We start from the raw sequence: 57220 nt of genomic DNA, 5'->3' as shown, positions 1-57220 counted from the left end.
ACGCTGCTCGATCGCGACGGTGGGGGGAATGCCGTACACGGCGTCCACTTCGGGCCGCCCCGCGGGCTGCACGATCGAGCGCGCGTAGGCATTGAGCGATTCCAGGTAGCGGCGCTGCCCTTCATGAAACAGGATGTCGAAAGCGAGCGTCGACTTGCCCGAGCCCGACACGCCCGTGACGACGTTGAATTTGCCGTGAGGAATATCGACGTTCAGGCTCTTGAGGTTATGCTCGCGCGCGTTGACGATGCGCACGACGTCGTCGCCCTCCACCGCGCGACGCGAGCGCGCCGCCGCCAGCGCCGATTGCAGCGGCATGCCGGCAGCGGCGGCATCCGGCCCGCTCGCGCCGAGCGCGTCGTCGTACTGCTTCAATGCGCGCCCCGTATGCGAGGCGGCGCAGGCCTTGATGTCATCGGGCGTGCCGGCCGCGAGGACCAGACCGCCTTCGTCGCCGCCCTCGGGGCCCAGATCGACGATCCAATCGGCCGCACGAATGACGTCGAGATTGTGCTCGATCACGATCAGCGAATGACCGCGCGCCAGCAGCTTGCCGAACGCTCGCATGAGCTTGGCGATGTCGTCGAAATGCAGGCCCGTCGTCGGTTCGTCGAACATGAAGAGCCGCCCACCCGGCGTCGCTTGCGCACCGGCCTTGCCGCTCGTCTCCGCAAGAAAACCCGCGAGCTTCAAACGTTGCGCTTCGCCGCCCGAGAGCGTGGGCACCGGCTGGCCAAGCTTCACGTATTCGAGACCGACATCGACGATCGGCTGCAGCACGCGCAGAACGTCGGCGTCTTCGGCGAACAAGCTCACCGCTTCGCTCACGGTCAGCTCGAGCACATCGGCAATGGACAACGCCCTCGCCGGCGCGCCTCGTTCGATGGTCACGTCGAGCACTTCGGCTCGATAGCGGCGGCCGTCGCAATCGGGGCAGCGCAGGTAGACGTCGGACAGAAACTGCATCTCGACGTGCTCGAAGCCCGAGCCGCCGCACGTCGGGCAGCGTCCGTCGCCCGAGTTGAAGCTGAAGGTGCCCGCCGTGTAGCCGCGTTGCAAGGCGAGCGGCGCTTTCGCGAACAGCTTGCGGATCTCGTCGAAGGCGCCGACATAGCTCGCCGGATTCGAACGTGCCGTCTTGCCGATGGGCGATTGGTCGACGAACACGACGTCGGCGACTCCTTCCGCACCGATCAAGCCTCGATGTGCTCCCGGCGTTTCGGTCGGACGTCCGAGGTAGCGTGCGAGCGCGGGGTGAAGGACATCCTGAATCAACGTCGACTTACCCGAGCCTGAGACGCCCGTCACGCAGACGAGCCGCGTCAACGGAATCGACACCGTCACGTCGCGCAAGTTGTGTTCGCTCGCGCCTTCGAGCACGAGCCGCGGCGTCTGTGGATCGACGGGCCGCCGCGCCCAATGCGTGGCGTCGGCGACGCGCAGCCGCCCGCCGAGATATTGGCCCGTGAGCGTCTGCGCCGAACGAATGTCCGACGGCGTGCCGTCGTAGACGATGGCGCCGCCCCGCTCGCCCGGCCCCGGCCCCATATCGATGAGCCGGTCGGCAGCAAGCATCACCGACGGATCGTGCTCGACGACGACGAGCGTATTGCCCGCGTCGCGCAAACGCCGCATCGCTTCGACGATGCGATCCAAATCGCGCGGATGCAGTCCGATGCTGGGCTCGTCGAGCACGAACAGCGTCTTCGTGAGCGAGGTGCCGAGCGCGGTCGTCAAGTTGATCCGCTGCACCTCGCCGCCCGATAGCGTGCGGCTTTGCCGATCCAGTGTCAGATAACCGAGCCCGACATCGCACAGGTAGCGCAGCCGCGTGCGCACTTCGGCCACTAGCAGCTTCAACGCGTCGTCGAGCAGCGCGCTCGGCAGCGTCATCTCATCGAAGAAACGGCGAATCCGTGCGATCGGCAACAGCATCAAGTCATGCACGGTGAGCCCCGGCAGTGCTTCGAGCTGAGCGCGCGTCCAGTTCGCGCCGCGCGGCATGAAACGCGCGTCGGCGGCGAGCACGGCGTCTGCATTCTCCTTCGTGCCGAGACGCCATAACAGCGATTCGGTTTTGAGCCGCGCGCCGCCGCACGTCTCGCACGGCGTGTAGCTACGGTATTTCGACAAAAGCACGCGAATGTGCATCTTGTACGCTTTCGATTCGAGGTAGTCGAAGAAGCGCCGCACGCCGTACCATTCGCGCTGCCATTGGCCGTTCCAGTCGGGCGAGCCGTCGATCACCCAATCGCGCTCGGCATCGGTCAGTTCGGCCCATGGCGTCGTCGTGCGAATCCGCGCGCGCGCCGCGTAGCGCATCAGGTCGTCTTGGCATTCCTTCCACGCCGGCGTTTGCATGGGCTTGATCGCCCCGCCCGCGAGCGTTTTGCGCACATCGGGAATCACGAGGCCGAGATCGACACCGATCACGCGGCCGAAACCGCGGCAAGCCTCGCAGGCGCCATAAGCCGAATTGAACGAGAAGAGCCCCGGCTGCGGATCGGCATAGCGAAGGTCGCTTTCCGGGCAATGCAGCCCCGTCGAGAAGCGCCAGATGCGCGGCTCCGATGCGGCCTGTCCGTCGGCTTCGCCCTCGCCATCGCCGTCCGGCAACACGTAGATATGGACCCGGCCCGCGCCCCGTTTCAGCGACGCTTCGATCGCTTCGACCACGCGCGCCTTCTCGACTTTGCTCAAGCGAAACCGATCGGCTACGACATCGAGCACCTTGCGCGGGCCGGCCGGCGTGGTCACTTCACGTTCGGCCTGCACGCGCGTGTAACCGCTCGCCGAGAGCCATTGCCCGACTTCATCAGCGCTCGTCTGCTCGGGCAGCTCGACCGGGAACGTCACCACCAGGCGTTCGTCGCGCTGCGCGGCGCGCTCGAGAAGCGCAGCGTAGATCGTTTCGGGCGTGTCGTGGCGCACCGGCTCCGCGCTCGCCTTATCGAACAATTGCGCGGCGCGCGCGAAGAGCAGCTTCAGATGATCGTTGAGCTCGGTCATCGTGCCGACCGTCGAGCGCGAACTGCGCACGGGGTTGGTCTGATCGATCGCGATCGCCGGCGGAACGCCGTCGACGCGATCGACTTGCGGACGGTCCATTCGATCGAGGAATTGCCGCGCGTAGGCGCTGAACGTTTCGACGTAGCGGCGCTGCCCCTCGGCATAGAGCGTGTCGAATACGAGGCTCGACTTGCCCGAGCCCGAGGGTCCCGTGACGACCGTCATTTCCCCGGTGCGCAAATCGAGATCGATGTTTTTGAGATTGTGTTGACGAGCCCCGCGAATGCGGATGACGCCGGAAGTCATGAGACGTGTCCCTTTTACGCGCTTTATCGAACGATACGCGCCCTCATTTCGAGATAAGAAGGCGCGCCAGGGGTGCAATGATAGTCCGGCTTTGCACAGTTAGCCGCGCCCGCGTTCGAGGCATGGCGCTTTGTTGGGCCGGCGCGCCCGTACGGTCGAAATTCGCCGCGATTGGCGGTCGCGGCGCATGCAACTTGATGACAACCACTGACGGAAGCGGCGATCGGATCTTCCGCTTGTATCGGGAAGCGACAGCGTTGCGTCAAGCGATCGCCTAGATCGGCTCGTCCGCCAACGCGGCGGCTACGCGCGTCCTGAGCACCGGCAGCAGCTCGCGCTCGAGCCAAGGATGGTGTTTGAACCAGCCTTGGTTGCGCGGCGACGGATGAGGCAACGGCAGGCGCGAGGGACCGAAGTCGCGCCAGGCGGCGACGGTGTCGGTCAAGCTGGCCCGCCGCGCGTCGGGCAAGAACCGCCGCTGTGCGTAGGCGCCCACGAGCAGCGTCAACCGGATGTGCGGCATCTCGGCCAGCACGCGTTCGAGCCAGAGCGCGGCGCACTCGGGCCGCGGCGGCAAATCGCCCGACGCGCCGCGCCCGGGATAGCAATAGCCCATCGGCACCAGCGCCACGCGATTGGGATCGTAGAACGCGTCGCGATCGACCCCCATCCAATCGCGCAACCGCTCTCCGCTCTTGTCGTCCCAGGGCACCCCCGACGCGTGCACACGCGCCCCCGGCGCTTGTCCGACCACGAGGATGCGGGCCGAGCGCCCAACCTGCAGCACCGGCCTCGGCCCGTGCGGTAAATGCGCCTCGCAGGCGCGGCACGCGCGGATCTGCGCGAGCAGCGACTGCAAACGAGCGGGAGCGTGAGGTGACGAGGAAGACATCGACGAGGCTGATGAGGTGAATGGCAAGCCGCGTTTCAGTGATGCCCGAGCCGATCCTGGAGGTACTCGCGCAATACCACGGCTTGGTTGTGCTCGCGGTCGCGGGCGCCGAACAGCAGCGTCACGGGACCTCGCTTGGCTGCATCGAGCAATGGCTGCCAAGCCTGAGGGTTCGCATCGAGTTCGGCGCGATAGCGCCGCCGAAATTCCTCCCAGCGCTCCGGGTCGTGGCCGAACCATCTGCGCAGCTCGGTGCTCGGCGCAACGTCGCGCACCCAGGCCTCGAGGCGCAGCGTGTCCTTCGTGACGCCGCGCGGCCACATGCGGTCGACTAGAAAACGGGCGCGCCCGTTTTGGCCGAGCGCGTCGTACGCCCTGGCGATCTCGATACGAGCCTGCTTCATGACCGTTGCCTCCTTTCGGCGAGCGCTGCGCCGCGCGCCGTCACGCGCGGCGCAGCGACACAGCCTATCGCCCGCGCCAGCGCAACGCAGTCGCTGCGGCGCGATGCACTCATGCTTGCCGCAGCGACGCTTCGAGCGCGTGGGCAGCCATGCGGTCGCCGTCTGTCGCGAGCGTCGCCCGAAACACCGTCTGCCCGTTATGGCCGACGGCCGCCGGCGAGTCCCACCGCAATTCCACGTGCGAGCGTCGTGCCCAACCATGCGCGCGGAGCGCACGCGCGGCGCTCTGCCCGGCTGCGGGCGTCGCGCCGGCGGCCGGCGCCGGCACCGGCACATGCGCCGACGGCCGCTCGCGCTCGATCGCCTCGGCGGCCGGCCATTTGATCGAGAGCTCGCGGGCGTCATATTGACCCACTTTGCGGCTTTCCACCCAAACGACCACAGTGCGCGTCGGGACATCCACCGAAATCGCATATCGGCCGATGGCAAAGCGCCGTGCAGCGACATTGGTGCGCCAGAGCGCACGCGGGCGGCAAATCCAAAGAACCGCCCCGTAAAGCGCCGGCGCGGCCACGAACCACCCGTTCGTGCGGGCGATGGCCGCGACGGTTGGCCGCACCCCATCGGTCCAAACATATGCCCCGATCAACCAAACGGCGAACAACAGGCACAGGAAAGCGAACAAGCGCAAGGCTTGCCGCAACCATTGCGGCAACGGGTGAAACGGCCGCTCGGCGCGCGCATGCGCGCCAGGCAGCACGATCAGCAAGAACAGAAAGACACCGTTGATCGAAGCCCAGGGCGACGAGGCCATCGCCGACAGCGCCTCGCCGTAGCCCATTTGCGCCATCGAGTAGAGCCAGCGCGACAACAAGACGAGGCCGATGGCGCGCAGGGTGAACATCGTACCGGCGCCGGGCGCGGGATCGCCGGCCGCCCGATGGCCGCCCCCCTGATCCGCTCGGGTTCGGTTCGCTCTGGCCAAGTCGCTCTCCTGAAGTCAGTCGTTTTCGCCGCCGATGTGCGGCAGCAGCATTATAGGGATTCGGCGGTTGCCTTTGCGGCCGCTCGAGTCGCGTGGCCGAATACGTGGCGTCCTACCCGAAACCCGTGGCGCGGCGCACCTTTCGTCACGCCGAAAACGACGCGCCCCGCGTGCCGGAAGGCAGGCGGGGCGCGAGATCGGGTTTCGCGCGCGAGACCGAGACGGCTACGCGCGTTCGAGCCGTTGGAGCGTTAGCCGGCTGCGACTTCGCGCAGCACCGTGCGGCGCTTTTGACGCAGCAGGTTCTCGTACGATGCGAGATAGTTCTGCGCCATCACTTTCGAAGTGAAGCGCGCTTCGAATGCTTTGCGCACCGTTTCGCGCGGCAGCGACGGCAAGCGCTTGAGCGCCGCGACGGCCGACAGTTCGTCTTCGACGACGAAGCCGGACACCCCGTTCTCGATGACTTCAGGCACCGAGCCGCGCTTGAACGCGATCACCGGCGTACCGCAAGCCATCGCCTCGATCATCACGAGACCGAACGGCTCCGGCCAATCGATCGGGAACAGCAAGGCATGCGCGCCGCCGAGGAATTCGGCTTTTTCGGCTTCGCCGATCTCGCCGATGTACTCGACGTGCGGCAACGCGAACAGCGGCTTGATCTGCTCTTCGTAATAAGTGCGATCGGCCTTGTCGAGCTTCGCGGCGATCTTGATCTTCATGCCCGCTTTTTCGGCAATGCGAATTGCCGTGTCGACGCGTTTTTCCGGCGAAATGCGGCCGAGGAACGCGAGATAGCTCGGCTCGACGTCCTTGCGCGGCGTGAGCAGGTTCTCGGGCAGGCCGTGGTAGACCGTGGACAGCCAGTTCGCCTGCGGCAGCGGCATGCGCTGGTTGTCCGAGATCGAAACGACGGGCACTTCGTTGAACGTGTTGAAAATGGGCTGCAGCTCGGGCAGGTCGAGACGGCCGTGCAGCGTCGTCAGATGCGGAACCGGCTGGCGCGAGAACAACGAGAACGGGTAGTAATCGATGTGGAAATGCAGCACGTCGAACTCATCGGCGCGGCGGCGCACTTCCTCGAGCAGCAACATGTGCGGAGCCATCGTGTCGCGGATCGACGGGTCGAGACGCAACGCCTGGGGCCAGAACGCTTCGAGCTTGGCCGAGGTCTGCGAATCGCCGCTCGCGAACAGTGTCACGTCATGGCCGAGGTCGACGAGCGCTTCGGTCAAGTACGACACCACGCGCTCCGTCCCACCGTAGAGCTTCGGAGGAACCGCTTCATGCAAAGGCGCGATTTGAGCGATCCGCATAGTGATGAACTCCTAATAAAAATTCAGGCAAAAATGTTGACTGTCGGTCTGGAAGCGAATCGCCCGTTCCGGCGCTAGGCATCAGCACGCCCGGCCGATCCTCGAACGGGTGATTCGCCCTTCTGGTCGTCGACGATGCCGTTCGAACAGGCGTGGAGCGACACGTCACATGTCGTTAAACGCGCAATCGCGCCAACCGTTGACGCCGACGATCAATTTTCCTAGGGCAAACCCGAATCGATTATCCGACCGGTTTCATGCTGCACCGCGGGACATTTCAAACTCTTTACGTTGTTACAAGCCGGAAACATTTCGCTTGCCACGGCGCCGCCGCGCGCGCCTACAGTAGCCCGAAGCGCCGCGTGAATGGACCGGGTGAAGGGTCACGCGGGCGCGTCAATGCAACGGTTGATCCGACCCCGAATGCTCTTGTCCCCGGAGCATTCGAACGTTAACCGGCGATTGTATCTCAAAATTACGGTTTCCTTCGACCGACCTTTCGATCGGAACGCGCATCGAACTTGCTAGCAGCAGGCTCGACGATGCACCGCCGCAAGCGGCGTTGCTCTTAACCAACGCTCGTCGCGAAGCCCCGGGGAATTTCCGCGGATGTTTACAATGGCGGCGGACCGCGTCATCTCGATATTCGCCGAGTTTGGCTTCCGGTCCGCCACACGCAGACTATGCTTTCCATGACACTCGCTTCGCGTGCCTCGCACGAACCACAATTGGAACATTTGACCGTCGCCGAGCGTAACGCTCGCAACGCCAGGCTCTCCGGCTACGCCGAGCGGCCTCTCGCGTTCTTGCTCAGCTACATCCGGCGCCATCCCCTTTCCCACGCGATCGTGTTGGCTAGCGTGTTCGCGGCCGTCATGTGCGCCCTTGCCTCGCAGTACGCCATCAAACATCTGATCGATGTGCTCGGCATGGGCCGCCATCATCCGGGGCCGCTGTGGGCAGCTTTCGCAATCCTCGTGGGACTGATCGCCGCCGACAACTTGCTTTGGCGCATCGGCGGCTGGGTCGCGGCCCACGCGTTCGTCGCCGTCACGGGCGATCTGCGGCGCGACTTGTTCCAGTATTTGACGGGCCATGCGCCCACGTACTTCGCAGAGCGCCAACCGGGCATGCTCGCGAGCCGCATCACCGCGACGTCGAACGCCGTCTACACCTCCGAGAACACGATGGCGTGGAACGTCCTGCCGCCTTGCATCGCTGTGTTGGGCGCCATTGTGATGATCGTGGCCGTCAACCCCGTGATGGCGCTATGTCTCATGCTCTGCTCGGCCGTTCTGGCCATCGTGCTGTTCAAGCTCGCGGGGCGCGGCTCGTCGCGGCACCATAAATTCGCGACCAAGGCGGCGGCCGTCGACGGGGAACTCGTCGACGTGATCGGCAACATGGGGCTCGTGCGCGCCTTCGGCATGACGCTGCGCGAACAACGCCGCTTCGGCGATACCGTCAAAGCCGAAATGGAAGCGCGCCAGCAAAGCTTGTTGTACCTCGAGCGGCTGCGGCTCCTGCACGCCGTCATCACCGCCCTGCTGTCGGCCGGCTTGCTCGGCTGGGCGCTGTGGCTTTGGAATCAGGGACGGGCGACGTCGGGTGATATCGTCCTCGTCAGTTCGCTCGGCTTCACGATCCTGCACGGCACGCGCGATCTCGCCGTGGCCTTGGTGGACGTCACGCAGCACGTGGCGCGGCTCGCCGAGGCCGTCAAGACGCTGCTGGAGCCGCACGGCATGCCCGATCGCGAAGGCGCCGTCGAGCTGACGACGCGCGGCGGGCGAGTCGACTTCGAGAACGTCACGTTCGCCTACCCGCGCCGGCGCGCGATCTTGGATCATTTCGATCTGCATATCGAAGCCGGGCAGCGGGTGGGCCTCGTCGGCAAGTCGGGCGCCGGTAAATCGACGGTGCTCGCGCTGTTGCAGCGCTTTTACGAAACGCAAGGCGGCTCGATCAAAATCGACGGCCAAGACATCGGCACCATCACGCAAGACAGCCTGCGCCACGCGATCGCGCTGGTGCCGCAGGACATCGCGCTGTTTCATCGAACGGTCTACGAAAACATCGCCTACGGCCGGCCCGAAGCGAGCCGCGAGGAAGTCTATGCCGCCGCGCGCGAAGCGCGTTGCACCGATTTCATCGAAGCGATGCCCGACGGCTTCGACACGATCGTCGGCGATCGCGGCATCAAGCTCTCGGGCGGCCAGCGGCAGCGGATCGCCATCGCACGCGCGATCCTGAAGAATGCGCCGATCCTGTTGCTCGACGAAGCGACGTCGGCGCTCGACAGCGCATCGGAGGAAGCGATCCAGCACGCGCTCGACCGGCTCATGGTGGGACGTACCGTGATCGCCATCGCGCACCGCTTGTCGACATTACAGAACTTCGACCGGATCATCGTCATGAGCGCGGGCAAAGTCATCGACGACGGCCATCCGGAGGCATTGCGCAACCGGCCGGGCGTCTATCGCGATCTGCTCAACAAGCAACACGGCAAGGCCATGCAACTGCATACGGGCGGCCGCAAGATCGACGAGCACGTGGCGTAACGACGGTCAAGCCGCAACGCCCTTGCGCACTGCCTTACCGCGCGGCGCGGTGCGTTTCGCGCGCGCCGGCTTTTCCACGAGCTGCGGCTCGCCCGCCTGCGCAAGGTCGCGCAAAAACGTATCGCGCCACACCGAGACATTGTTGCCGCGCAGTTGCGCCATCATGTCGCGATAGCGCGAGCGGCGTTCGGCAAGCGGCATCGAAAGCGCGTGAGCAAGCGCCTGCGCCATGCCGTCGATATCGACCGGATTGACGATGAGCGCCCCGGTCAATTCGTCGGCTGCGCCCGCGAAGCGCGACAGCACGAGCACGCCGGGATCGTCGGGGTCCTGCGCCGCCACATACTCCTTGGCAACGAGGTTCATGCCGTCGCGCAGCGGCGTGACATAGCCCACGTGCGATTCCCGGAACAGCGCGGCCAGGACCGAGCGCTCGTATTGCCGGTGAATGTAGCGAATCGGCGTCCAGTCGAGTTCGGCGAAGCGCCCGTTGATGCGCCCGAGCTCCGTTTCGAGCCGCAAGCGGATGTCCTGATAGGCATGCATGTCGGCACGCGTGGGCGGCGCGATCTGCACGAACGAGACGTTGTTGCGGCAAGCCGGCGCCTGATCGAGCAGCCGCTCGAAAGCGCGGAAACGCTCCACCAGCCCCTTCGAATAGTCCAGCCGGTCGACGCTCATGATGAGTTTGCGCTCGTGCAGCGTCTGCCGCATGGTGCGAACCGATTTGCCGCGCGCGCCCGCTTTGGCCAGTTGCGCGATTTCGTCGGGATAGACGCCGATCGGATAAGCCGCCGCGCGCAGCGAGCGTCCGAACGCGTGCACGTGCGCCGGCGCACCGGCGACGAATGGCGCGCCTCGCTCGCCGCCGTCGATGTCGCCGGCGCCCTCGTGACTCACGTAGTCGCAAAATGCGCGCACGTCCGCTTGGGTCTGAAAGCCGAGTAGATCGAACGAGCACAGCGCCTCGACCAACGCGCGGTGCGGCGGCACGGCCAACAACACCTGTGCGGCCGGAAACGGGATATGCAGGAAGAATCCGACGCGGTTGCGCACGCCCGCCGCTCGCAACGCTTGCGCGAAAGGAATCAGATGGTAATCGTGGACCCAGATCACGTCGTCGGGACGCAGAAGCGGCACGAGCTGCTGCGCAAGCCACGTATTGACACGCCAATAACCTTCGAAATCGTGACGGTCGTACTGGATCAGATCGGCACGGTAGTGGAACGCCGGCCATAACGTCGCGTTCGAGAAACCGCGGTAGTACTGGTCGTAATCGCGCCGCGCGAGCCCGATCGTCGCGAAAGTCACTGGGCCTTGTTCGACGAGCTGCAACTGCGGCTGGCCCGACGAGACGACCTCGCCGCTCCAGCCGAACCACATGCCGCCGGTTTCCTTGAGCGCGTCGTACACGCCGACTGCCAAGCCGCCGGCCGCCGGGCCGCCTTCCGAGATCGGCGCGACCCGGTTCGAAACGATGATCAGACGGCTCATGAGGTGCGTTGCGCGGCGGCGATGATGTCCCCGAGCCAGCCGACGAACGCGCCGACCGAATCGATGCGCGCGCGCGCGGACGTCTCGCCCGCGCCGACCTTGATAGAAAGCCCGCCGCGCTCATTGACGACGGCGAACGCCTTTTCATCGGTCAAGTCGTCCCCGGCGAACACCGGCGTGCGTCCCGCGAACGGGGGCTCATCGAGGAAGGCGGCGAGCGCACGGCCTTTGTCGACGTTCTTCGGCTTGATTTCGTACACCATCTTGCCCGGCTGCAACACGTACGCATCGGCATGTTGCGCGACGAGGCGCTCCGTCGCTTCGCGCGCGACGGTTTCGGCCAACGGCGCATTGCGATAGTGCAACGCGAGCGCCGCGCCCTTGATCTCGAGCAGCGTGCCGGGATGAGCGTTGACGAGATCGGCCAGCACCCGCTCCATGCGCAGCAAGCGTTCGTCGTTGAAACCCAGACGCACCGTATCGCCGCTCGCATCGCGGCGCTCGGCGCCGTGCAAGCCGGCAATGGGCAGATCGGGAAGGCCGAGAAAGCCGTCGATGCTATCGATGCCGCGCCCCGAAACGACGGCGACGGCGCCGTGCGTCAAGCGCCGCAATCGTGTGAGCGCATCGACCACGGCCGGCGGCACGATGATGCCGTCGGGCGTGGGCGCGAGTTCGACGAGCGTGCCGTCGAAGTCGAAGAAGAACGCTGTCTCGCTAGGAGGTAAAAAAGCCGGTAAGGGTTGCATCAGCTGATTCGCGTAACAGTCGCGACCGGCCTTACAGCCGATCGAAACCGGAAAAGTTTGCGCATATTACCGCGCCCGCAGCGGCTTTTCGAGTAACAATGCCCCGAAATGCCTCGAAGCCGCCGGCCCAAGCCCGGCGGGGTGCCAACGCGGGTCCATGCGCCCCGTATCTTGCCCTCTCCCGCGACATATTGCCTCGGCGCCAATCAGACGCGCCCGGCGAAAGGCAACGGTCGGGCAATTGCGCTATAGTCGCAGCCTCGCAGCCGCCTGCTGGGCGCTGCCCGCGAAGGGCGGCGCGAAAATGCTGGCGCACTCTCACAGAGTCACAGATGCCGCCATATGTTCCCGGCGTCGGCTCGCCGTGCGGCGAACCGGCCTCGCCCGCCTTCGCCTCGTCCGCCTTCGCTCGCCATCCTCGTGCAGCGCAAGCCGCGAGCCGACGCGCGCGCGCCTGCTGGACGATGATGATACTCGCCTGCGCTGCGCTCATTGCCGGTTGTTCCCACGACGACGGTCACGGTCCGTGGCAGTTGACCGACGTGAGCGGCCACCTGCCCGATCTCGCGTTCCAGTTGACCGAGGACACGGGGCGAACCGTGAACGCGGCGGCGTTCGAAGGTCGAACGACGCTCGTCTATTTCGGCTACACCCATTGTCCCGACGTATGCCCCGAAACGATGGCGCGCTTGATGCAAGTGCTGGAGAAATTGCCGGCGGCGGACGCCAAGCAAGTGCGTATCCTGTTCATTTCCGTCGACCCTGCGCGCGACACGCCGCAAGCGCTGCACGCCTACGTCGGCGCGTTCGACGCCGAGCACATCCGGGGGCTGACGGGCACGAACGCCCAGGTCGAATCGCTCGCCAAACGCTACCGCATCGCGTATCAGATGGAAAAGCGCGATCCGAAGGGCAGCTACGAGGTCACGCACAGCTCGGCCGTATACGTCTTCGACCGCGCGGGGCACGCGCGACTACTGGCTACGAGCGGCGATTCGCCTGACGCCATCGCGCACGATTTGCGTCGCGTGATCGAGGACGGTACTTGACGGCGATCGCGCACCATGAAGCGGCGCGGCGCTCGCTTGCCGCCGGCCCGTCGTTCATCGATCGGCCTTCGGTGGATCGGCACGACGCAAACCATCGACAACGTGAACCTTTCATTCTCCAACGAATCATGCAGACGACATCTCGCCCCACTCACCACCGTCCCGCGGCGCTCGTCGCCGCGCTTCTGAGCGCGTGCGCCGTAGCGAGCGCCCCTGCCCATGCGGCAGGCACACAGGCGATCACCGCATCGCACGCGTGGGTGCGCTGGCTACCGAACAATCTCCCGGCAGCCGGCTATGTGACGCTCACCAATGCGAGCGAGAAGAACATCGATCTCACGGACGTGACGAGCCCCGACTACGGCAGCGCCATGCTGCACCAAACGGTGTCGAACGGCTCGACCACGAACATGGTGATGGTCGAGAAGGCCACGGTGCCGGCACACGGGAGCCTGACCATCGCGCCGGTCGGTTATCACATCATGCTGGAAGAGCCGACCCGCAAGATCGCGCCCGGGGATACCGTGCATCTGAAGCTGCAGTTCTCCGACGGCGAAACGCTCGACACGCCCTTCGCGGTGAAATCGCCCGCCACGGCGAAGTGAACCGGCCGCCGCGATGAACCTGCTTTACTGGCTCGATCCCTGGGAACCGTCGCCGACGGTCGTCGTTGCCGTGCTCGCCGCCGCGATTCTGTTCGCGCGCGGTGCGCGGCATGCGCGCGTGTCGCCGCTACGGCAGGCGTCGTTCTGGTTCGGGCTGGTTGCGCTTTATGTCGCGCTGCATACGCGCCTCGACTACTTCTTCGAGCACGAATTCTTCATGCACCGATTGCAACACCTCGTGCTGCATCATCTCGGGCCGTTTTTCATCGCGTGGGCGTATCCCGGCGCTGCGCTACGCGCCGGCATTCCCTTTCGCTGGCGCCGGCGCTTCGTCGCGCCGGCGATGAAAACGAAGGCCGTGCGCCTGACGCTCGACGTCGTGTTCAACCCGGTGGTCGCGGTTTTGCTGTTCGTCGGATTGATCTACTTCTGGCTGCTTTCGCCGATTCATTTCAAGGCCATGCTCGACTGGCGGCTCTATCGCATCATGAACTGGAGCATGGTCGTAGACGGCTTGTTGTTCTGGTGGCTCGTGCTCGATCCGCGTCCCGCGCCGCCCGCGCGATTGTCGCCTGGACGACGCATCATGATGGTGATCGCCGCGATACCGCCGCAAATCGTGCTGGGGGCGCTGATCTTCTTCACGCCGCATGAGCTCTATCCGATCTATTCGATCTGCGGCCGTGCGTTCACTTGGCTCAGCCCGATCCGCGATCAACAGATCGGCGGGCTGCTGCTGTGGATTCCCGGATCGATGATGAGCGTGTTCGGCGCGTTGATCGCACTGCGGCATTGGATGCGGCTCTCGGCACGCGAACGGATGCTCGAAGAACGGCGGGAGACGCCGCGCCGCGCGGAGCCTTCCGCGCCGGCGCATGCTCACTGAAAGACGCAGCGGCAGGTGGCCGTGACACGGGCCGCCCTACGCTTCGGCCGATCAGGTCGAGCGCATCCAAATGTGCGGGATCCCGTCGTCGTCGTGGACCTCCGATATCGGCTCGAAGCCGAACGCGCCATAGAACATTTGCAGATGGGCCTGCGCGTGCAACTTGATGGCGGCCTCGGGCCACTGCGCCACGATATGCTTGAGCGCCTGCTCCAGCATCGCGCTGCCCAACCCGATACGGCGGAAATCAGACGTTGTCATCACCCGGCCAATGCGAACATCGGCATCGGACGCATCGGGCAGCAACACGCGGAGATAACCGGCGAGGCTCGGACCGGCGGCACGGTCTCCATCGGGGCGTGCCTGGCCTGCCGGTGCATAGGCCAGCAAGTGCCATGCATCTTTGTCGAGCCCATCGATGTCGTGATAGACGCATTGCTGTTCGACGATGAATACGGCATTGCGCGCCGCGAGCATGTCGTACACCTCGGTCGCCGTGAGTCCCGAGAACGGTTTCCAGCGCCACTCGAGTGACGGATGCGGGTCTGAAATGGGAGCGGTCATGGCGAATCCTGGAATTCGATGACCGGCGATTATCCCGCGTGGTCGACGCAAACGCCAGCGCCGAACGATGGGCAATTGCGTCGAGCCGTGCCGTCCAATGGTGGCCGCCGCTCCCCTATTCTTCCCGATCTTCCAGCGCTATCGTCGCGACGACCTGCCCGGAAAGCCATTGCGCGAAGCTGGCCGCCACGCGCTCGCGCCGATCGTCGTCATGCAGCATGCGGATCACTTGGCCCACCGTGCCGCCCGGGGCTGGATCGAGGTCGATGCATAGGCCGTCGCCCATGCCGTTTCGAGTCAAGGGAATCCATTTGAGGTTGTACCAGTCGTCCTTCACGCCGGCATCGGGGTCGGACGTCATGCCCTCGAATGCTCCTTCCACCACAAGGTCGCGCCACGTGGTCCATTCGGAGAGAATGCCTTGGATGTCGAGCAGGCTCTCTCCGTCGAAACACACGCCGTCCTGATCGGCTTGCCCATTGTGCCGCTTCAGGCTTTCGACGAAGTCATCCGGCAGCTTCGCGCCCAGCGCGCCCTCGAGGACCTGAATGTCGTCGTCGCTCGCGCCGGCGTTGACCCCGCCGGGGATCGCGCGCGGCTGAGCCTGCAACCACGCTTCGAGACGCGCCCACGATTGGGTGATGTCCAACTGAGGTTGTTCCATCGATGCGGACTCCCTTGAAGATTCGATTGATTGATTGGCGCCGACGACGATTGGAATCGGCTCCGCAAGTGCGCAGTTAGGCACGGCGGGTTGCCGCATCGGGTCCAAGCGCAAGAAGTGAATGCGGCTTCCCGCCGCGAGACGGCCCGGGCAAGCGGGAATCGCGGCGATGACTTCCGCGTCGAGAAAGGCTCCGATGCGATGGGAGACTTGGTCCGGCAGAGGATCGATCAGCGGTTCGCCGCAGGACCCCCATACGATCTTCGCCCATTGTCGATTGAGTCATATTCGCTCCCTCATGTCTCGACCCCACGGCGCGAGAAAGCAACGGTAGAACAAGGGAGGAAGACTTTGAGCGATACGCGAGAATTTTCAGACGAAGAGAAAGAAATGCCCCGCGCGAACACACAGGTAGGCGTTCGGCGCGTAAATGGCACGCTGCAAAATCACGCAGGGTCGATTGGCGCAACACTATGCCGTTCGGCCGAATCGCCCCGCGTTGCCCGAGCGCGTAGCATGGCTGTCATTCATGCATCGCATCTCGTTTCCGCGCATGCCGCCACGGAGCCACGCACCCATGTCCGAGCCAATACACACCGCTGAAACGGTCATCTTCGGCGCGTTCGATCGCCACAATTTCGGCGATCTGCTGTTCGCGCACATTGCCGCCAAGATGCTGCCAGAGCGGCGTTTGCGCATCGCCGGCTTGGCTCAGGTCGATCTGAGCCGCTATGGCGGTCACAAGGTGGAAGCGGTGTCGACATTGGCCGGTTCCCGGTCCGATCGCCCGGTCGACATCGTTCACGCCGGCGGCGAACTGCTCACGTGCAATGCATGGGAAGCCGCCGTCATGCTGGCGTCGGCGGACCATGCCAAAGCAGTCATCGATCAACGCGCCGCGTGGCGAGCGGCGCCGCTCGAATGGGCCGACCATCATTTCGGCATACGCGCGTGGGCGCCTTACGTCGTGCCCCGCGAGCGTTTCGCGCACACGCGCGTACTGGCCTTCAACGCAGTGGGCGGGGTCGATTTGAACGATTGCGAGGCCGGCATGCGTATGCAAGTCATCGAAACGCTGGCAAGCGCCTCGGATGTCACCGTGCGAGACGTCGTCACGCAGCAAGCGCTCGCCGCAAGCGGCATCGCCGCACCGCTTCTGCCCGATCCGGCAGTGATGGTCGAGGCCCTCTTCGGCGATGTGATTCGCGCCCGTATCGCTTCGGAACCGGTCGCCTCGATCAGGCACGCCTGTCCCAACGGCTATATCGCGGTGCAGTTCAGCGCCGATTTCGGCGACGACCGCACCCTCGACGAAATCGCCTCGCAACTGGACATGGCGGCCCAAGCGAATGGCCTCGGCATCGCCTTCTTCCGCGCCGGCATCGCCCCTTGGCACGACGATCTAGCGGTGTTCGAACGAACCCGGCAACGCATGCGCGCGGCGTCGGTGCATATCTTGAGTTCGCCGAATCTATGGGACATATGCGCACTCATCGCAGGCAGCCGCGTATTTTGCGGCAGCAGTCTGCACGGCAGAATCGTCGCGGCGGCGTTCGCCCTTGCGCGCGTCAATCTCCTGCACCCCGTCCTGACTGCCGCGCAAAGCAAACAAGCGGCGTTCGCCGCCACTTGGGAAGATACCGACATGCCCGGTGCGGTAGACATCACCGAAACGGCGCAAGCGCTGGGCGCCGCCCTTGCGATAGAGCCCGTTCGGCTCGAGCACATTGCCAACAACCTCGTGCACACGTATCGGCAGGGGTTTGCGCGCTTGTCGGCACTGCTGGCCTAGGCATATTCACGCCAATTTCTGGTGCGCGCGCGCGCCCTAATGCGACGATGCGCTCAGCCGTGCGGTTTTCGGCTCGGGGTGCGCCGCTTACGTCGAGCCTTTCGCTCGTCGCAGACGACGCTGGCGAGACGTTGCGCGGCGGCCAACATTTGCGCGCTGTCGAAGCCCCCGAACCCCAGCACCAAACCGGGCCGCTCACTGCCGGGGGAATACATGGGCGAGACCGCACGCACCGAAACGCCCGCCTTCGCGGCCCTTTCCACGATCGCGCGATCGTCGATGCCCGGCGCGAGCCAGAGTACGAGGTGCATGCCTTGGTCGCCGGGCTCGACCCAAGCCAAGTCGTCCGGCAGCAGCGCGCCGAGCGTCTCGATCAGTTGCGCGCGCTGCTGCGCGTAGACATTGCGCACCTTTCGAATGTGCCGCTCCAGGTGCCCCTCGGCCATGAAAGCAGCGAGGACATGTTGATCGGCGTTCGGCGGGTGACGATCCATCAGCACGCGCGCACCGCAAAACGCATCGACCAAATCGTCCGGCGCGATCAGATAACCCAATCGCAACGAAGGAAACAGGATCTTGCTGAACGTGCCGAGATAAATCACGCGCTCGGGATCCAACCCCTGAAGCGACGGAAACGGATAGCCTTCGTAGCGCAACTCGCTGTCGTAATCGTCTTCCACCACCCATGCGCGCTGCGCGCGAGCCCACGTCAGCAACGCGCTACGGCGTGCCATGCTCATCGGCACGCCCAAGGGGTATTGGTGCGAAGGAGTGACGAACGCGGCGCGGGCATGCGGCGCCAGGCGGATTCCCGCTTCCACGTCGATGCCTTCCTCATCTACCGGCACCCGAACCATCGCATCGCGATGGCCCGTGTGCTCGAGGACAGCCGTGACGCCGCGATAAGCCGGGTTCTCCACCCAAGCTTGATCGCGCGCGCCAAGCAATACTTGAGCCGCCAGAAACAGCCCCTGCTGCGTCCCGCTCGTCACGACCACCTGCTCCGGTTCGCAACGCACCGAGCGCGATTTACGCACGTAGCCGGCGATCGATTCGCGCAACGACCTTGCGCCTAGCGGGTCGGCATAACCGGCCGGCGCGCCGGGGCCTTTCGCGCGCAACCGGTTGCCGAGCCGGCGCCAAACGTCCGCGGGGGCAGTCAATCCGACTGGGACTGAAATCGCAAATGGCACCTGGGCAAGCGGCGTGAATTCCCGCGCGAGTGCCGCGAAAGCCGTCGCATTTTCCGGCAAATCGGCAGGCGCCGGGTGGCAGCGCCTGGAGCGCGCCTCGCGCGGCGCGCGCTCCGCGGCCAACGCTTGCGCGACGCGAGTACCCACGCCCCGCTTCGCTTCCAGAAAACCCTCGGCGATCAATTGCTCGTAGGCTTCCAGCACCGTTCCGCGCGAAACACGCAACGACGCCGCCAACAGACGCGTCGACGGCAACCCATCGCCGGGCCCGATGTCGCCTTTTCGCACGGCTTCCCGCAGCCCCTGCGCCACTTGGCGACTGAGGTTGCCGCCCTTGCGGTCCAATGTGCCGATCGACGCAATGTCGGCAATGCGGGCCGTCCTCGCCATAATTCTGGCCTTCTAAAAATGCTCCAAATTGGATCTGTAGAATAAACCAGTTCGGCACCACAATGGATTCCAAGCCTATCGGCATTTCATTTAGACGTCTCAGTGGAAGTAGCACCTTACCCGCGAGTGGAACCGCCATGTACGTACCCGACCAATTCAACGAACCCCGCACCGACATCCTGCACGCGCATATCGCGCGGCATCCGTTCGGTACGTTGGTCACCCACGGCGCGGGCGGGCTGAACGCCAACCACTTGCCGTTCGAGCTCGCCTCGGCCGAGAGTGAACTGGGCGTGTTGCACGCGCACGTGGCCCGCGCAAATCCGGTATGGCAACAGGTGGCGGACGGAGACGAGGTGCTCGTGGTCTTCACGGCGGGCGACGCCTATATCTCGCCGAATTGGTATCCGAGCAAACAGGAAACACATCGACACGTGCCGACTTGGAATTACATTGCAGTCCACGCCTACGGCCGTATCAGCGTCCATGACGACGAGAAGTACGTGCGCGGCGTGGTCGCTCGATTGACACGCACGCATGAGGCATCGCAGGCGCGGCCCTGGAAAATGAGCGACGCGCCAAGCGACTTCGTCGACACGCTGCTCAAGTCGATCGTCGGCCTGCAAGTGGACATCACGCGGCTCATCGGAAAAAGCAAAGTGGGGCAGAACCGAGAAACGCGCGATATCCAAGGCGCGGGTGAAGCGCTCAGAGCGCGAGGACAACTCGAGATCGGCGACGCCATGCTAGCCGAGGCGGCTCGCAAGCGAACGTGACGCCATGCAGCTCGCTCGTGTCGACCGAGTTGCAGGGCGCTTCGAATTTGCGCGACTGTCCAGACGCCGATGGTTGGCCGGACATACTGCCCGGCGCTGCAGCGCGCATCGAGTGCCGCGGTTGGGCGAGGCGTTCGTCACGCGACTGGCTCGGCGAAATGCCGGGAAATTGGCCATGGCGGTCGGCGCGCAACGGGCAACAATGATGCGACCACACATTCCCTAGGTTCGTTATGTCGACGCACGCTTTTTTCTCGGCAAACTTGCTGCTTGCCTACGCGGCCTATTTCGTCGGCACGGCGAGTCCCGGCCCGAGCAACCTTGCGATCATGTCGATCGCGGCCACGCAAGGGCGCCATGCCGCGCTCGCCTTCGCGTTCGGCGTCATTTCCGGTTCGATGTTCTGGGCAACGGTGGCGACGGTGGGCATCGCCGCGGCCCTGCTCGCGTATTCGCAATTTCTGTTCGCGATCAAGATTTTTGGCGGCCTGTATTTGCTGTGGCTGGCGTTCAAATCAGGGCGCACGGCGTTTAGGCGCACGGCGCTCGCCTCGGCCATCGCGCCTTCATCGATGGCGGGTCGGCCACAAGCACTTCGCGCGCTGTACGTCCGAGGCGCATTGCTGCATTTGACCAACCCCAAGGCCGTCTTGGTGTGGGCGTCGATCGTGGCGCTCTCGTCCGATCATGGACGCGCTTCGCACGGCGCCGTGATTGCGGGCTGCGCCGCGATCGGGGCCGTTGTCTTCTGCAGCTACGCGGTCGTGTTTTCCATGGACGCAGCCCGTCGGCTCTATACCCGAACCCGCCGCGCATTGGACGGATGCCTCGCCGTAGTCTTCGGGCTAGCCGGCATCCGGCTCCTGGCCTGGTCTTCCAAATAGGCCGGGGAACCGATTGGCGATTGGCGATTGGCGATTGGCGATTGGCGATTGGCGATTGGCGATTGGCGATTGGCGATTGGCGAGAATAGCCCGACATTGCCGAAACGAAGTCCAAACCGCGCGAACCGAAAGGCGAACCAAGCCCGCAAGCAAGGGCGGTTCCCCGTTCGAGCGCCGCACTGGCCAACCGCAACCCGCGGCCACACAATAGGAACCGTAGGGATAGCATCCACGGGAGGAAACCGCAGGCCGTGTGGCTTTCGGACGTCGCAAAAGAAAAACCCTGACGAGCCGAGACTGGTCAGGGTTTGGGACTTGGAGGCGCGAGCCGGAGTCGAACCGGCCTACACGGCTTTGCAGGCCGCTGCATAACCGCTTTGCTATCGCGCCAAAAGCGGATTTGCCGGAGCGTCGACGCCGCACGGCTGCGAACGTCCCGGCTTATCGGTTCAGCGAACCAGCAGGGGCCGCTAAACAAAAAGGGAAGCCTAGCTTCCCCTATACCTGGAGCGGGAGACGAGTCTCGAACTCGCGACCTCAACCTTGGCAAGGTTGCGCTCTACCAACTGAGCTACTCCCGCGTATTCCCACCAACTGCGCAGCGCCTCGGCAGATTGCTCCGCACGACGCGCCTGATCGAAACTGGAGCGGGAGACGAGTCTCGAACTCGCGACCTCAACCTTGGCAAGGTTGCGCTCTACCAACTGAGCTACTCCCGCAGTTTGCTTCCCTGACTCACACGCTAACCCGTGTTCGCCGGAGAAGCGAGATTATGTATAAACCGCTGAATCGTGTCAACACTTTTTGCGCCCATCGCGACGTGTTCGTTGCGGCAGCCGTCGCAACGAACGGAACGTCAGAAGCGCGTCTCGCGCGCCGCCCTCAAGAAGGTATCGAGCAGCGGTGTGCAATCGAGCAGTTCGGCCCCGCCCGCGCGGTGAAATTCCGGGTGCCACTGCACGCCCACGACGAACGGTGCGCGCCGGTAGCGCACCGCCTCGATGAGACCATCGCCCGCGGACACGGCCTCGACGTTCAAGTCGCGCCCGAGTGTCTTCACCGCCTGATGATGGATCGAGTTGACCACGGCCTCGCGCCGCCCCGGGAACATGCTTGCGAGCGTCGAACCGTCGGGAAAACGAACCGAGTGACGATGCTGATCGTAAAACTCGCTGACGTGAATGCCCGCGGTCGGCACCTCGGTCGCGATGTCCTGATAGAGCGTGCCGCCGAACGCCACGTTGATCAATTGACATCCGCGGCAAATACCGAGGACAGGCTTGCCCGATTCGACGAATTCGTACAGCAACTCGAGCTCGTACATGTCGCGCACGCGATCGCCCGGCCATTCGGCCCGCATGTCGCTCGCGGCGTACGTTTGCGGCGAAACGTCGGCGCCGCCTTGCAGTAATAGGCCGTCCAGATGCTTCGCGTAATCGCGCAGCCGGATGTTGCTCGGATGCAGCATCCCTTGATGCCCGACCGTGGGAATCATGAACACCATCACATCGCGCGACATGACCCAATGCGCGACCGATTCCTCGAGGTACTGCAGCGTCTTGCCGCGCAAGCCGCGTGCGCCTGGCTCGGGATGAAAGATTCGCGCCGATACGCCGATGCGCAAGGTTCGCTGCGTGATGCGCTGCCCCGCCCGGTCGAAGAGCTGGCGTGCGCGAGCCGCGATCGTGCGGCCCAGCACGCTCCAGGCCGAATCGTTTTGCCGCAGGTACGCCGGCTGCGTTTGCGCCACGGCGCTGGCGGGCGGCGGACGCGGCGTGTCGAAATCGGGAGGCGCCCCGAAGCCGGGGGGCGGCGCGCCCGCGGCGCCAGCCGCGCCCTTCGAAGCATAGGCCGCCTGCGCCGCCTGCTCTTGAGCGGTTGTGTCTTTCGCCGCCGAATCCCGCGCTCGAGCCGCTTGTGCTTCGCGTGCCGTTGGCGCGCTCGCCTGCACCGGTTCGACGGCCGTGGCCGATTCCAATGCGTCGCTCGCCGCCCGCGAGGCGGCGAGCGCGGGCGTTTCGTCGATGGCGCCCGCGGCAGGCTGCGGCGGCGCCTCGCTCGGTGGCGTCGCGGGTGCGGCCGGTATCGCGGCAGGTGCGCCGGGGGAGTCCGTCGAAACGGAAACGGAAGCGGACGATGACGAAGAATCTGGGCCGGGGCGACCGGCGCTCGGCGGCGTGTTTTCGCTCATGAAGGGGGCAAGCGCGTCTCGCACGCAAACGATGAAGATGATTCATTATCCGCCAGCGCATCGATCAGTCGCAAATTACAGTCCTGTAATCGGTACGCGGCGCCGCTTGCCGGCCGCCTGTCCCCCTGGAGGGCGGGCCCGCAGCCGCCGTCCGGGAAACCGGGGCAGCGGCTACAATGCGCCGACAGATGCTCGTACCCCCGCAATGCGCATGCCGCTGCGGCCCGCGAGCGCATCTGCTTTCCCTTCGTGCAGTTCAATCGCTTCATCTGGACACGCCATGGCCACCGATTTCGCTCCGTTTCCGCCGCTTGCGGAACTTGCCGCCGCGCTGGCGACCGGCCGCACGACGAGCCGCGCGCTCGTTCAAGCCGCGCTCGAGCGCATCGCCGATCCGAACGGGCAAGGCTCGACCGTCTTTCTCGAAGTCGACGCCGAGCGCGCCCGCGCAAGCGCCGATGCGCTCGATCGGCTGCGCGCCGCCGGCACGGTGCTCTCGCCGCTCGCCGGCATCCCCGTTTCGGTGAAGGACTTGTTCGACGTCGCCGGCCAAGTCACGCGCGCCGGTTCGCGCGTGTTGGCCGGCGCCCCGCCCGCGGGCGCCGATGCGCCGGCCGTCGCGCGTCTGCGGCGCGCCGGCGCCGTCATCGTCGGGCGGACCAACATGACCGAGTTCGCCTACTCGGGCCTCGGACTCAATCCGCACTACGGCACCCCGCTCTCGCCTTATCGGCGCAATGAAGCAGGCGAAGCACGCATTGCCGGCGGCTCGTCCTCGGGCGCGGCGGCTTCGGTTGCGGACGGCATGGCGGCCGTGGCGCTCGGCAGCGATACCGGCGGCTCGATTCGCATCCCGGCCGCGCTATGCGGTCTCACGGGCTTCAAGCCGACCGCGAGCCGAGTGCCGCGGCAAGGCGCCGTGCCGCTTTCCACGACGCTCGACTCGTTCGGGCCGATCGGCGTCTCGGTCTCGTGCTGCGTGCTCGTCGATCGCATCCTGGCGGGCCTCGAGCCGCACGTGCCCGCCGCGCGCCCGCTCGAGGGCTTGCGCTTGGGCATCCTCACGCATTACGTCACCGACGACATGGAGCCTGCCGTCGCGCTCGCCGTCGAAACCGCGACGAAACATCTGGAGGCGGCCGGCGCCATTCTCGCCGACGTCCATTTCGCGCCGCTCGAGCAACTCGTGTCGCTCAACCGTTTCGGATTTTCGGGCATGGAGGCGTATGCCTGGCATCGTCCGTTGATCGAGCAGCATGCCGATCGCTACGACCCGAGGGTGCTCGTGCGCATCAAGAAGGGAGCGGGGGCCACCGCCGCCGACTACCTCGACTTGCTTGCGCAGCGCGCCGCGCTGCTCGAAACGGCGCAGGACACGCTCTGGCGGCGCTTCGACGCAATCGTTGCGCCCACGGTGCCGATCACGCCGCCGCGCGTATCCGACTGCGATGCCGACGACGCTGCCTACGCCCGCATCAACGGGCTCGTGCTGCGCAACCCGAGCGTATTCAATCTGCTCGACGCCTGCGCCGTCTCGCTGCCCTGCCATCCTCGGGGCCAAGCGCCGGTCGGGTTGATGCTGGCCGCCGCGCCTCATGCCGACGATGCGCTGCTCGCCACCGCGCGCGCCGTCGAACGGGTGCTCGAATCGATTCGGTGAAGCGGCGTTGCCGCATACCGGCCGCTGGCCCAATGCAGCACGCGCCGGACCCGGCACGCAGTCGGTTTTGCGAAAGCGCACTAAAATTGCGCGGTTTATCGATATGAAGATAAGGAACGATTTCCTCTTATGAACGCCACGTCACTACTGCGCCGCGAACGCAGGCTCCTCGCGCTGCTCGGGTTCGTTTGCCTCGCCCTCGTCGGCGGCGCGCTCTATTTGCAGTACGCCAAGCACGAAGATCCGTGCCCGCTGTGCATCATCCAGCGCTACCTGTTCTTGCTCATCGCGCTGTTCGCGTTCGTCGGCGCCGCACGCAAGGGATGGCGCGGCATCGCGCTGTTCGAGACGCTCATCGCCATCACCTCCGCCACCGGCATCGCGGGAGCCGCGCGCCATTTGTACATTCAACTGAACCCGGGTTTCAGTTGCGGCTTCGACGCACTGCAGCCGGTGGTGGACAGCCTGCCGCCCGCGCACTGGCTGCCGAGCGTGTTCAAGGTCGCCGGCCTTTGCGAAACCGTCTACCCGCCGATTCTTGGCATCTTGCTGCCCGGCTGGGCGCTGATCGCGTTCGGCCTCACGTTCGTCGCCGTCGTCGTGAGCGTGTGGCGCCGGCGCGGCACGGGGCGTCCTTATTCCATCTGATGTGCGCCGATGCACATCGATGCGCGGGTGCGCCCCTGGAAGGCGCCGGCAGAGCCATTCACCGAGCGACGCGTATCGCCGTCATGGCGGCGGCCTGATAGCGCCCATCAGCGGGAAACGATGTCTTTGCGCCGTCTCGGTGCTATCTTCGAGCATGGATGGCGATCCACGTGCGCGAGGCCAACGGCCGGCCATTGCGTAACGCGCGCCTGATCCCCCCCTTCAGGATTCGGCTATGACGACGCATCCCATCCGCTCTCGATCGCCGCGGCTTCGCCGCGCCTGCGCCACCCCGTCGCCATCCGCCGCGGATGGCACGGACCATGCAGCACCCACCGACATACCGCCTGCCGCCGCCTGCGCGCCCTCCCCGGCACGCTTGCGCTCCAGCCCGGCTTGAACGGAGCGCGAGGACCTTATGCAATCCTGGCTGACCGAATTGCAGCAACTGCTCGTGCACGGCGACGCCGTCGTGCTCGTGACGGTCGCGCACGTCGAGGGCTCCACGCCGCGCGAGGCAGGTGCGAAGATGATCGTCACGCGCGAGAGCGCGCGGCACACGATCGGCGGCGGCCATCTCGAATGGCGCGCGATCGAAATCGCCCGCGAAGTGCTGCGCGACGGTATGCGCGTGCCGCATCTGCGCCGGCTCGAGCGGCTCTCGCTCGGGCCGAGCCTCGGGCAATGTTGCGGCGGCGCGGTCGTGCTCGCCTTCGAGCGGCTCGACGTGCGCGATCTCGATTGGGTCGCCTCGCTCGCCAAACGCATGCAGGCAGGGCTCGTCACGCAGCGCCGCGTATCGTTCGACCCCGCGGGAGGCACCGTGCGCCTGACCGAAGTCGACGCCGACGCCGCCACCCGACTGCCCGCTTGCCTACTCTCCGATGCCGACGGCTTCGACGCTGGCGCCAGCCTGCTCACGGAAACGATCGCCTCCAGGGAGTTCCCCGTCGTTCTGTTCGGCTCGGGCCATGTCGCCGCGTCGTTCGCCCAAGTGCTATCCACGCTGCCGTGCCGTGTGCGCTGGGTGGGCGAGCGCGATGCGCAACTCCCACCGTCGTTGGCGCGCACGCAGCACGCCGAGGGGACGCCGGATGCGAGCGAGCCCCCGGGACAAGCCGTCGACGAGGCGGCGCCGGGCACCGCGTTCGTCGTCATGACGCATGACCACGCGCGTGATCTGGCGCTCGCCGAGCGCATCTTGCGGCGCGACGATTTCGTTTTCTTCGGCATGCTCGGCTCGCGCACGAAGCGCACGCAGCTCGACCAGCGCCTCGCCGCGAGCGGCATCGACCCCGTGCAAATTGCGCGCATGGTCTGCCCGATCGGCGTCGAGGGCATCGCCGATAAAGCGCCCGAGGTCATTGCAATCTCCGCCGCGGCGCAGTTGCTGCAGGCCGTCGAGGCGGCCCGCGCCACGTCTGCGGTTTCATTCCATCGAGAGCCACCGTTTTTTACGCCGCAACCGCTGAACGATCATGACACCAACACTCGCTGAGAAGATAGCCGGCGCGCCTAAAGCCGAACTCCATATTCACATCGAGGGCTCGCTCGAACCCGAGGTGATCTTCGCGCTCGCCAAACGCAACGGCGTGAAGCTCACCTACGAATCGATCGAGGCATTGAAGAAAGCGTACGAGTTCACCGATTTGCAATCGTTTCTCGACATCTACTACGCCGGCGCCAGCGTGCTGTTGACGGAGGACGATTTCTACACCATGACGGCCGCTTATGTGGAACGCGCGCTCGCCGACAACGTCGTCCACGCGGAGATTTTCTTCGACCCGCAGACACATATGGAGCGCGGCGTCGCCATCAGCACGGCCGTCGCCGGCATCGAGCGAGCGCTGGCCGAGGCTGAGCAACGCGGGCTCACGAGCAAGCTCATTCTCTGCTTCTTGCGGCACTTGTCCGAGTCCGATGCGCTCGCCACCTACGAGGCGGCGTTGCCGCTTTTCGACACCTACGCGCACCGGCTCATCGGCGTGGGCCTCGATTCCTCCGAACGCGGGCATCCGCCCTCGAAGTTCGAGCGTGTCTTCGCGCTGGCCCGCGCGCGCGGTTTGAAGCTCGTCGCTCACGCGGGCGAGGAAGGGCCGCCTTCTTATATCCACGAAGCGCTCGATCTGCTCAAAGTCGATCGCGTCGATCACGGCGTGCGCAGCATCGAGGATGCGGCGCTCGTCGCGCGCCTTGCCGATTCGCGCGTCGCGCTGACCGTGTGCCCGCTCTCGAACATCAAGCTGCGCGTGTTCGACGACATGAAGCAGCACACGCTCAAGCAACTGCTCGGGCAAGGCGTCGCAGTGACGGTGAATTCCGACGATCCGGCTTATTTCGGCGGCTACGTCAACGCCAATTACTTCGCCACGGTCGACGCACTCGAGTTGACCGACCAAGAGGTCTACACGATCATCCGCAACGGCTTCGAAGCATCGTTCGTGACGCCGCAGGAGCGCCAAGCGCTCATCGAGAAGCTCGACGCCTACTGGGGACAACCGACCACGGCGCCGCACTGATATCCCGCGCGACGCCCCTCGCGCCCGCGCTCCGCCGCTTCGCTGCGCCTTGCCTTCGTTGCGCGCGCAACGAAGGCGGCGCTCGCCCTGGCCTCGCACCGCCCGCCCATTTTCATCGCACCGAGAGACGTTTCATCATGAGTCAACAGGATAAGCGCATCGCCTTTCGCGCCAAATTACTGACCTTCGTCGGCGACCCCGCCACCACCGCGGGCGGCGCATGCTTCGAGGAAGACGGCCTGCTCATCGTCGAAGACGGCCGCGTCGCCGCGGCGGGCGCATACAGCGCGTTGCGCGCTCGGATCACCCAGGAAACCACGCTCGTTCAATGGCCCGGCAAGTTGATCGCACCGGGCTTCATCGATACGCACGTGCATTATCCGCAAACGGAAATGATTGCTTCGCCTGCCGCCGGCCTGCTGCCTTGGCTCGACACCTATACGTTTCCGACCGAGCGCAGCTTCGAGGATCCCGAGCATGCCGCGAACGTGGCCGAGTTCTTTCTCGATCAGTTGCTCGCATGCGGGACCACGACGGCGCTCACATACTGCACGGTTCATCCAGGTTCGGCCGATGCGCTGTTCGAGGCAAGCGAGGCGCGCAATCTGCGCATGGTGGCGGGCAAAGTATTGATGGATCGCAACTGCCCGGAGTTTTTGCGCGATACCGCGCAATCGGGCTACGACGACAGCGCCGCGCTGATCGCGCGTTGGCACAAGCGCGGGCGTCAACTCTATGCGCTCACGCCGCGCTTCGCTCCCACCTCGACGCCGGCGCAGCTCGAAGCATGCGGCGCGCTCGCCCGCTTGCATCCCGACGTCTTCATTCAAAGCCATGTATCCGAGAACACCGATGAAGTGAAGTGGGTCGCCGATCTGTTCCCCGGGCACCGCAGCTATTTGGGGGTCTACGAACATTACGGCTTGCTGCGCCGGCGCGCGGTCTATGGCCATTGCATCCATCTCGACGATGACGACCGCGCACGCATGGCCGAAACCGGCGCGGTCGCTTCGCACTGCCCCACGTCCAATCTGTTCCTGGGCAGCGGCTTATTCGATTTCGAGAAAGCGAAGCAAGCGGGAATGCCCGTTGCGCTAGGCACGGACGTGGGCGGCGGCACCTCCTTCTCGATGCTGCAGACGATGAACGAGGCGCACAAGGTGGCCCGCATGACAGGGCATCACCTCACCGCCTCGCGCATGTTTTGGCTGGCGACGGCGGGCGCCGCTCGAGCGCTCGGTCTCGACGATACGATCGGCACGCTGCGCCCAGGCGCCGAAGCCGATTTCATCGTGCTCGATCCCGAGGCCACTCCGCTGCTGGCCCGCCGCACCGCGCTGGCGCAATCGCCCGAGGAGTGGCTCTTCGCCTTCGCCATGCTGGGCGACGATCGCGCCGTGCTCGCCACTTATGCGGCGGGCAAGCAGGCGCATCGCCGCGCATGAGAGAGTGCGCGCCCGCGGCGTTCGCCACGTGCGCCGCGCCCGCCTATCGCGCGGCGTCCCCTGCCCGACTTGGCGATGCGCGCAGCCGGTCGCCGGCCTACGCGGGCATGCAGGCCTCGTGCAACGCCGTAAGCCGCCGCACGGGCTCGGCCGCGTAGGGATTGGTTTCGTCCCACGCGTAGCCCGCCAAAATCGAGCTGATCATCCGGCGAATCTTCGGGGTTTGATTCGCGTGGAAGATGATGTCCTGCAATTCGCCCGTGTACCAACGCTCGACAAAGGCGCGGAACGTATCGATGCCCTTGCGCAACGGCGCGTCGTAGCTGGCCGCCCAATCGACCTGCTCGCCGTCGAGCTGGCGCAGCAGCGTGTGCGCGGCTAGATGCGCCGAGCGTAGCGCGATCGTCACGCCCGACGAAAACACGGGATCGAGGAACTCGCCCGCATTGCCGAGCAGGGCGAAGCCGGGGCCATGCAGACGCTCGACGTTGGCCGAGTAGCCGCCGATCCGGTTGACGGGCATCAGGAACGGCGCATCGCCCAGCAAGCGCCCGATCGTCGGCTCCGCGCGCATCAACTCGCGCAATTTCGCCTCGCGCTGCGCCTCGGGCACGTCGAGAAACGCGGCATCGGCCACGCAGCCGATCGAGGTCCGCCCCGAAGCGAGCGGAATCATCCAGTACCAGACGTCGCGCCGCTCGGGATGCACGGCGACGCAAATCTTGTCGCGATCCGTGCTGCCTGCCGGCAATGCATCGCGCACGTGAGAGAAGAGCGCCGCGCGCGCCGGCATGCGCGAGGGCGTCTCGAGCCCGAGCAGGCGAGGTAATACGCGGCCGAAGCCGCTGGCATCGAGCACGAAGCGCGCGGCCACCCGATAGGTCACGCCCGATTCGTCGGCAACCTCGAGCGTCGGCGCAGCGCCCGGTTGCATCGCGCACACGCTATGGCCGAACCGGACTTGCACGCCTTGATCGGCAGCGCGGCCGATCAGCAGTTGGTCGAATACCGCGCGCTCGACTTGATACGTCGTGCCCCATCCAGCGGCATGCTTGTCTCGGAAGTCGTACGAGGACGTCTTCTCGCCATGGACGAACGATGCGCCGTTCTTGTATTGAAACCCGGCCTCGACCACCGCTTGGAGCATCCCGGCCTCTTCGAGGTAGGCCATGCTTTGCGGCAGCAGGCTTTCGCCGATCGAAAAGCGCGGGAAGTGTTGACGCTCGAGCACGAGCACCGACCTGCCCGCGCGCGCCAAGAGCGCCGCGGCGACTGCACCGGCCGGTCCCGCCCCGATGATCGCGACGTCCGTCTGCTCTACTTCCCCGAATTCCTTGCTCATTGTGCGATCCTTGTTTATCGACTACGTCATTACTGCAAATGCGAAGCGGGCCATACGGTTGCTTTCGCGCACACCTTCGCCGGTTGCCATTACAATCCGCGGCATCACAACGACACAACCAGTTGCGGGGAAAGCCGACGTGCCATCCAATTCGTTGCCTACCGTGCGCGCCATTCCGACGTTCGTGCCCGAAACGGCGTTCGGCGTTTGGTTCTTGCGCACGCATACGTGGGAACACCACGTGTTGCGCGTTGCCATCGACGACCTGAAACGGCTCATCGATCCCCCCATCTCCCACGCTCCCGTCATCGTCGATGCCGGCTGCGGCCAGGGCATCTCCTTCAAGCTGTTAGCCCGGGCTTTTGCGCCGAGCCGGATCGTCGGCATCGACTGCCATGAGCCTTCGCTGGCGCTTGCGGAGCAAGCCGCGCGGCACGTGCCCGTACCGGTGGAAGTGACGCGCGGCGACTGCGCCGCGCTACCGCTTCCCGATGCCTGCGCGGACATCGTCTTTTGCCATCAAACCTTCCATCATCTGGTCGAACAAGAGCGCGCGCTCGAGGCGTTCCATCGCGTCCTGAAACCGGGCGGTGTGCTCTTGTTCGCCGAATCGACCGACGCCTACATCAAGTCGTGGGTCATCCGCCTATTGTTCCGCCATCCGATGCACGTCCAGAAAAGCGCGGACGGCTACCTCGACATGCTGCGCGCCGGCGGGTTCGAGTTCGCCCCCCGCAACGTTTCGCTACCGTACCTCTGGTGGAGCCGCGCGAAAGATTTCGGCCTGCTCGAGCGCCTCGGCCTGCATCGGCCAAAGCCGGGTAAACGGCGCGAAACGCTCGTCAACGTCGCCGCGCGCAAGCCGGTTGCTTCTCCGACGTAACGCCGTCGCGCTCGTGCGCGGCGCCGAGGGCGCGGCCGGGTTCATTTGGCCGTGAGCGACGCGAGCTTGCCGCGAACTTTGATCGCCGCGGCGCTGAAGCTCGTCGCGCAAACGAACTCTTTCGACGACACGCTGTGCGTGCCATGAAAGCTCGTTTCGATGTCGACCACGGCGTTCGCGCCGTGATTGACCGCATCGGCTCTCAACGACGCCAGCGCTTGTCTCAGCGCCTCGTTGCATGCGGTCGTTTCGTCCTCGACCTTGCGCGCGACGCGGATCGATGCGCTGGCTTCGCCGTGCGCGGCTGCGACGTCCGGATGCGCCGCATCGCCGAAGTAAAACGAGACTTGGTTGTCCGCGGGCTGGGCATCGAGCACCGGTTTCAGCGGATAGGTCGTGGTGTTCGTATGGGCAAGCGCCGCATGCGAGATCGCGGTGAAGGCGGATAAGACAATCAGGTGCTTCGCTTTCATTTGAATTCCCCCGTTGTTGTTGCTTTGAAAAAAGCAGCGCTGCACGCACGCTTCACGCGCTATCGCAAGCGCCGAACATCACGCTCGCGCAACTGCCGCCGAAGCCGAACGATATCGACATGGCTGTCGCCAGCGATGCCGCACACGTCGTGCGCACGATCGGTTTGCCCTGCACGCAGGGATCGGGCGATTCGATACCCGTGCAACCCGCGACGAAACCGTCGCGCATCATCAACAGCGTATAGATCGCCTCGTGCACCCCCGCGGCCGCCAGCGGATGACCCGTCAGCGCCTTGGTCGACGAGAACGCCGGCATGCCCGCGCCGAACACGGTTGCGAGGGCTTCGAGCTCGTGCGCATCGCCAAGCGGCGTCGACGGCGCATGCGTGTTGATGTAGTCGGGCCGGCATTGCGCTTCATCGATCGCGGCCCGAATCGCGCGCGCAATGCCGGCCGCACCCGGCGCAACCATCGTCTGCGCATCGGTGCTCTGGCCGAAGCCGGTCAGTTCCGCATGGATCGATGCACCGCGCGCGCGCGCATGCTCGAGCGATTCGAGCACGAGCACACCCGCGCCGGAGCCCAGCACGAAGCCGTCGCGTGCAAGATCGTAAGGCCGCGATGCGCACTCGGGCCTATCGTTGAAGCCGTGCGAAAGCGCGCCCATCGCGTCGAACATCAGCGCGGTGTTCGTATGGACTTCCTCGCTGCCGCCGGCCAAGACGATGCGCTGCCGCCCGCTTTGTATCAGTTGCATCGCCTGGCCGATCGCCAGCGCCGATGTGGTGCAGGCCGACGACGGGGAATAGCAGACGCCCTCCAAGCCGAAGACGTGTGCGACATTGGCCGAGACCGTGCTGCTCATGGCTTGCGGCACGACGAACGGCGGCGTTCGCTCGACGCCACGGCCAGCCGCCACCGCGAGCGCCGCATCGTAGGCCGATAACGCGCCCGTTCCTGAGCCGATCACCGCGCCCACGTGCGGCGAGCGCAATGCATCGGGCGCCAAGCCCGCATCGTCGATCGCCATGCGCGCTGCATGGCAAGCGAAGCGCGCCGTCTCGCCCATGAAGCGCTCGAATTTGCGCCCGAACGCGCTTTGCCCATCGAGCGACGCCATGCCGGCGACATGGCTGCGCAACCCGCGCTCGGCCCACGCCGGGATTCGCGTGATGCCGCAGCGGCCCGCGCGCAACGCGTCGGCCACGCCATCGAGCGTGTTGCCCAGGCATGAAACGATGCCCATTCCCGTCACGACGACGCGCTGCGCGTCAGGCCGCATCGCCGCGCTCATCGCCAGCGTTCGAAGATCAACGAGGTATTGATGCCGCCGAATGCGAAGTTGTTGCTCATCGCCCACTGCGCATCGATCGTGCGCGCTTCGCCCATGATGTGATCGAGCGGCGCGCACGCAGGGTCGATCGTCGTCAAGTTCAAGGTGGGCGCGAACCAATTGCGCTTCATCATCTCGATCGTCCACCACGCCTCGATCGCGCCGCATGCACCGAGCGTATGCCCGATGTAGCTCTTGAGCGAACTGATCGGCATCGCGCCGCCGAACACTTCGGCCGTCGCCGCGCACTCGGCTACATCGCCACGGTCGGTCGCCGTGCCGTGCGCATTGACGTAGCCGATCGCTTCGGGCCGCAGTTGCGCGTCGGCCAGCGCCAAGCGCATGGCTTGCGCCATCGTCGCGGCCGTCGGCTGGGTCATGTGCGCGCCGTCGGAGTTGCATCCGAAGCCAACTACCTCGGCGTGAATCGCCGCACCGCGCGCACACGCATGCTCGTACTCCTCGAGCACCAGCGTAGCCGCGCCTTCGCCCACTACGAGCCCGTCGCGCGCGGCATCGAACGGACGCGGCGTCGACTGCGGCGCGTCGTTGCGCGTACTGGTCGCATACAGCGTATCGAACACCGCCACGGCCGGCCCCGACAATTCTTCGGCCCCGCCGGCGAGCATCAGCGATTGCTTGCCCGTCGCGATCGCTTCATAGGCGTAGCCGATGGCTTGGCTGCCCGAGGCGCAAGCGCAGGAGGTCGGGATGATGCGCCCTTTCAAATCCCAAAACAGGCTGACGTTGACCGCCGTCGTGTGCGGCATCATCTGCACGTAGCTGTTCGATGTCACGTCCCGCATCGATCCGCTGTCGAGCATCGTGCCGAACGCACGGATAGGCTGCACGGACCCCGACGAGGATCCGTAGGCCACGCCCATGCGGCCGTCGGCGATCGACGCGTCGCCCGCGAGGCCGGCATCGAGCAGCGCGAGCTCGCTCGCCCGCACCGCGTACATCGAGACCGGCCCCATCGACCGCGTCTTCTTGCGCGGATATCCGGCCGGCGCCGTGAAGGTGCTCGGCAACGGGCATGCGAGCCGTGTATGCAGCGATGAAAAGTAATCCCACTCGGGCATCACCCGCACGGCGTTGCGCCTGCTGCGCAGCGCCGCCTCGATCTCGCTCCAATCCGAGCCGAAAGGCGTCACGCCGCCCATTCCGGTTACGACCACGCGCTTCATCAGATCATCCCGCCGTTGACGCCGATGACTTGGCGCGTGATATAGGACGCCGCATCGGACATCAAAAAGCCGACCGCCGCCGCCACCTCGTCGGGACGGCCCACGCGCCCCATCGGGACGGCTCGCAGCGCCTCGTCGAGGTGTTCGAGGCCCGCGATCATCTCGGTGTCGACGAGCCCGGGCGCGACGCAGTTCACCGTGATGCGGCGTGAAGCCAGCTCGACGGCGAGCGCTTTGGTCGCGCCGATGAGCCCGGCCTTGGCGGCGCTATAGTTGACCTGCCCGCGGTTGCCCATCACGCCCGACACCGAGGCGATCGTCACGATGCGCCCGCCTTGCTTGGCGCGCACCATCGGCATCGTCAACGGCTGAACGACGTTGTAGAAGCCGTCCAAGCTCGTTTCGATCACCGCGTCCCAATCTTCGTCGGTGAGCGCCGGGAATGCCGCATCGCGCGACAACCCCGCGCACAACACGATGCCGTAGTAAGCGCCACCGCTTGCGACGTCGGCATCGAGCGCCGCCCGGCAGGCCGCGCGATCGCGCACATCGAACGGCAGCAGCGCCGCTCGGCCTCCCGCGGCTACGATCGCATCGACGACGGCCTGCGCTTCATCCAGGCCGCTGCGGCAATGCACGGTAACGGCGAAACCGTCCGCGGCCAAACGATACGCAATCGCGCGGCCGATGCCGCGGCTTGCGCCGGTAACGAGAACGCGCCGGCTACTCATGAGGTGAAGCTCCCTTCGATAAACGCTTCGAAATCGTTCGGTTGAAACACTTTGATCACGGCTTGCGCGACACAGCGATCGTCGGCCGCGATCGTGCATTCGTAAGCGCCATGGCCCGCTTCGCTTTTGAGCAGCTCCGTCGCGTGCACGCGCAGGCGTGCGCCGCGCGCGAAGGACGGCGCTTGCACCTCGTAGCGGCTCGCCCCGAGCAAAACCCCGGGCCGCGCCCGTCCACCGGCGCGCAGCGCGAGCAGGCCGACGTGCGTCGCGATCGCCTGCGCCATGAGCTCGATGCCGAGCCATGAGGGCATCGCGCCGTCCGCATCGGCGTACCAGGCTTGCGCGTCGACGCGGGCCAGCACGGTCACCGTATCGTCGCTGCATGCGGCGATTTCGTCGACGAGGCGCATCGTGCCGCGATGCGGCAGCACCTCCTCTATGGCGGGGAAAGCAAGCACGACCTCGGCGGCTTGCGCCGAAGCTGCGTCGTCGAAAAGGGGCGACTCGGTCATCGTCTGCATGTCGTCGTTCCTTCAATGGGCGAGCACGAGGCTCACGTTGCTTCCGCCAAACGCGAACGAGTTGCTCATGACACCCAGGCCTCGCGCCAGCCGCCGCTCGTGCTCGACGAGATCGAGCGGCGGCAGTGCGGGGTCGGCCACGCCGTCCCACAGATGACGCGGCAGCATGGTCCCCTCGCGCACGAGCGAGAGCCACGCGAACCCGAGTTCGGTCGCCCCCGCCGCGCCCAGCGTATGGCCCGTCAGCGGCTTCGTGCCGCTTGCCGCCACCCCCTGGGGGAACACGCGAGCCATCAAGCGCGCTTCCATCTCGTCGTTCTTGCGCGTGGCCGTTGCATGCAAATTCACATAGCCGATTGCGCACGCCGGCATGCCCGCATCCGCCAAAGCGGCGCGCAGCGCTTGCTCTCCACCGAGGCCGGACGGGTCCGGTGCTGAAATGTGATGGGCGTCGCTCGATTCGCCGACGCCGGCCAAGACCGCCGGCCCCTCCTCGCGGCTCATGAGGAATACGGCCGCCCCCTCGCCGATATTGATGCCGGCGCGATTCGAACTCATCGGGTTCGTGCGCTCGTGGCTCGTCGATTCGAGGGCGGCGAAGCCGCGCAAGGTCAACTCGCACAGCGAATCGACGCCGCCCACGACCAGTGCGTCGCACAGGTTCAGTTGCAGCAAGCGGCGCGCGGCGGCGAAGGCTTTCGCGCTCGACGTGCATGCCGTCGAAATCGTGAACGCAGGCCCCTGCACTCCCAGATAGGCGGCTGCGAACGGCGCGCCCGAGCCGATTTCCATTTGCGCGTAGTCGAAAGGCGCTTGCCCGCCGGCGAGCGCGTTCGCCACCCCCAACGCCGCTTCGCCTGCGCCGATGCCCGAGGTGCTCGTGCCCAGCACCACGCCGACGCGCGCCGCGCCGTATCGCGCGCAAGCCGCTTGCACGACCGGCTCGATCTGCGCCAACGCCATCAGCAGAAGGCGGTTGTTGCGGCAATCGTAATTGGCCAGATGCGGCGGCGGAGCAAGCTCGAGGGCGCCTTGCGCACGGCCGACGTAAGCTCCCTCATCGCCGCCGAATGTCACCCGTCCGATCCCGGGAGCGACGCCTGTCGCCAGCGCGGCGGCAACCGCATCGGTGTCCGCCCCTAGAGCGTTGACCATACCCAGGGCATGCAGATAGACGTGTGCGCGGGTCACGGGCGATCCTTCTTGTAAGCGGGCATCCCGATCGGCGCGAGCAGCACCGAAACGGCGATGCCAAGCGCGAGCGTGGCGCCGAATGTCTTCAATACCGGCATCGTGCTCATTGCCAGCAATCCGAACGAAAGCAGCGTCGTCGCGGCCGATAGCGCGACGCCCGTCCAAACCGCGCCCAGATCGGCGTTACGACGCACGCACCCTTCGCGCAAAAACACGGCGTAGTTGACGCCGACGCCAAGCACCAGCATCAAAGCGAGCCAATTGAACAGCGTCAGCGAGACACCGGCATAGCCGAAGGCAGCCAACGCCAAGGCGATCGCCACTCCGACCGGCAGCAGGACCCGCGCTCCGGCACGCACCCCATAGCGCACGGCCAGCAAGACGAGCACGAGTGCCGTCGCAGCCGCGAGCCACACGGCGCTATCGACACGATATGCGCCGAATAGCCGCGATACGCTCGCGGCCTTGTCCACGAACGCGACGCCGGGCTCGCTGCGCGCGAGGCTCGCCAGCGCGGGCAATTGCGCGGCGGTAGCGCCGATGGGCATGACGATGGCCGCGTACTCGGGCTGCGCGCCCGCTCGCTTGACGGCCCCGATCCACAAATGGCGAAACGGCCGCGACCACGGTGTGGCGAGCCATGCGTCGAGCGTCAGCGGCTTGCTAGTCGGTTGCGTCCACGCATCGACGTACCGACGCGCCGCTTCATCGCGAAACCCCGCGCCGACCAATGTGTTGCGCAGCGTGTCGGGAACGCGCAGCACCGTCGATGCGAGTAGCGCACGGTTGGCCCCCTGCTGCCGCGCCGACGGCACGAATTGAGAGACCGACTGCCAACCGGCAAGCCGGGTTCCAGCCAGGGGCAGATCGAGCCGTTCGCCAAGCGCTTCGCTGCGCTCGAGCACGGCCTCCGGCGTCGGGCCCTTGACCACGAAGAACTGGGCGCCCGCGTCGATGCCGATGATTTCGCGCACCTCCCGTTCCTGCGCAACGAGCGAAGCATCGCGCTGAACCAGCAGGTGGATGTCGTCGTCGCTCTGCAAGCGCAGCCATCCCGGGAGCGCCAAGACGAGCGCGAGTCCGGCAGCAAACCAAGCCCGGCGGCCGGCAAACAACGCTTGCCAACGTGACAGCAGCTTCGCCGCGCCGTCGAACAGGTAGGCCGGCGTATGCGATGGCCCCCGCTTCAGCATCGCAGGCAGAAGCGAGGCCACGGAGGCGAACGCCATTGCAATGCCGACCATCGCGAAGCAGGCAATTTGCTTGAGCGCCGGAAACGGCGCCCAGGCCAGAATCGCGTAGCCGAGCAGGCTCGTCGCGAGCGCGACGAGCAACGCAGGGCGCACTTCGCGCACCCCGCGCCCGGCATCCCAGCGCTGCCCCGCGCTCAGATAAAGCACGAAGTATTGAATGGAATAATCGACCGCCTCGCCAATCAAGCTCGCCCCGAATACGAGCGTGAGCAAATGCAGTTGCCCGAACACGGCCAGCGTCACCGCCAGCGCGCAACCGATGCCGATCGCCGTGGAAAGAAAGCCGAGCACGATCAGCCGGGGGGAACGAAACACCCAAAGCATCAACAGAGCGATGCCGCCCGCGGACCACAAGCCGATGCGATGCACGTCGCGCTCCGATGCACGACGGGCCGCATCGGCGTAAAACACGGCGCCGGTGCGCACGATTTGCGCGTCGGGGTAATCGCGCAGCACGAGACCTTCCGCGCTCGCCGTCGCGTGGCGAACCGCGGCTTGGACCGACGTCTCGTAGGCCGAACCGGGCAGCGTCGCGGCAACCAGCACGCTCGCCGCCGCGCCGCGGTGCGCGACGAGCATGCCATCTTCGAGGCTCAGATTCGACGCCGCCAGCGGCAGCGCGCCGAGCCAACGGCTCAACCAGCCGAACGGATCGTCCACGAGCGGCGCCGAGAGCCCGGCCAGCAATGGGTCGAAAAGACGTTGCGCGACGAGTTCGGGCAACCTTGCCGCGCCGTCGGTCAGTGCTGCGCGATCCCCCGGGGTGAGCAATCCGAACCGATACGGCAAATAAAAGCGGGTAACCTGCGTCGCATCGAACGGCGGCACTTGGGCAAGGACGCTGCCAAAGGCGCCACTCGCGGAGAGTGACTGCGCCAGCCGTCGAGCCGCGCCTTTCGCGCGCTCGGCATCATGGCTCGTCACGACGTAGACCGCGCGCTCTCCCATCGATTTCGCCAACGCATCGAGCGCTTGCTCCGCGGCCGGATCGGCCTCGGTTTTCGGCAGCAGCGCGAGCAGGTCCGTTTGCAACGGCGGCGCCGACGCACGCGCGCCCCACCCCGGCTCGAGAAAACGCCATCCGCAGTAGCCTAGCGCCACGCACATCAGCAGCGCCCAAGCAAACAGCACGTGGCGTCTTCGTGTAGCGTCGAACGTCTGGACCGCTTCCATCAGCGCGCCCCGAACAGGGCGAGTTCGGCCGGCGACAGGGCGTCGACCGGCTCGCTGCCCGAAAACTCGATGCGCGTGGTATCGCCATTGGCGCCGGTGACTTCCAACATTTGCAGATAGGCGTCCCCTTCCATGCGCAACGCCTTGACGAACTGTGCGAGCTGCGGCTGATTCGGCGTGAGTTGCAAGCGCCATCGTGCGGGCGTACCGCTCGCGGCGACGTCGAATTGCGAATAAAGGGCCGACAAGTCGCCGCCGACCAATGCGCGCATCATGCGCGAGACTTGTCCCATCGAGCCGCGCGCGAGCGCGCTCGTCGATGAATGGCCGCCGGCATCGATTTTCTTGACGCTCGTATCGCCGATGACATAGGTCACGCGATACGGCGTGTCCATACGCCAAATCACCCCGCGATCGCGTTCGAACACCAGCGCGCCGGTACTGACGAGCGGGCTCGACAGTGCGGCGAGTGTCCGTGTCTGCCGAAAGTGCGTGCGCACGCCGCCCTTCTGAGCGAGTTGCCCCGCGATGCGAGCGACGAGCGCGGCATCGTTCGCCGCGACGCCGGCCGATGAGGCAGCCGCCGCGGAAGGCAAGGCCGCGCTCGCGGCGGCGGCCGCGGCGCTCGTGGACCCGAGCGCGCCTACGGCCGAGATCGCCCACATGACGCCTATGACGAACATTGCGCGCGTCACGCGCATCGGATGGAAAACGTCGCGCGACGCCACCGATTGCCTGAGCGCGTTCATCGTTGCCCCAACTTTTCGAACACGATTGCAGGGGAAACGAATTGGAGCTCCCGCGTCGCGGCGCAGACGGCGACCTGAATCGTGTATCCCTTCGTCAGTCGTTCGCCCGAGGCGACATCGACGATTTCATAACCGATCTTGAGACGATTCTCGAATTCGAGCAGTTCGGTGCGCACCTCCAGCGCTTGCCCATAGGCCGCGGGCCGCACGTATTTCAGATGCGCCTCGACGATCGGCCAAAGATAGCCGGAGGCCTGCATCGCCGGATAGTCGTAATCGAACGTGCGCAGCAATGCCGCGCGGCCGATCTCGAAGTACTTCAGATAGTGGCCGTGCCAGCAGACGTTCATCGCATCGACGTCGTGAAACGGCACTTCCACGCGCGCGGCGGCCATGAGCGGTAAGCGAGCCCGATCCATCTATTGCACCGCCTCAGCGCCCACGAGCGCCCCGTCGGCGATATGCCGCGTCAGCAAACGCAGATCGTGCTCGAGCGGACGGTCGTCGCCGACGAAGGCAGAGAGCGCCGCGACTCGCTCGACGAATTGCTCGAGCGGCGCGGTGAGCGATGCGCCGGGCGTGACCGACATTCGCAGCCGCGCCGCCTGGACCGCCGCGAGCGTATGGGCGGCAGCGACCTGCTCGGTCAGCTCGAGCACGCGCAGGCAGTCGCGAGCCGCGATCGTGCCCATGCTCACTTTGTCTTGGTTGTGCGCCTCCGTCGACCGTGAAAACACGCTGGCCGGCATCGTGAGCTTCAGCGCTTCCGCCGTCCACGCCGACGACGAGATTTGCACCGCCTTGAAACCGTGGCTGATCGGCAAGCGCGCCGCGCTCGCACCGGACAGGTTGCGCGGCAGACCGTTGTTGAATTTGTCGTCGACGATCAGCGCGAATTGCCGGTCCATCAAGTCGGCCAAATTGGCCACGGCCGTCTTCAACGCATCCATCGCAAAGGCGATGTGGCCGCCGTAGAAATTGCCGCCGTGCAGGACGCGCTCGCCGTCCACGTCGATCAGCGGGTTATCGTTCGCGCTGTTGAGCTCGTTTTCGACGTCGCGCCGGACCCAGGAAAGCGCGTCTTGCGCCACGCCGATGACATGCGGCGCGCAGCGGATCGAGTAGCGATCCTGCAATCGCTGCCCGCTCGCATCTTCACGGCCGGCGAGATCCTCGCGAATCCACGCCGCGGCTTGCGCCTGCCCGGCATGGGGCTTCACTTCGAAGATCATCGCGTCGAAATGCGCCGCGCGGCCGTCGAGCGCAACCGTGCACAACGCCGTCAAGCGCGCGGCCAATCGGGTCAATTGCGCGGCCCGCATGAAGGCGAGGCAAGCGAGGCCCGTCATGACCGCCGTGCCGTTCATCAACGCCAGGCCTTCCTTGGGCGCCAGTTGGAGCGGGACGCGCGCGAGTTCGGCCCATACATCGGCGGCCGGACGCACGCGCTTGCCGAATTCGACGTCGCGCTCCCCGACGAGCGCCGCCGCGACGTACGAGAGCGGCGTCAAATCGCCGCTCGCGCCGACCGAACCCTCGGCGGGAATGCGCGGCAGGATATCGAAGTTGATCAGATCGGCCAGCCGTTCGAGCAGCACCACGCGCACGCCCGAATAACCGTAGGCGAGCGAATTGAGCCGCGCGGCAATGACGGCGCGCGTTTCGGCCGGATCGAGCAAACGCCCCATGCCACAGCCGTGGTAGCGCGTGAGTTGCAGCGGCAACGCCTCGACCAACTCCGGTGGCACGTTGACGACGCAAGCGTCGCCGTAGCCGGTATTGACGCCGTACACCGTCGCGCCGGCCGCCAGGCGCGCACGCAGGAACTGCGCTCCGCGCTCGATCTGCGCGCGCCATCCCGCGTCGTCGTTCAGGGCGACGCCGGCGCGGCCGAACGCGATCGCCGCGACGTCTTCGATCGTCAGGCGGCGGCCGCCGATGCGGACGGCCGCACTCGCCTTGGCCGGCGCTGGCGCGGTGCGACGCGCGGTCAAATCATCTTCGGCCATCGGCCGCTCCTCTCTGGCTCGCCCAGAAATCGAAAAAATTGAACCATTGGAAGGGGGCCTTGCGGCAGTAGTATTCGAGCCGCTGCGCAAAGCGGCTCGCATGCTCGGCTAGATGCGTGGCGCGCTCGGCGCGAGGCAACCGAATGCGCTCGGCGAACGGCTCGAAATACAGCCGATAGCGACCACGCTCCTTCAAGCAAAACAGCAAATACACGGGACAGCCGAGTGCATGCGCGAGGACATACGGGCCCTGCGCGAAGGGCGCCGCCGCGCCGAGGAACGACGCCTGCGTGACACGACCCGATTCGTGCGCCGGCACGCGATCGCCGACGATGACGAGCAATTCCCCCGCATCGATACGTTGCTGCAGCAGCATTGCCGTCTCGGGACCGAAGTCCGTCACTTGCACCATCCGGCTCGCGAACTCGTTATGCGCGCGCGCCAACACGCTGTTGAACCGCCGCGCATGCTCCGTATAGACGACGGCCGTCACCTTGGCGTGCATCCCCCGCACCGCCAACGCACGCGACATCTCGAGGTTGCCCAAATGCGCGCCGATCACGAGCGCGCCTTTACCGCTCGCGACCAGCGCGTCGAACGCGGACGGATCGTCGAAATCGACCTCATCGTGCGCGACGCGCCCGGTCCAGGCCGCTAGCTTGTCCAGGCCTGCCTCGGCGAAGGCGAACATGTGCCGATACGCCGACCGCCAGCCGGGTTCGGGCGTCGTCCCCACCGGCGAGGCGTCGCGCAAGCGCGCGAAGTAGCGATGCGATTCGAGCCGCGCCCCCTGCCCCGTCAGCAGGAAATACGCGACGATCGGATGCAGCCAAAGGCGCGTGGCGCGCGTGCCGAGCAGCCGGCAACTCAGCGCGAGAAACTGCATGCCGGTGCGGCTGCCGCGCTCGGCGATGCGCCACCAACGCCCTGCGTGGCCACCGCCCGCCGCGACCGGGCGCTCGCGCGGCAACACCTTTCGCGCGAGCAGTGCCGGCAAGCGCACGAGCATGCCCGCGACGAGACGCGTATGGCTTTTGCTGATGCGCACGTTGTCGCGCACCACGTCGAAATGAGACAAACCACCGGGCGCATAAGTGACGCGAGTCGGGAGGGTCACGAAACGAATCGATCGCCACGACAAGCGCACGAGAATTTCGATATCGAAATCCATGCGCGTGGGCAGTGACACGGAATCGATGAGCGCACAGGCCGCGTCCAGCGGATAAAGTCGAAAGCCGCACATCGCATCCGGAATCGCGAACGACAGCGTTTCGATCCACACCCACACGTGCGTCAGATAGCGGCCATAGAGCCGCGCCTTGGGCACGGTCGCGTCGTAGACGGGCCGCCCGAGCACGACGGCGAGCGGCTCGGCCCGCGCAGCGTCGAGAAAGCGCGGCACGTCTGCCGCATCGTGCTGGCCATCCGCATCGATCTGCAGCGCATGGGTGAAGCCCGCCGCGCGCGCGGCGCGCAACCCCGCCATCACGGCCGCCCCCTTGCCGCCGTTGCGCGGCAGCCGCAACAGGGACACGCGCGGCGACCAGCGCTCGGCCAATTCGGCGAGCACCGCTTGGGTCGCCTCGTCGCTGCCGTCGTCGACGACGATGATCGGCAATGCATACGGCATCAGCCGTGCGAGCGTCGCGCCGATTTCCGCTTTGTGGTTGTAGATCGGAATGACGATGGCGGCATGCACGCTCATGCCGCCCCCCGATAGGCGACGATGCCCGATGCGCTATCGCGCGCGCCTAGGCGAAACGCGAAGCGCATCCTGCCGCGCCCGGCGTCGTTCGACAGCGTCAGATGCAAGATCGCGCCCGGCGGCACCGGGGCCATGAACTTGAGCCGCTCGATCGCGGCGATCGAACGCACCTCCGGCCAATGCTCTGCGCCCAGGCCGATCGCCCAATCGATCTGCACGACGCCCGGTAGGATCGGCAATCCGGGAAAGTGCCCGGCGAAATGCACGAGCGTGGGCGGCACGCGAAGTTCGTAGTGCAGCACCTCTCGATGCACGAACTGCGCGAGCACTTCCATCCCCTGCTCGCGCGCTTGGAACGCGGCGGCGACGGTCGCGGCCGGCAGCTTGCCGCGTGCATCGAACGGCAGTGCGGTACAAAAGCGCCAGCGGCGCGGCAGCACGACGGTATCGACGAACTCGCCCAAATGCGCGCGCAGCGACTTGGCCAGCGCCACGCGCCCGCGTTCGGCCAATGCCGCGCACCCTTCGCCGCTCAGCGCGACCAGCACGCCGAGCCGTTCGCGCGCCGCGCCGGCCAGCACGACGGCCGCGGCCTGCGTCACGTACGGGTGCCGCGCGAGATAGCGCTCGATCTCGGGCAGCGATACGCGTTTTCCGTCCAGCTTCGCGACGCGGTCGAGCCGACCGGCGAGCCTGAAGCGGCCCGCCTCGTCGAACGTGACCGCATCGTCGGTTCGATGCCAGCCATCGTGCCCGAGATGCGGCGAACGCACCATCAACGCGCCGTCGGCGTCGCATCGCAGTTGCGCACCGGCCACCGGCTGCCAAGCGTCCGAGCGATCGCGCCGGCGCCATGCGATGCCGCCCGTTTCGGTGCTGCCGTAGATCTCGATGGGGGCGCTGCCGAAACGTTGCGCATAAGCGATCGCGGTATCTTCGCCGAGCGGCCCGCCCGATGAGAAAAATGCACACGGCTGCGGGGCGAGGGCATCGAAGCCGGGCAATTCGACCCAGCGCGCCAACTGCGCGGGGCTGGAGACTACCGCCGCGACGCCGACCTGCGACAGGCGCGCTTGGAGTTGCAACGGCTCGGCGCAATGGTGCCGATCGAACGAGCGCCCGGCCGCCAGAGGCCAAAACACGCGAAACAGCAGCCCGTAAATGTGCCGATGCGGCACGCTGGCGAGCATCGTTGCGTCCGCGACGATGCGCCCCCACTGCGTCTCGAGCGTGCGCACTTCGGCGTCGAACTGCGCCAGCGTCTTACGCACCGCCTTGGGCGAGCCGCTACTGCCGGACGTATAAAGCGTCAACGGGGCATTGACGGCGATACGGCGCTCGCACACATCGGCGCCGGCGCACGCATCGACCTCGCACACCTGCGCGGCGGTCAGCAGGAGGTCGTAGCAATCGCCGAGCAGCGCCAAATACGCCGGGGTCGCGGTAGAGGGGATCACCGGTTCCTTCCCGCACGCGAGCACCGCGAACAACGCGCAGGCGAAATCGAAGGGATCGTCCAGGCACACGGCGACACGTTGCCCGGCCGACGGTTCGAGCCAGCGCGCGAAGGCGTCGACGCGCCCCTTGAAAGCGCGGAAATCGAGCACCGTCGCTTGGTCGATGCAGACCGGCGTCGTGTCTTCTCGCGGCACGCAAAGCAACTCGTGCAAAGCGGCGAAAGCGGCGTTCAACGCGCGGCCCTCCGCAAAACGACCGTATGGCGCCAAGCGATCTCGGCCACGATCAACGCGCCGATCAACAGATAGGTGACGACGCCGTTGTAGAACGCCCACTGCACACGCGAGCCCCACAGTGCGCAAGCTGCGGAAATGGCGCCGTTGCATACGAAGAACCCGCACCAGAGCTGCGTCACACGCCGCGTGTAGCGCACGGCGCGTGCGTCGAGCTCGGGCCGCCGCACGCGCGCAAATTTCTCGATCATCGACGGGCCGCCGTGAAAAAGCGAGGCGCCGAAGGCGATCAGCATGCCGGCGTTCACGACGATGGGGTACACGCGCAGCAACGTTTCGCTATCGGTCGCGGCAATGGCCGCCGACAAGCCGCTCATGACGAGCGCCAGCGCCCATTCGAGCCGAGTGAACCCGGCGAGCAGCGCAGCGACGCTGCCGGCCCCGAGCCAGCGCTGCAGCCAAAGCAACGCGAGCAATGCGAGCCCGATGAACCGCGGCGAACCGAGCCGCAGGAACGCAAGGATCACGAGCGGGTAGGCGAGCTTGAGCGCCACGTTGGCGATCGCGCGCACGCGCGTGAGCGGCGCCGCTCGCACGGGCGCTCGCGCGCCGGTCGAAGCCGCTCCCATCGGCTCAAGCCGCCAGCAGCGATTCGACTGCGCCGATGACGTCGCCGACCGTGCGCACGGATTTGAACTCTTCGGGCTTGATGCGGCGCCCCGTCATTTCCTGCAGCTTGATCGCCAAATCGACGGCATCGATGCTATCGAGATCCAGGTCGTCGAACAGATGCGCCTCGGGCGTGACGCGCTCCGGCTCGATCGCGAAGTTTTCGTTGAAGATGGCGCGGATGCGCTCGAGGATCTCGGTATCGGTCACGGTTCACTCCCCTTTCGTTGCGGTGTCGGCGTGGGTGAAAGCCAGCGCGCGCTGACTTTGCACGAACGCGGCAAGCGTGTTGATCGAGCGAAAATGCTCGCGCGTGCGCTCGTCGTTGGCGGCGATGGTCAGCGCGTAGCGCTTGCGCAGCACGATCCCGACCTCGAGCGCGTCGATCGAATCGAGCCCTACGCCATCGGTGTCGAACAGCGGCGCGTCGTCATCGATGTCGTCGGGACGCAAATCTTCGAGATCGAGCGCCTCGATCAACAACTGCTTAATTTCGAGTTTTAAAGAATCCATAAGCGAACAGATGCTCGGTGATATGAGCTTGAACCCCGTGCGCGAGGACACGCGCAGCCGCGGCTGGCGGCGTATCGACGGCGGTGAAACGCTCGAGGGCAAGCGGCTCGAGCACGGCGACGCGCATGCGGAACGGCCTTCTCGGCACGTGATACCAGCGCATATGTTTGGTGAAGGCGGGCGGGTCGCAATCGATCAAGACGGGGCGCACGGGAACGCCTGCGCGCAACGCCATATGCGCGAACCCGCGCGAAAACGGATGCAGCCGGTCGCCGCCGGGGCTGCGCGTGCCTTCGGGGAAGACGATCATCGTGTAGCCGGCGGCCAATTGGCGCGCTCCCGCTTCGATCAGCTCGGACGGATCGGCGTTGCTGACGTATCGAGCGGCGCGCACGATGCCCCAAAAGCACGGATTGCCCCAATGGGCGTTTTTCACCACGCAGCAGGCACGCGGGGTGAGTGCGAGCAAGAGCACCACGTCGAGATACGTGGGGTGGTTGGCGACCACGATGGCGGGGCCGCGCGCCGATAGCGCCTCGGCACCGCTGACCTCGAGTTTCATGACGCCGAGCGCCTCGAGCAATGCCACGAGTGCCCGAAAGAACCAATGAATGACCGCGGCCACGACGCGTTGACTCGACGCGCGATGCGGCCATAGCCAGGCGAACGGAAAGACGACGACCGAGAACAGCACGCCGCACGCGCCGAAGGCCGTGAATGCGGCGCCCGTAGCCACCAGGCGCCACGAGCGATCGATGCGCGCCATCACGCTTGCGTTCATATCGAGCCGCCCTCGTGCACCGCCCACGCCCAACTGCGGCCCACGCCCTGCCATGTCGCCGCCGCGCCGGCCGCGAGGCCATGCCTCAATGCGTCGCTTTGCGTGGCGAACGCCGAAGCGCACTGCCCTGCGTGCGCCGGCCCCATCGCGCACTCGAGCCGCCAGCGAGCGTCACGATCGAGCAGCACGGCGAGCGCGCCCGCCGATGCTTCGTGAGCGATGCTTCCGTAGCGTGCGTCGGCAGGTTCGTCGGCGTACACCACGAGCACCGGTGTAGCCGAATCCGCGCTGTATTGCGCGTGCGCTTCGAGCAATGCGTAGCCGAGCGTCTCCGCGCCGGCCGAGATGGCCGTTGCGGGCGAGCGATCGCGACGCGCGATGCTGTAGACGCCCGCCATCGCATTGAGGACGGATAAGCTGAAAGCCGCGGGCGAGACGGGCTGCCCCGCTACGATGTCGTCGAGAATGCCCGTGGTGCGGCCCAATTCACCATGACGGGAAGCGAACACCAGGCGCACGGCGTCGCAATGGGCCGCGCAATCGTGCGCGACCTTCAACGCCATTTTCGTGAGCGTGCTCAACCGGCGGCGCACGAGCGGCTCGATGAAGCCGATATCGGGCGTCGCGGCCGCGCCGGCTGGCCAGGATGACCACCGGGCGACTGGAATGGTCCAGCGCAGGTCGAGCATATCGTTCGTTCGCTTACGAATCGTGATCGCCGGTTCCCCGGCGTAAAGATGCGAACGACGAAAGCCCGAAAGCGCCCCGCGTACCACACCCCGAGTTGGTCGATTTTGTTCGTGTCGTGGATTACCCGGGCATAACCGCAATCGCATTTACCTACCGCTCAGCTGCGGCAAATGCTTTCATTTATTTTTCAAGTCTATTTCAGGCGTCCCGGATCCGCCGGGCGAAATATTACTGAAAATTCGGTCCCAAAAACAGCATTAGCGTTAGACGTAGCATTCGCGCGACGCTGCGCGAAGGTCCCGTTTGCCCAATTGCACGCCAGCCACGGCTCTCGAAGCGCCGCGCAGTTCCGGCCATGCAGCGCGCGATTCAAAACCCTCATCATGTGCTAGAATCCGCCGCTCATTGGGGAGTAGCCGCCCCGCCACGTCCGCTGCACGCCGAGGCGATCGAATGCGATCGCCCGAATCGATCGAGCTTGACCGATCGGCAGCGCGCACGCGTCGCGGGGGCGTACGTCAACACACTTGGCTCATACGAGCCATGGCGGACGCAGCCTTTGGCCTGGCGAGACCGATGACCCCTGCGCATGCCGCTTTCAGGGCCCGGCTGCGCGGTGGGTCGTCGCTCGCTCATATCTCGGCCCGAGGAAGACCATCACGTGGAACAAGCCTTTCTGATCTCGACGGGAGCCGTCGCGCTTGCCGAAATCGGCGACAAGACCCAACTGCTCTCGCTCGTGCTCGCCGCGCGCTATCGCAAGCCGGTGCCCATCATGCTCGGCGTGCTCGCCGCGACCCTCGCCAATCACGCCGGCGCGGGCGCGCTCGGCGCTTGGCTCGGCGCGCTGCTCACGCCCTCGATCATGCGTTGGGCGTTGGGTGTTTCATTCGTCGTCATGGGGGTCTGGGTGCTGATTCCCGATAAGCTGGACCCGAACGAGGCGAATGTCGGGCGCAGCCACCTGGGCGTGTTCGGCACGACGCTCGCCACCTTCTTCTTGGCGGAGATGGGCGACAAGACGCAAATCGCCACCGTGGCCCTCGCCGCCCGCTTCCACGATTTCTTCGGGGTCGTGGCCGGGACGACGCTCGGCATGATGCTCGCCAACGTACCGGCAATCCTGCTCGGCGAACGCTTTGCTCACCGGTTGCCCACGAAAGCGGTCCATGCGGTCGCCGCCGTGTTGTTCGTCGTTCTCGGCGCGCTTGCGTTCATCCACGCCGGCTAAACCGGTCCCCCCGACCGTAGCCACGGCTCGCGGCCCCGCGGGCGGCGCATGCGCGAACCCGAAACCGAGGCGACGAACCCGGCGGCGCAGCGCCTGATACGCCCGCGCGTCGCCTGCCCCCGCTGCTTGCCCCGAGCGCAACCTGGCCGGGCGCGGTTGCGCATGGGTCAAAATGGGCCGAAATGGACCTAAATGGACCTAAATGGACCTAGGTCGGCCTACTTGGGCGCGGCGCTCGAGGCGCTCGCCGGCTGCGGCGCAACGGGCACTTCGTTCGTCAGCACGGCGCCATGTTTGTCGTAGCGAATCCGCACCGTACGCACCGCGCCGTTGGCGAGCGGGAAATCGGCCAGCGCGCTACGCACGAGATACGGCATGGCGTGCACGAGCGACGAATCTTCGCTCGTGTTGCGTGCTGTGACGTTGTAAACCTCCCTACCGGAGCCGCGCTCGCTGATCCTGATACCGAGCGTATGCGTGAACACGGGGTAACTTTGCGTCACGTAATCGGGCGGAAACGGACCGAACGGCCCCCACGGATTCAACGGCCGCCAGTAGGGGCCGGGCCAGGGGCTGCCGTAGAACACGGGCTGGGTGATCGTCACGGTATCGCCGTGCGTCGAATATGTCAGCCCGACCAAGTAATGGGCATTCGCGCTGGCGGTTTGCCGAAACGCATTCGCCTCCAATTCGATCGCGACGAGTTGCTCGTAAGTAGCCTGCTCGATGCTGTTTTGCTGCTCGCCCGTGCGCGCGAATGCATACGTGCGCGTCGCATCGCTGCCGCTCCAATTCGAGAAGGCCGTCACCTGCGTCGACACATAGGTCGTGCAGCCCGATAGCAACACCATCGTCGCCGCCACCGCCGGCACGACGGCGCGCCATAATCGTTCCCACTTCATTTCGTTGCCCTCGCCTTTCTCGTCAACTCGCGCAAGCGCCGCGCGAATGGCCACGATGATACCGCCGACCGAGCCGCGCATCCAAAGTCGCCGCTCGTTTCGGCATATTCGCTCGCGCCTTTGTACAATGGACGACTACCCTCGCGCGAGGCACCCTTACCAGGGTACGCGAGCCGAATCCGGTTTCTCTCATCCATCCGCCATGTCCGATACCGCCAATCCCGCTGTGATCCGCCGGGCCGACTATGCAGCGCCCGCCTTTCTCGTCGATTCCGTCGCACTCGAATTCGATCTCGTGCCCGAACGCACGCTCGTGAAGAACACGATGCGGGTGCGGCGCAACCCCGAAGCTGCACCGGATGCGCCCCTGGAATTGCTGGGCGAGGCGCTCGAGTTCATCGCCGCCGCGATCGACGGCGCCGCGCTGCCCGGCGGCGCCGTGCGCGTGCACGAGCACGGCCTGACGATCGAGAACACGCCCGACGCCTTCGAACTCACGATCGAAAGCGCGTGCAACCCCGCCGAAAACACGACGCTGTCGGGGCTCTACGTATCGAGCGGCAACTTCTTCACGCAGTGCGAAGCCGAGGGCTTTCGCCGCATTACTTACTTCCTCGACCGCCCGGACGTCATGGCAACCTACACGGTTACCCTGCGCGCCGATAAAGCGGCGTATCCGGTGCTTTTGTCCAACGGCAATCTCGTGGAAGAAGGCGAGCTTGCCGACGGACGCCACTTCGCCAAATGGGAAGACCCGTTCAAGAAGCCAAGCTATTTGTTCGCGCTCGTCGCGGGCAAGCTCGTCGCGCTCGAGGAACGCATCCGCACCGGCTCGGGCAAGGAAAAGCTGCTGCAAGTCTGGGTGGAGCCGCAAGATCTCGACAAGACCCGGCACGCGATGGATTCGCTGATTCACTCGATTCGCTGGGACGAGGAGCGCTTCGGTCTCGAGCTCGATCTCGACCGGTTCATGATCGTCGCCGTCAGCGATTTCAACATGGGCGCGATGGAGAACAAAGGGCTCAACATCTTCAATACGAAGTACGTGCTCGCGAATCAAGAAACCGCCACCGATACGGACTTCGCCAATGTGGAGGCCGTGGTCGGGCACGAGTATTTCCACAATTGGACGGGCAACCGCGTCACGTGCCGCGACTGGTTCCAGTTGAGCTTGAAGGAAGGGCTCACCGTCTTCCGCGACCAAGAGTTCTCGGCCGACATGCAAGGCGGCGCGACCGACGAAACGGCGCGCGCCGTGAAGCGAATCGAGGACGTTCGCGTGCTGCGCCAAATGCAGTTCGCCGAAGATGCGGGTCCCATGGCGCACCCCGTGCGCCCGGAAAGCTACGTCGAGATCAACAACTTCTACACGATGACCGTCTACGAGAAAGGCGCGGAGGTCGTGCGGATGTATCAAACGCTGTTCGGCCGCGAGGGCTTTCGGCGCGGCATGGATTTGTACTTCAAGCGTCACGACGGCCAAGCGGTGACCTGCGACGATTTCCGGCACGCCATGGCCGATGCCAACGGCCGGGACCTCGCGCAATTCGAACGCTGGTACAGCCAAGCGGGAACGCCGCGCGTGTCCGTGCGCGCCCACTACGACGCCGCCGCTCAGCGCTACAGCGTCACGCTCGCGCAAAGCTATGGCGAGGCCGCGCCGGCCGCGCGCGAAACGCAAACGGGGCCGCTGTTGATACCGTTTGCCATCGGCCTCATCGGCCGCAACGGCGAAGACATGGCGCTGCGCCTGGAAGGCGAGGCCGCCGCCTCGGGCACGACGCGCATTCTTGAACTGACGGAACAAGAACAGACGTTCACCTTCGTCGATGTGAAAGAAGCGCCGCTGCCCTCGCTCGCTCGCAATTTTTCCGCGCCGGTCATCGTCGAGTACGAGTACACCAACGACGATCTCGCCTTCCTGCTTGCGCACGACAGCGATCCGTTCAACCGCTGGGAAGCGGGCCAGCGGCTCGCCACGCGGGAATTGCTGGCGCTGGCCGGCCGCGCGGCGGCGGGCCAACCGCTTGCGCTGGACGATTCCACGGTCGCCGCGTTCGCGCGCGTGTTGAGCGACGAATCACTCTCGCCCGCGTTCCGCGAGCTGGCAATGATGCTGCCGTCGGAGGCCTATCTCGCCGAGCAAATGGAGCAAGCCGATCCCGCGGCGGTGCATGCGGCGCGCCAATTCGCGCGCAAGCGCCTGGCGACGGCGCTCAAGAGCGAATGGCTCGCGATCTACCAACGGCATGGCACGCCCGGCGCGTACGAACCCACCGCGCAAGCGGCCGGCCATCGCGCATTGAAGAATCTTGCACTCGCGTATCTTGCCGAACTCGACGATCCGGCCGATGCGATCGCGCACGCCAGCGCGCAATACGATAGCGCAGACAACATGACGGACCGCGCCGCGGCGCTGGCCGCCCTGCTCGCGGCGTCGGCCGCGGAAGTTGGCGAGGGCGCCGCCGAGCGGGCGTTGGACGACTTTTATCGCCGCTTCGAAAAAGAGCCGCTCGTCATCGACAAGTGGTTTGCGCTGCAAGCCACGCAGCGAGGCAGCGCCAAGCGCCGCGTGATCGACATCGTGCGCAAACTGATGGCTCATCCGGCGTTCACGCTGCGCAATCCCAACCGGGCGCGCTCGCTGATTTTCAGCTTCTGCGCGGCAAACCCGGCGCAGTTCCACGCCGCCGACGGTTCGGGCTACGCGTTCTGGGCAGAGCAAGTGATCGCGCTCGATGCGCTCAATCCGCAAGTGGCCGCGCGGCTTGCCCGCTCGCTCGAACTCTGGCGCCGATACACGCCGGCACTGCGCGAGCGGATGCGCGCGACGCTGGAACAAGTCGCGACGCAAGTGAAGTCTCGCGACGTCAAAGAGATCGTCGAAAAAGCGCTCGCGTGAGCGCCTATCCGGCGCCGCGTTCCAGCGGGCGAAGGCCGCCCGCTGGAACGCCGGGACGTCCGGCAGAACGGCGCTGCGGCGCCGTTTTTTTTCGCGCATGCAGGCCGCGCGCTAGCGCGCGAACGGTGCGTGCCGTACGGATGCTTACAAAAACGCAGGGGCGCGGCGCGGCCCACGGGTAAAATCGTCGCATTCCCATGGCTTTCGGAGCACCGCAATGGCTTTGCAACGTCGCACCACCCTGACTAAATTCCTGATCGAGCAGCAGCGAGAAACGAACAATCTGCCCGCCGACTTGCGTCTTCTGATCGAGGTCGTCGCGCGTGCCTGCAAACTCATCAGCTATCACGTGAGCAAAGGCGCACTGGGCGAGGCGCTGGGCACGGCCGGCACCGAGAACGTGCAAGGCGAAGTGCAGAAGAAACTCGACGTCCTGTCCAACGAAATCTTGCTCGACGCCAATGAATGGGGCGGCAACCTCGCGGCCATGGCGTCCGAGGAGATGGAAACGCTGTTCCCGATTCCGTCGAACTACCCGCGCGGCGAGTATCTGCTCGTGTTCGATCCGCTCGACGGTTCGTCGAACATCGACGTGAACGTCTCGATCGGCACCATCTTCTCCGTGCTGCGCTGCCCGGATGGCCAGGAGGCGACGGAGGAGTCGTTCCTGCAACCGGGCCGGCAGCAAGTGGCGGCCGGCTATGCCGTGTATGGGCCGCAAACCGTACTCGTGCTGACGACCGGCAACGGCGTGAACTGCTTCACGCTCGATCGCGAACTGGGCTCGTGGGTGCTCACGCACAACAACCTGCAGATCCCGGCGGAGACGCGCGAATACGCGATCAACGGGTCGAACGAGCGGCACTGGTACGAACCCGTGCAGCGCTACGTGGGCGAACTGCTGGCCGGCAAGACAGGGCCTCGCCAAACCGACTTCAACACGCGCTGGGTTGCATCGATGGTGGCCGACGTGCACCGCATTTTGAATCGCGGCGGCATCTTCATGTACCCGGCCGATAAGCGCACGCCCGACAAGCCGGGCAAGCTGCGGCTCATGTACGAAGCGAATCCGATGTCGTTCATCGTCGAGCAAGCGGGCGGCGCGGCCACCAACGGCGTGGAGCGCATCTTGGACATCCAGCCGAGAAGCCTGCACGAGCGCGTGGCGGTCTTCCTCGGTTCGAAGAACGAAGTCGAGCGTGTCACGCGCTATCACCAAGAGGAAAAAAAGTAACGCCGGGGGCTTGCGCACCCGCGCAAAGTGTCTCTATAATCGCGTTTCTCTGATGTTGATGCCGGAATAGCTCAGACGGTAGAGCAGCGCATTCGTAATGCGAAGGTCGGGGGTTCGATTCCTCTTTCCGGCACCACAAGATTCAAGCAAAAAGCCCAGTCCTCGTGACTGGGCTTTTTGCTTTCTGCTGTCCGTATACCGCTGTCGGCGGATTCGAGCTGTCTGGGGCGAGAGCGCGCGGGTTCTTGTCCGCTTCAGCGGCGCCCCTTTTCCGCCGCTAGCGCCGCCACGCGCTTCTCGCGCAAAAAATCGACGAACACGCGCAGCTTCGACGGCATCTGCACGCGGCTCGGCATATAGAGGGAGAAGCCATCGAAGGTCAGCGCCCAATCGTCGAGCACACGTATGAGCCGACCCTCCTCCAACTGCAGCCGCACATAGTCCTCGATCACATGCAATAGGCCGACGCCCTGCTCCGCCGCTGCCACCATCGTTCGCAAATCGTTCGTGACGAACGATCCGCCCGTTTCGACTTCGAATACACGCCGCGACGTTCTCGGCTCGGCGAATTCCCATCGATAGATGCCGCGACTCGACGCGAACCGGTAGCGCAGACAGTCGTGCCGCGTCAAATCGTCGGGCGTCGCCGGCTTTGGATAGCGCGCGAAATACGAGGGCGAGCCCGCCACGACGATGCGTAAAGGCCCGGACACCGGCACGGCCACCATGTCGCGTGCAAGCCGCTCGCCCAGCCGAATACCGGCATCGAAGCCGCCCGCGACGAGATCGCTCAGCCCTTCGTCCAGCGTCAACTCGACGGCGACACGCGGATAACGCTGCATGAATTCGGCCAAATGCGGCATCACGAGCAAATCGCTGGCGACGCGGGGCAAATTGATCCGCAGGGTGCCGGTCGCTTCTCCGCGCGCCTCGTCGAGCGCTTCGTAGGCCGCATCCAACATCGACAGCGCTGGCCGCACGTGCTCCAAAAACTGGCCGCCCGCCTCGGTCAATGCGACGCGGCGCGTCGTGCGATTGAAGAGCCGCACGTTCAATTGCGCCTCCAACGCGCGAATCGATTGCGACAGCGCCGATGCCGATACACCGCTCTCGGCCGCGGCCCGCGTGAAGCTTCCGTGTCGCGCGACATTCGCAAACGCGACGAGCGCCGGCAATTGCGCAGGATCCATCGAAGTGGCCTCCGGTCGATTTATGAAGCAATGCTTCACAATGAATGAAGTCGACCGCTATTTTTCCACAAGATCAAAACGCGCACGATACGACCCATCGATACGTTCTTCCAACGCAAGGAGCACTGACATGACGATGAACCGCTATACCCTGCTGGGCCGCTCCGGTCTGCGCGTTTCGCCGATCTCGCTGGGCACGATGACGTTCGGCGACGAATGGGGTTGGGGCGCCGACGAAGCGACGGCGCAGCGCCTGTTCGATCTTTACGTGGATGAAGGCGGCAACTTCATCGACACCGCCGATTTGTACACCGAAGGCACGAGCGAGCGTTTCGTCGGTAAATTCATGGCGGCGCGCGGCCTGCGAGACCGGCTGGTGATCGCGACGAAATACAGCTACAACGCGCAGGCCGGCAATCCCAACGCAGGCGGCAATCACCGCAAGAACCTCATGCGCGCTCTGGAAGGGTCGCTCGAGCGGCTCGATACCGACTACATCGATCTGTACTATCTGCACACCTGGGACCGCATGACGCCGGTGGACGAAGTCATGCGCGCAATGGACGACGCAGTGCGCGCCGGCAAAATTCGCTACGTAGGCCTGTCGGATACGCCGGCTTGGTTCGCGGCGCGCGCCCAGACGCTTGCCCAGTGGCGCGGGTTCGAGCCCGTTGCCGCGATGCAGCTCGAGTACTCGATGATCGAGCGCAACGCCGAACTCGAATTTGCCGACTTGGCTACGGAACTGGGAATGGGGCTCGTGCCGTGGAGCCCGCTCGCGATGGGGGTGCTTTCGGGTAAGTACAAGCCCTCGCAAGGCAACTTCACGGGAAGCGGCCGGCTCGAAACCGTGCGCGCGCAAAATCCCGGTGCTAAGCCGCCGCCGGGCTTCGACAAGCTCACCGAGCGCAACTTGCGCATCGCGGCCGAGCTCGAAGCCGTGGCGCAGCAAGCGGGGCGGCCCATGGCGCAAGTGGCGTTGAATTGGCTTCATCACAAGCGCGGCGTGGCGAGCATCATCGTCGGCGCGACGAAACCGGAGCAGCTGCGCGATTCGCTAGCGGCACTCGATTTCACGCTCGATCCGACGCTGGTCGCGCGTCTGGACGCCGTGTCCGAGCCGGCTCGCCCGTTCCCCTACTACACATGTTCGAAGACGGTCACCAGGCCCGTATTCACGGCCACGTCGACGTACGCAACCAGCCCGACGCCTACGATCGGCCCGTGCATGTCCCCGCGCCGCAGGCGAACGCTTGATACAGCCAAGCGCCACCCGCAGCCGGGACCCGGCCCACGCCCGGGCTAAGCCGCCAGCACCAGGCGCCCGCGCAAGCTCTTCGCCGCACGAACCATGTTCGCGAGCGCGGCCTCGGTTTCGGCCCAGTCGCGCGTCTTCAAGCCGCAGTCCGGATTGACCCAGAGGCGGTCGGCGGGGATGACTTCGCAGGCGCGCTGCAACAGCCGCTCGATCGCGTCGGTGGTGGGCACGCGCGGCGAATGGATGTCGTAGACGCCCGGCCCGATCTCGTTCGGATACGAGAACGCGCCGAAACCGTCGAGCAATTCCATCGCCGAGCGCGAGGTTTCGATCGTGATCACATCGGCGTCCATCGCAGCGATCGCAGGCAGGATGTCGTTGAACTCCGAGTAGCACATGTGGGTATGGATCTGCGTCTCGTCGGCCACCCCGGCCGCCGAGATGCGAAATGCGCGCGACGCCCAGTCGAGATAGGCCGGCCAATCGGCGCGACGCAGCGGCAGCCCCTCGCGAAATGCCGGCTCGTCGATCTGAATGATGCGAATGCCGGCCTTCTCGAGATCGACGACTTCGTCTCTCACCGCGAGCGCCAATTGCAGCGCCGTCGTTGCGCGCGGCTGGTCG

49 protein-coding genes, 4 tRNA genes and 1 riboswitch (2 of these 54 only partly in view) are annotated in these 57220 nt (G+C 65.6%); of the genes, 18 read left to right on the top strand and 35 right to left on the bottom strand.

Translation table 11 applies throughout. The features are described 5' to 3' along the window. The 5 genes from uvrA to QQS38_RS12920 all read right to left on the bottom strand — a co-directional run. A protein-coding gene (gene uvrA, locus QQS38_RS12940; protein ID WP_479645778.1) for an excinuclease ABC subunit UvrA crosses the window boundary here: on the bottom strand, positions 1–3315 show its 5' portion. The gene continues 2586 nt to the left of window position 1, outside the view; only the first 3315 of its 5901 coding nucleotides appear in the window; it begins with the start codon at positions 3313–3315; its stop codon lies beyond the left edge, outside the window. A gap of 274 nt (positions 3316–3589) precedes the next feature. Then, positions 3590–4207, bottom strand: coding sequence for a uracil-DNA glycosylase family protein (locus tag QQS38_RS12935; protein ID WP_479645777.1), 618 nt, complete (start codon positions 4205–4207; stop codon positions 3590–3592). 35 nt (positions 4208–4242) lie between these two features. Then, positions 4243–4611 (bottom strand): DUF488 domain-containing protein, encoded by a 369-nt coding sequence (locus tag QQS38_RS12930; protein ID WP_479645776.1) that lies wholly within the window; start codon positions 4609–4611, stop codon positions 4243–4245. 109 nt (positions 4612–4720) lie between these two features. Further along, entirely contained in the window at positions 4721–5596 is an 876-nt protein-coding gene (locus QQS38_RS12925) for a hypothetical protein (protein WP_479645775.1), read from the bottom strand. Positions 5597–5847: 251 nt separating this feature from the next. Further along, positions 5848–6912 (bottom strand): glycosyltransferase family 4 protein, encoded by a 1065-nt coding sequence (locus QQS38_RS12920; protein WP_479645774.1) that lies wholly within the window; start codon positions 6910–6912, stop codon positions 5848–5850. Positions 6913–7604: 692 nt separating this feature from the next. Here QQS38_RS12920 and QQS38_RS12915 point away from each other — a divergent pair. Further along, positions 7605–9473: an ABC transporter ATP-binding protein gene (locus QQS38_RS12915; protein ID WP_479645773.1), complete on the top strand. Its 1869-nt coding sequence runs from the start codon at positions 7605–7607 to the stop codon at positions 9471–9473. Between the two features lie 6 nt (positions 9474–9479). Here the strand turns inward: QQS38_RS12915 and otsA are convergent, their stop codons facing one another. Both otsA and otsB read right to left on the bottom strand, forming a co-directional pair. Beyond that, the gene (otsA, locus tag QQS38_RS12910) at positions 9480–10967 is read right to left on the bottom strand and encodes an alpha,alpha-trehalose-phosphate synthase (UDP-forming) (protein WP_479645772.1); all 1488 of its coding nucleotides are present in this window, start codon (positions 10965–10967) and stop codon (positions 9480–9482) included. After that, a complete protein-coding gene (otsB, locus tag QQS38_RS12905; RefSeq protein ID WP_479645771.1) occupies positions 10964–11716 on the bottom strand; it encodes a trehalose-phosphatase in 753 nt (250 codons plus the stop codon). The genes otsA and otsB overlap by 4 nt, the downstream gene beginning before the upstream one ends. A gap of 332 nt (positions 11717–12048) precedes the next feature. Between otsB and QQS38_RS12900 the strand changes: the two genes are divergently transcribed. From QQS38_RS12900 to QQS38_RS12890, 3 genes are all read left to right on the top strand, one after another. Continuing rightward, positions 12049–12765: an SCO family protein gene (locus QQS38_RS12900; protein WP_479645770.1), complete on the top strand. Its 717-nt coding sequence runs from the start codon at positions 12049–12051 to the stop codon at positions 12763–12765. A gap of 128 nt (positions 12766–12893) precedes the next feature. Beyond that, positions 12894–13370: a copper chaperone PCu(A)C gene (locus tag QQS38_RS12895; RefSeq protein WP_479645769.1), complete on the top strand. Its 477-nt coding sequence runs from the start codon at positions 12894–12896 to the stop codon at positions 13368–13370. A 13-nt stretch (positions 13371–13383) separates the two neighbouring features. Next, the gene (locus QQS38_RS12890) at positions 13384–14256 is read left to right on the top strand and encodes a cytochrome c oxidase assembly protein (protein WP_479645768.1); all 873 of its coding nucleotides are present in this window, start codon (positions 13384–13386) and stop codon (positions 14254–14256) included. Positions 14257–14307: 51 nt separating this feature from the next. Here QQS38_RS12890 and QQS38_RS12885 read toward each other — a convergent pair whose 3' ends face one another. Together QQS38_RS12885 and QQS38_RS12880 are read right to left on the bottom strand one after the other, a co-directional pair. After that, the gene (locus QQS38_RS12885; protein WP_479645767.1) at positions 14308–14820 is read right to left on the bottom strand and encodes a GNAT family N-acetyltransferase; all 513 of its coding nucleotides are present in this window, start codon (positions 14818–14820) and stop codon (positions 14308–14310) included. 115 nt (positions 14821–14935) lie between these two features. Beyond that, a complete protein-coding gene (locus tag QQS38_RS12880) occupies positions 14936–15484 on the bottom strand; it encodes an SMI1/KNR4 family protein (RefSeq protein ID WP_479645766.1) in 549 nt (182 codons plus the stop codon). A 577-nt stretch (positions 15485–16061) separates the two neighbouring features. Here QQS38_RS12880 and QQS38_RS12875 point away from each other — a divergent pair. Continuing rightward, complete coding sequence (locus QQS38_RS12875; protein WP_479645765.1) at positions 16062–17276, top strand: polysaccharide pyruvyl transferase family protein; 1215 nt, start codon at positions 16062–16064, stop codon at positions 17274–17276. A gap of 53 nt (positions 17277–17329) precedes the next feature. Here QQS38_RS12875 and pdxR read toward each other — a convergent pair whose 3' ends face one another. Beyond that, a complete protein-coding gene (pdxR, locus tag QQS38_RS12870; RefSeq protein ID WP_479645764.1) occupies positions 17330–18859 on the bottom strand; it encodes a MocR-like pyridoxine biosynthesis transcription factor PdxR in 1530 nt (509 codons plus the stop codon). Between the two features lie 137 nt (positions 18860–18996). Between pdxR and QQS38_RS12865 the strand changes: the two genes are divergently transcribed. Together QQS38_RS12865 and QQS38_RS12860 are read left to right on the top strand one after the other, a co-directional pair. Beyond that, complete coding sequence (locus QQS38_RS12865) at positions 18997–19635, top strand: FMN-binding negative transcriptional regulator (RefSeq protein ID WP_479645763.1); 639 nt, start codon at positions 18997–18999, stop codon at positions 19633–19635. A 233-nt stretch (positions 19636–19868) separates the two neighbouring features. Further along, the gene (locus QQS38_RS12860) at positions 19869–20519 is read left to right on the top strand and encodes a LysE family translocator (protein WP_479645762.1); all 651 of its coding nucleotides are present in this window, start codon (positions 19869–19871) and stop codon (positions 20517–20519) included. A gap of 316 nt (positions 20520–20835) precedes the next feature. On the opposite strand, the gene QQS38_RS12855 is transcribed toward QQS38_RS12860, so the two are convergent. From QQS38_RS12855 to QQS38_RS12840, 4 genes are all read right to left on the bottom strand, one after another. Further along, positions 20836–20909, bottom strand: a tRNA-Cys gene (locus tag QQS38_RS12855). Between the two features lie 115 nt (positions 20910–21024). After that, a tRNA-Gly gene (locus QQS38_RS12850) sits at positions 21025–21100 on the bottom strand. A 62-nt stretch (positions 21101–21162) separates the two neighbouring features. Further along, positions 21163–21238 (bottom strand) — tRNA-Gly (locus QQS38_RS12845). Positions 21239–21375: 137 nt separating this feature from the next. Beyond that, positions 21376–22710, bottom strand: coding sequence for a gamma-glutamyl-gamma-aminobutyrate hydrolase family protein (locus QQS38_RS12840; RefSeq protein ID WP_479645761.1), 1335 nt, complete (start codon positions 22708–22710; stop codon positions 21376–21378). A gap of 280 nt (positions 22711–22990) precedes the next feature. Between QQS38_RS12840 and QQS38_RS12835 the strand changes: the two genes are divergently transcribed. The 5 genes from QQS38_RS12835 (at position 22991) to guaD (ending at position 28982) form a co-directional block, all read left to right on the top strand. After that, the gene (locus QQS38_RS12835; protein ID WP_479645760.1) at positions 22991–24370 is read left to right on the top strand and encodes an amidase; all 1380 of its coding nucleotides are present in this window, start codon (positions 22991–22993) and stop codon (positions 24368–24370) included. Between the two features lie 129 nt (positions 24371–24499). Beyond that, the gene (locus tag QQS38_RS12830; protein ID WP_479645759.1) at positions 24500–25018 is read left to right on the top strand and encodes a disulfide bond formation protein B; all 519 of its coding nucleotides are present in this window, start codon (positions 24500–24502) and stop codon (positions 25016–25018) included. 418 nt (positions 25019–25436) lie between these two features. Further along, the gene (gene xdhC, locus QQS38_RS12825) at positions 25437–26516 is read left to right on the top strand and encodes a xanthine dehydrogenase accessory protein XdhC (protein WP_479645758.1); all 1080 of its coding nucleotides are present in this window, start codon (positions 25437–25439) and stop codon (positions 26514–26516) included. Next, complete coding sequence (locus QQS38_RS12820) at positions 26497–27537, top strand: adenosine deaminase (protein WP_479645757.1); 1041 nt, start codon at positions 26497–26499, stop codon at positions 27535–27537. The genes xdhC and QQS38_RS12820 overlap by 20 nt, the downstream gene beginning before the upstream one ends. A gap of 137 nt (positions 27538–27674) precedes the next feature. Further along, positions 27675–28982, top strand: a complete 1308-nt coding sequence (gene guaD / locus QQS38_RS12815) for a guanine deaminase (protein ID WP_479645756.1) — start codon at positions 27675–27677, stop codon at positions 28980–28982. A gap of 97 nt (positions 28983–29079) precedes the next feature. Here guaD and QQS38_RS12810 read toward each other — a convergent pair whose 3' ends face one another. Continuing rightward, positions 29080–30324: an NAD(P)/FAD-dependent oxidoreductase gene (locus QQS38_RS12810; RefSeq protein ID WP_479645755.1), complete on the bottom strand. Its 1245-nt coding sequence runs from the start codon at positions 30322–30324 to the stop codon at positions 29080–29082. Positions 30325–30463: 139 nt separating this feature from the next. Here QQS38_RS12810 and QQS38_RS12805 point away from each other — a divergent pair, with 139 nt between their 5' ends. Next, complete coding sequence (locus tag QQS38_RS12805; protein WP_479645754.1) at positions 30464–31207, top strand: class I SAM-dependent methyltransferase; 744 nt, start codon at positions 30464–30466, stop codon at positions 31205–31207. A 41-nt stretch (positions 31208–31248) separates the two neighbouring features. Here the strand turns inward: QQS38_RS12805 and QQS38_RS12800 are convergent, their stop codons facing one another. From QQS38_RS12800 to QQS38_RS12720, 17 genes are read right to left on the bottom strand one after another with little or no spacing between them, the layout of a single operon-like run. Continuing rightward, on the bottom strand, positions 31249–31680 hold the full coding sequence (locus tag QQS38_RS12800; RefSeq protein ID WP_479645753.1) for a hypothetical protein: 432 nt from the start codon (positions 31678–31680) through the stop codon (positions 31249–31251). Positions 31681–31732: 52 nt separating this feature from the next. After that, the gene (locus QQS38_RS12795) at positions 31733–32974 is read right to left on the bottom strand and encodes a beta-ketoacyl synthase N-terminal-like domain-containing protein (protein ID WP_479645752.1); all 1242 of its coding nucleotides are present in this window, start codon (positions 32972–32974) and stop codon (positions 31733–31735) included. After that, a complete protein-coding gene (locus tag QQS38_RS12790; protein WP_479645751.1) occupies positions 32971–34200 on the bottom strand; it encodes a beta-ketoacyl-ACP synthase in 1230 nt (409 codons plus the stop codon). The genes QQS38_RS12795 and QQS38_RS12790 overlap by 4 nt, the downstream gene beginning before the upstream one ends. Then, positions 34200–34931, bottom strand: a complete 732-nt coding sequence (locus QQS38_RS12785) for a 3-ketoacyl-ACP reductase FabG2 (RefSeq protein WP_479645750.1) — start codon at positions 34929–34931, stop codon at positions 34200–34202. Before QQS38_RS12785 ends, QQS38_RS12790 begins: the two co-directional genes overlap by 1 nt. Continuing rightward, entirely contained in the window at positions 34928–35443 is a 516-nt protein-coding gene (locus tag QQS38_RS12780) for a hotdog family protein (RefSeq protein ID WP_479645968.1), read from the bottom strand. The genes QQS38_RS12785 and QQS38_RS12780 overlap by 4 nt, the downstream gene beginning before the upstream one ends. A 21-nt stretch (positions 35444–35464) precedes the next feature. Beyond that, a complete protein-coding gene (locus tag QQS38_RS12775; protein WP_479645749.1) occupies positions 35465–36643 on the bottom strand; it encodes a beta-ketoacyl-[acyl-carrier-protein] synthase family protein in 1179 nt (392 codons plus the stop codon). Continuing rightward, entirely contained in the window at positions 36640–39072 is a 2433-nt protein-coding gene (locus QQS38_RS12770) for an MMPL family transporter (protein WP_479645748.1), read from the bottom strand. The genes QQS38_RS12775 and QQS38_RS12770 overlap by 4 nt, the downstream gene beginning before the upstream one ends. Beyond that, positions 39072–39821: an outer membrane lipoprotein carrier protein LolA gene (locus tag QQS38_RS12765; RefSeq protein ID WP_479645747.1), complete on the bottom strand. Its 750-nt coding sequence runs from the start codon at positions 39819–39821 to the stop codon at positions 39072–39074. Before QQS38_RS12765 ends, QQS38_RS12770 begins: the two co-directional genes overlap by 1 nt. Beyond that, positions 39818–40240, bottom strand: coding sequence for an acyl-CoA thioesterase (locus tag QQS38_RS12760; RefSeq protein ID WP_479645746.1), 423 nt, complete (start codon positions 40238–40240; stop codon positions 39818–39820). Before QQS38_RS12760 ends, QQS38_RS12765 begins: the two co-directional genes overlap by 4 nt. Continuing rightward, positions 40241–41830 (bottom strand): HAL/PAL/TAL family ammonia-lyase, encoded by a 1590-nt coding sequence (locus QQS38_RS12755; RefSeq protein ID WP_479645745.1) that lies wholly within the window; start codon positions 41828–41830, stop codon positions 40241–40243. Next, positions 41817–43535 (bottom strand): glycosyltransferase family 2 protein, encoded by a 1719-nt coding sequence (locus QQS38_RS12750; RefSeq protein WP_479645744.1) that lies wholly within the window; start codon positions 43533–43535, stop codon positions 41817–41819. The genes QQS38_RS12755 and QQS38_RS12750 overlap by 14 nt, the downstream gene beginning before the upstream one ends. Further along, on the bottom strand, positions 43532–45226 hold the full coding sequence (locus QQS38_RS12745) for an ApeI family dehydratase (protein WP_479645743.1): 1695 nt from the start codon (positions 45224–45226) through the stop codon (positions 43532–43534). The genes QQS38_RS12750 and QQS38_RS12745 overlap by 4 nt, the downstream gene beginning before the upstream one ends. Beyond that, complete coding sequence (locus tag QQS38_RS12740; protein WP_479645742.1) at positions 45223–45855, bottom strand: COG4648 family protein; 633 nt, start codon at positions 45853–45855, stop codon at positions 45223–45225. The genes QQS38_RS12745 and QQS38_RS12740 overlap by 4 nt, the downstream gene beginning before the upstream one ends. Positions 45856–45859: 4 nt before the next feature. After that, entirely contained in the window at positions 45860–46105 is a 246-nt protein-coding gene (locus tag QQS38_RS12735) for an acyl carrier protein (RefSeq protein ID WP_479645741.1), read from the bottom strand. Between the two features lie 3 nt (positions 46106–46108). Next, a complete protein-coding gene (locus tag QQS38_RS12730; protein ID WP_479645740.1) occupies positions 46109–46408 on the bottom strand; it encodes a phosphopantetheine-binding protein in 300 nt (99 codons plus the stop codon). Beyond that, positions 46383–47177 (bottom strand): lysophospholipid acyltransferase family protein, encoded by a 795-nt coding sequence (locus tag QQS38_RS12725; protein ID WP_479645967.1) that lies wholly within the window; start codon positions 47175–47177, stop codon positions 46383–46385. Before QQS38_RS12725 ends, QQS38_RS12730 begins: the two co-directional genes overlap by 26 nt. Positions 47178–47185: 8 nt before the next feature. Further along, complete coding sequence (locus QQS38_RS12720; RefSeq protein ID WP_479645739.1) at positions 47186–47878, bottom strand: beta-ketoacyl synthase chain length factor; 693 nt, start codon at positions 47876–47878, stop codon at positions 47186–47188. A 396-nt stretch (positions 47879–48274) separates the two neighbouring features. Further along, positions 48275–48485: riboswitch (yybP-ykoY riboswitch) on the top strand. A 55-nt stretch (positions 48486–48540) separates the two neighbouring features. Between QQS38_RS12720 and QQS38_RS12715 the strand changes: the two genes are divergently transcribed. After that, complete coding sequence (locus QQS38_RS12715) at positions 48541–49110, top strand: TMEM165/GDT1 family protein (RefSeq protein WP_479645738.1); 570 nt, start codon at positions 48541–48543, stop codon at positions 49108–49110. Between the two features lie 218 nt (positions 49111–49328). Here the strand turns inward: QQS38_RS12715 and QQS38_RS12710 are convergent, their stop codons facing one another. After that, positions 49329–50012 carry a DUF4136 domain-containing protein gene (locus QQS38_RS12710; protein WP_479645966.1) on the bottom strand — a complete coding sequence of 228 codons (684 nt, stop codon included), beginning with the start codon at positions 50010–50012 and terminating at the stop codon, positions 49329–49331. A 202-nt stretch (positions 50013–50214) separates the two neighbouring features. Here QQS38_RS12710 and pepN point away from each other — a divergent pair, with 202 nt between their 5' ends. The 3 genes from pepN to QQS38_RS12695 all read left to right on the top strand — a co-directional run bounded on the left by pepN (position 50215) and on the right by QQS38_RS12695 (position 54284). Beyond that, entirely contained in the window at positions 50215–52914 is a 2700-nt protein-coding gene (pepN, locus tag QQS38_RS12705) for an aminopeptidase N (RefSeq protein WP_479645737.1), read from the top strand. A 217-nt stretch (positions 52915–53131) separates the two neighbouring features. After that, entirely contained in the window at positions 53132–54148 is a 1017-nt protein-coding gene (locus tag QQS38_RS12700) for a class 1 fructose-bisphosphatase (RefSeq protein ID WP_479645736.1), read from the top strand. 60 nt (positions 54149–54208) lie between these two features. Then, positions 54209–54284: transfer RNA gene (locus tag QQS38_RS12695), tRNA-Thr, on the top strand. 118 nt (positions 54285–54402) lie between these two features. Here the strand turns inward: QQS38_RS12695 and QQS38_RS12690 are convergent. Further along, positions 54403–55338: a LysR family transcriptional regulator gene (locus tag QQS38_RS12690; RefSeq protein ID WP_479645735.1), complete on the bottom strand. Its 936-nt coding sequence runs from the start codon at positions 55336–55338 to the stop codon at positions 54403–54405. A 130-nt stretch (positions 55339–55468) separates the two neighbouring features. On the opposite strand from QQS38_RS12690, the gene QQS38_RS12685 reads away from it, so the two are divergent. Then, complete coding sequence (locus tag QQS38_RS12685; RefSeq protein WP_479645734.1) at positions 55469–56644, top strand: aldo/keto reductase; 1176 nt, start codon at positions 55469–55471, stop codon at positions 56642–56644. Here the strand turns inward: QQS38_RS12685 and metE are convergent. Continuing rightward, positions 56641–57220 carry the final stretch of a 5-methyltetrahydropteroyltriglutamate--homocysteine S-methyltransferase gene (gene metE / locus QQS38_RS12680; protein ID WP_479645733.1) on the bottom strand. The gene runs 1697 nt beyond the window's last position, so only the last 580 of its 2277 coding nucleotides appear in the window; its start codon lies off the right edge, out of view; the stop codon is at positions 56641–56643. The two genes, QQS38_RS12685 and metE, sit on opposite strands and share 4 nt — an antisense overlap.

The sequence above is a fragment of the Trinickia sp. Z7 genome (assembly GCF_056498045.1).
The sequence above is the reverse complement of the archived record's forward strand: the minus strand, read 5'-3'. Positions and strand labels throughout refer to the sequence as shown.

What these genes read in the sequence shown, in the direction of transcription:
- QQS38_RS12935 (WP_479645777.1), bottom strand. Translation starts at nt 4,207, where the DNA reads ATGTCTTCCTCGTCACCTCACGCTCCCGCTCGTTTGCAGTCGCTGCTC.
- QQS38_RS12930 (WP_479645776.1), bottom strand. Translation starts at nt 4,611, where the DNA reads ATGAAGCAGGCTCGTATCGAGATCGCCAGGGCGTACGACGCGCTCGGC.
- QQS38_RS12920 (WP_479645774.1), bottom strand. Translation starts at nt 6,912, where the DNA reads ATGCGGATCGCTCAAATCGCGCCTTTGCATGAAGCGGTTCCTCCGAAG.
- QQS38_RS12915 (WP_479645773.1), top strand. Translation starts at nt 7,605, where the DNA reads ATGACACTCGCTTCGCGTGCCTCGCACGAACCACAATTGGAACATTTG.
- otsA (WP_479645772.1), bottom strand. Translation starts at nt 10,967, where the DNA reads ATGAGCCGTCTGATCATCGTTTCGAACCGGGTCGCGCCGATCTCGGAA.
- otsB (WP_479645771.1), bottom strand. Translation starts at nt 11,716, where the DNA reads ATGCAACCCTTACCGGCTTTTTTACCTCCTAGCGAGACAGCGTTCTTC.
- QQS38_RS12900 (WP_479645770.1), top strand. Translation starts at nt 12,049, where the DNA reads ATGCCGCCATATGTTCCCGGCGTCGGCTCGCCGTGCGGCGAACCGGCC.
- QQS38_RS12895 (WP_479645769.1), top strand. Translation starts at nt 12,894, where the DNA reads ATGCAGACGACATCTCGCCCCACTCACCACCGTCCCGCGGCGCTCGTC.
- QQS38_RS12890 (WP_479645768.1), top strand. Translation starts at nt 13,384, where the DNA reads ATGAACCTGCTTTACTGGCTCGATCCCTGGGAACCGTCGCCGACGGTC.
- QQS38_RS12885 (WP_479645767.1), bottom strand. Translation starts at nt 14,820, where the DNA reads ATGACCGCTCCCATTTCAGACCCGCATCCGTCACTCGAGTGGCGCTGG.
- QQS38_RS12880 (WP_479645766.1), bottom strand. Translation starts at nt 15,484, where the DNA reads ATGGAACAACCTCAGTTGGACATCACCCAATCGTGGGCGCGTCTCGAA.
- QQS38_RS12875 (WP_479645765.1), top strand. Translation starts at nt 16,062, where the DNA reads ATGTCCGAGCCAATACACACCGCTGAAACGGTCATCTTCGGCGCGTTC.
- pdxR (WP_479645764.1), bottom strand. Translation starts at nt 18,859, where the DNA reads ATGGCGAGGACGGCCCGCATTGCCGACATTGCGTCGATCGGCACATTG.
- QQS38_RS12865 (WP_479645763.1), top strand. Translation starts at nt 18,997, where the DNA reads ATGTACGTACCCGACCAATTCAACGAACCCCGCACCGACATCCTGCAC.
- QQS38_RS12860 (WP_479645762.1), top strand. Translation starts at nt 19,869, where the DNA reads ATGTCGACGCACGCTTTTTTCTCGGCAAACTTGCTGCTTGCCTACGCG.
- QQS38_RS12840 (WP_479645761.1), bottom strand. Translation starts at nt 22,710, where the DNA reads ATGAGCGAAAACACGCCGCCGAGCGCCGGTCGCCCCGGCCCAGATTCT.
- QQS38_RS12835 (WP_479645760.1), top strand. Translation starts at nt 22,991, where the DNA reads ATGGCCACCGATTTCGCTCCGTTTCCGCCGCTTGCGGAACTTGCCGCC.
- QQS38_RS12830 (WP_479645759.1), top strand. Translation starts at nt 24,500, where the DNA reads ATGAACGCCACGTCACTACTGCGCCGCGAACGCAGGCTCCTCGCGCTG.
- xdhC (WP_479645758.1), top strand. Translation starts at nt 25,437, where the DNA reads ATGCAATCCTGGCTGACCGAATTGCAGCAACTGCTCGTGCACGGCGAC.
- QQS38_RS12820 (WP_479645757.1), top strand. Translation starts at nt 26,497, where the DNA reads ATGACACCAACACTCGCTGAGAAGATAGCCGGCGCGCCTAAAGCCGAA.
- guaD (WP_479645756.1), top strand. Translation starts at nt 27,675, where the DNA reads ATGAGTCAACAGGATAAGCGCATCGCCTTTCGCGCCAAATTACTGACC.
- QQS38_RS12810 (WP_479645755.1), bottom strand. Translation starts at nt 30,324, where the DNA reads ATGAGCAAGGAATTCGGGGAAGTAGAGCAGACGGACGTCGCGATCATC.
- QQS38_RS12800 (WP_479645753.1), bottom strand. Translation starts at nt 31,680, where the DNA reads ATGAAAGCGAAGCACCTGATTGTCTTATCCGCCTTCACCGCGATCTCG.
- QQS38_RS12795 (WP_479645752.1), bottom strand. Translation starts at nt 32,974, where the DNA reads ATGAGCGCGGCGATGCGGCCTGACGCGCAGCGCGTCGTCGTGACGGGA.
- QQS38_RS12790 (WP_479645751.1), bottom strand. Translation starts at nt 34,200, where the DNA reads ATGAAGCGCGTGGTCGTAACCGGAATGGGCGGCGTGACGCCTTTCGGC.
- QQS38_RS12785 (WP_479645750.1), bottom strand. Translation starts at nt 34,931, where the DNA reads ATGAGTAGCCGGCGCGTTCTCGTTACCGGCGCAAGCCGCGGCATCGGC.
- QQS38_RS12780 (WP_479645968.1), bottom strand. Translation starts at nt 35,443, where the DNA reads ATGACCGAGTCGCCCCTTTTCGACGACGCAGCTTCGGCGCAAGCCGCC.
- QQS38_RS12770 (WP_479645748.1), bottom strand. Translation starts at nt 39,072, where the DNA reads ATGGAAGCGGTCCAGACGTTCGACGCTACACGAAGACGCCACGTGCTG.
- QQS38_RS12765 (WP_479645747.1), bottom strand. Translation starts at nt 39,821, where the DNA reads ATGAACGCGCTCAGGCAATCGGTGGCGTCGCGCGACGTTTTCCATCCG.
- QQS38_RS12760 (WP_479645746.1), bottom strand. Translation starts at nt 40,240, where the DNA reads ATGGATCGGGCTCGCTTACCGCTCATGGCCGCCGCGCGCGTGGAAGTG.
- QQS38_RS12755 (WP_479645745.1), bottom strand. Translation starts at nt 41,830, where the DNA reads ATGGCCGAAGATGATTTGACCGCGCGTCGCACCGCGCCAGCGCCGGCC.
- QQS38_RS12750 (WP_479645744.1), bottom strand. Translation starts at nt 43,535, where the DNA reads ATGAGCGTGCATGCCGCCATCGTCATTCCGATCTACAACCACAAAGCG.
- QQS38_RS12740 (WP_479645742.1), bottom strand. Translation starts at nt 45,855, where the DNA reads ATGGGAGCGGCTTCGACCGGCGCGCGAGCGCCCGTGCGAGCGGCGCCG.
- QQS38_RS12730 (WP_479645740.1), bottom strand. Translation starts at nt 46,408, where the DNA reads ATGGATTCTTTAAAACTCGAAATTAAGCAGTTGTTGATCGAGGCGCTC.
- QQS38_RS12720 (WP_479645739.1), bottom strand. Translation starts at nt 47,878, where the DNA reads ATGCTCGACCTGCGCTGGACCATTCCAGTCGCCCGGTGGTCATCCTGG.
- QQS38_RS12710 (WP_479645966.1), bottom strand. Translation starts at nt 50,012, where the DNA reads ATGAAGTGGGAACGATTATGGCGCGCCGTCGTGCCGGCGGTGGCGGCG.
- pepN (WP_479645737.1), top strand. Translation starts at nt 50,215, where the DNA reads ATGTCCGATACCGCCAATCCCGCTGTGATCCGCCGGGCCGACTATGCA.
- QQS38_RS12700 (WP_479645736.1), top strand. Translation starts at nt 53,132, where the DNA reads ATGGCTTTGCAACGTCGCACCACCCTGACTAAATTCCTGATCGAGCAG.
- QQS38_RS12690 (WP_479645735.1), bottom strand. Translation starts at nt 55,338, where the DNA reads ATGGATCCTGCGCAATTGCCGGCGCTCGTCGCGTTTGCGAATGTCGCG.
- QQS38_RS12685 (WP_479645734.1), top strand. Translation starts at nt 55,469, where the DNA reads ATGACGATGAACCGCTATACCCTGCTGGGCCGCTCCGGTCTGCGCGTT.